A 57671-nucleotide genomic window follows, 5' to 3' on the forward strand; every position below is an offset into this window, starting at 1 on the left:
AGTTCGTCATGCGTGCCGCTATCGGCAAGTTCGCCTTTTTCAATGACCAGAATCTTTTCGGCATTCTTGATGGTCGAAAGCCTGTGTGCAATGACGATGAGCACCTTGTCGTGAATGAGTCTCGAAAGTGCCTTCTGGATTTCAGCTTCGTTTTCGGGGTCGGCGTAAGCGGTGGCTTCGTCCAGGATGATGACGTCTGCGTTTTTGAGAATTGCACGTGCAATCGTGATGCGCTGGCGTTCGCCTCCGGAGAGTCTGTTGCCGGCATCGCCTGCCTTTGTGTTGTAGCCGTTTTCAAGCGCGCTGATGAACTCGTGGCAACCGGCGGCCTTTGCTGCTTCGTAGACCTCTTCGTCGGTTGCTTCTGGGCGGCCCATGCGGATGTTTTCCATGATGGAAACATTGAACAGGTAATTGTCCTGTGCAACATAGCTGATTTTTTGCATCTGCTGCTTGAACGGAATCTTGGACAGGCTTATGCCACCGAGCAATATGTCGCCTTCACCCACATCCCAGAATCCGGCCATCAACTTGGCAATGGTGGATTTTCCGCTGCCAGAATGTCCGACAATTGCGGTAACGCCTTTTTCTGCGGTCTTGAACGAAATGTTGTTCAAAACATTCTTTTCTTTATAGCCAAATGTTACATTCTTAAATTCGAAGGAAGAACCGCTGAATTTTACATTTTCGCTCGGACGGATTTGATCCTTTTCGTTCAAAAATTCGCTGACCTGCTTAAAAGCCTGGAAAACGGAAGCGAACATTTCGGCGTAGTTCATCGATGCCAAAATCGGTCCGGAAATGCCCATGCTGAGCACGGCGCATGTCAGGAATGTTGCAAATTCGATTTTCCCGTTCATGAACAAGTAGGTGCCAAGAGGGAGTGTCACGAGCAATGTGGAAGAAAGCGTGTTCAAGCCTGCTGCGGAGAAAAACCAGCAGCTGCGCCACCATTCAAGCGTCGTATCGCGATAGTACTTGCAGGCGTTCGTGAACTTTCCAAAAGAAGAAGCGCTTTGGTTGAAAGCCTTGATGACTTCGATACCGTTCACGTATTCCACGATGGCGTCGTTCATGTCGGCGTTTGCCTTGAATTGACGCGCGGACTTTTCCTTGTAGCCGATTAATTGCCCCATGGTGACCAGAAATCCCAATGGAATGGTTGCGATAGCGCCGAGAGCCATACGCCAATCCATGACAAACAACACGATTATTATTGTCAAAGGAGTCACGATGTTTGCGGTCATTTCTGGCACCATGTGAGCAAAAGGTTTTTCGATGCGTTCTACCGTATCGACGACGAGCATCTTGTAAGAGCCGGAAGCTTTGTCGAGCATGACACCCATCGGAATGCGTTCCATTTTTTCTGTAATCTTTGTACGTAATGCTTTTAAAATGGAAAATGCGGCTTCATGCGAGGTCATCGTCGAAAGCGTTGTCAAGAAAACTTTTATTGCATAGGCGACGATGGCGATAAAGCTGTAAATCAATACATCGTTGCTTGTTGCCGTCTTGTAATAGAATGCTGAAAGTAATTTGGCAACGCAAAAATAAGGGATTATTCCGCAGAGTACGCCTAAGACGGCGTAAAAGGAAGCTCTGAAGAGTTGAAATTTTTTATTTCCGGCAAATTGCCATAATAAAGTAAATGAATTATTTTGTTCTTTATCCTTAACCATGTTTGTGAAATTCCTGAAAAGATAGTTTAGGCTAACAAAATTTAGAACAAAGAACATTGTTTTTGAAGAATTTTTTCTGATTTAAGACGGATTGGATTTAAGCAAAACTCTTTGGATTGTTGGCGAAATTCGCTTTAAAACGCCTCTTGTTTCAAAAATGTTACCCTAGTCTAATCGGAGCTTTTTTAAACCGTTTAGAGTAGAATAAGGGGGCCGCTCTAATTTATTTTTGTCCGTCCATTAGTGTGGTTAAGATGACTCAGAAACGAATTTATTCAGCTTTGTCTTTCAACAAGGCATTCTATATAGGGCTTGCCGTTGCAATCCTTATCCATATCGCCACGCTTTTAAACCCTTATTTCAAAAAAGAAGAAATCTCGACGCAACGCCCGGATTCTCCCGTCATGCATGCGGAAAAGGTCTATATAGCGCCTCCTCCGCCTCCTGAGGCGCCTCAGGTCGTAAAAAAGATTGTCCGTGCCAAAATCATCCCGAAGGTGGTCGAAAAACCGGTCGAAGAACAGCCTCCTGAACCAGAGCCAATCCCTGAACCGGTTGCAGAAACGGCCCCGGTTGCAGTTGCAGAGCCTGTCGTCGAAGCGCCTCCTGCGCCCCCCGTGGTCAAGGAACCTCCCAAGCCTTCGGCAGATTCCGTGAAAATGGTGACCCGCACCTACTTGCGCTCGCTCAAAAAGCAGCTGGAGCAGATCAAGGATTACCCTGCGACGGCCAAGCGCCTGAAGCAGGAAGGCACGGTGCGTGTGCGCTTTACCATCCTCGCCGATGGCAAAATTGAACAAATTGAAGTCTCGGAATCGAGCCGCTATTCTTCCTTGGACAACAGTGCCTTGGATGCTGTGACGAAAATGGAAAAGTTTCAACCTATTCCAAAACTTTTAGAAAAAGAACGCTGGAGAATCGAAATTCCAATCCAGTACAAACTTAATGCAGGGAGATCGTAATGAACTTCATTCTCGACTTTGTCAAACAGGGCGGTTACATCGGCTACATCCTGGTTGCACTGAACTTTATCGGTTATGCCATCATTATCTGGAAGGTGATTTCGCTAATTGTCTTTAATAAAACGGTTCAGCCGCGATTGACAGACAAAGTTATCCATCGTGTGGTGACTTGCAATACCGACCATCACATCATTACAGAAAGCATCCGCACCGAAATCGGCCTTGCTTTCTCGCCGCTCACAAAGGGCCTTACGACAGTCGAAAACATCGCATCTATTTCTCCAATGCTTGGCCTCCTCGGTACGGTGGTGGGCATTTTCAACGCTTTCACGGTGATAGCGGCCTCGGGCCTTGATGATCCATCCGCTTTTGCGACGGGCATTAAGTTTGCTCTCGTGACAACGGTCCTTGGGCTTGTGGTCGCTATCCCGCACGTGATTGCGTTCAACTATCTGAACGCCCGCATGGAGCAGGAACAGGACGAAGTCGAAAACCAGGTGCTTTTGCACTTGGGCAAGACTTTGCAGGAACGTGACGCTAGAAGAACGGAGTCTCGCAATGGCTAAAAGACGTCGTCGCATATCGCTGGACATGACGCCCTTAATTGACTGCGTGTTCTTGCTGCTCGTCTTCTTTTTGGTGACTTCAGTCTTTAAGCAGGATAAATCGGTCCTCAAGCTTTTATTGCCTGAGACTTCTAGCGAAGTGAAGCAGGAAGTTTCTGAAGGATTCTTTATAGAACTTTCAGAATCGGAAATCGCCATCAACGGTGAATTGGCGACAGTTGAAATTTTGAAGAACAAGAGCGCTGCCGTGCAGAACAAGAAAGCTCCGGTGGCCTTGAAAATCGACAAGAAGACTCCTTACGAAAAAGTCGCAGAAGTCTTGGATGTTCTCCAGATGGAAAAGATTTACAACATACAATTCGTCAATGAATTAAAAAAGGAGTGAGAAGATGTCACGGATTCGAATAAATATCGAAAAGGTGAACGAAAAATTTGAAAACTTTGCAAGGTTCCTGATTTCGCACAGGGCCTTGCTTCTGGTTTCCTTTATCGCCTTGCTTGCGATTTCGATCGTGGGCATGAAAAAGATTTACGTCGAAGCCTCATGGGATAGCTACTTCATCGAAGGCGACCCGATGCTTGTCGAAACGGACAAGTTCAAGGAAACGTTCGGCAATGACTATTTCGTGGGCGTGATGGTTGAAACCGAACAGTCTGTCTTGACGCCGGAAAACCTGAAGCTCTTGCGCGAACTTTCAAACGAGCTGCGCGATAGCCTCTCGTATTCTGACGGTAAGGCCACATCGATTGTCGATTTGGAATACATGCTCGGCACGGACGAAGGCATGGAAATCGTGCAGATTGTGCCGGAAGAAATTCCGACAGATGCAGCGGGCCTTGCCGAAATCGAAAAGCGCCTCGCCGCAAAGCCGGAGCTTGCAAAAAAGCTCATCTCTAAAGACCGCAAGCAGGCCTTTATTAACGTGAAGCTCCGTCCGTTCCCGGAAGATTCCGTGTGGAAGGCCGAAGGCGAAGCGAAGGGCGTTAAAGCCGAAGCTCCCGACATGAAGACGGGCCGCGAAACTTCTGAAATTATTGCCAAGGAAAAGTACGCCCCGCTGCACCCTCTTGCAACGGGTATGCCTTACTTGAGCCATCAGAAACTCAAGTATATAGGTGAAGAAATGAGCCGCATTTTCCTCATTACGGTTCTTTGCTCCATCATCGTGATGTTCCTTGTGACGCGTTCGCTGCGCGGAATTATTTCTCCGCTGATTACCACGTTCGCTGGCGTCATCATGACATTTGGCTTGGTGGGCTATCTCGGACTTTACATGGACGCTACCAACATCATGGTGCCTGTCATCTTGGCGTTTGCCGTTTCCATTGCGTATAACATTCATATCCATTCTTTCTTCCGCAAGAATATGATGCTCACGGGCAAGCGCAAGGAATCTGTGCTCTATGCCATGAAAGAAACCGGCTGGTCAGTGCTGTTCTCGGGCCTCACAACGATTGTAGCACTTCTGTCGTTCCTGTCGGTTATGCTTAAGCCTATCCGCTCCGTGGGCATTCTTTCTTCTATCGCTGTTGGCTTCATTCTCCTTGTGGCTCTTACAGTTTCGCCGATTCTCCTGAGCTTTGGCAAGGACAAGGAACCGAATGCCAAGGTGCTCGAAAAGGGCGATACGCGTATGGGCCTTATCCTCAATTCACTCGGCCAGTTTGTTCTTAACCACGGGAAGCCGATTGCAATCGTGTTTGCTGTGATTACGGCAATTTCGATTTATGGCGTCACCAAGATGGAACCCGCTTTTGACGTGGAACGCACGATGGGCCGCAAGGTCGAATACGTGAACAAGATGCTCTACGTCGCCGAATCTGAAATTGGTAGCTTCTACTCTTACGACTTGGTGATTGACTTTGGCGCAAACGACAAGGCCAAGGAAGTCGAAAATCTCAAGAAGCTGGAACAGCTGCAAAAGCATGCGGAAAAGTATCCGCTGACAAAGCGCTCCACTTCCATTCTCGACATCTTGAAGGATTTGGACCGCACATTGAATGAAAACCGTCAGGAAATGTACGCTATCCCGGAAACAGAAGAACAGGTGGCTCAGCTTTTGCTCCTGTATGAAAATGCCGGCGGTTCCGAAGCGAGCTACTGGATGGATTACGATTACAAGAAGCTCCGCTTGATGGTCGAAATCTCTAGCTACAACTCCAATGAACTCCAGAAGGAAATCGAGGACTTGCAGAATTTCGCACGCGATCTTTATCCGAATGCGAAGGTGACAGCTGTGGGTAACTTGCCGCAGTTTACCGCTATGCAGCAGTACTTGGAAGTGGGCCAGATGACGTCCTTCCTCATTTCTGTTGTGATTGTGGCGGTGCTCTTGATGATCGTCTTCGGTAGCGTTCGCACGGGTCTCATCGGCATGATCCCGAACATCGCTCCGGGTATTTTCGTGGGTGGCTATCTCGGCTTCAGCAACATCCCGCTCGACATGATGACGGCTACGCTTATCCCGATGATTATCGGTCTTTCTGTGGACGATACGATCCATTTCATCAACCACGGCCATGTGGAATTTGACCGTTGCAAGGATTACACCGATTCCATTCTCAAGGTGTTCCGCGCCGCAGGCCCGGCTCTTGTAATGACAACGATTATCATGGTGGCAACATTTGCGGGCTTTACGACTTCGCAGGCCACGCAGATGTTCAACTTTGGCTTTGTGGTGTTTGTGGGCCTTGTCTCGGCTTTACTTGCCGACCTGTTCGTGACACCGCTTTTAATCAAGAAGTTTAAAATTTTCGGAAAATAGGAGGATCTTATGAAAATTTCAAAAATTGCTGCGACGCTCGTTGTCGCTCTCAGTACAATGTCCATGGCTCAGACGAATGCCCGTGACATCATGGTCAAGGTCAAGAACCGCCCGGATGGTGATACGCGTTCTTCCTCGATGGAAATGAAGCTCGTGAACAAGAGCGGAAATACCCGCGTCCGCAAGATTACTTCGTATGCGATGGATGTCGGCGAAGATACCAAGACCATCATGTTCTTCCTGTACCCCAACGACGTGAAGGGCACGGGATTCTTGACCGTGAACTACGACGATGTCAACAAGGAAGATGACAAGTGGCTTTATCTGCCGGCTTTGAAGAAGACCCGTCGCATCAGCGGTAAGAGTTCCAAAACTGATTACTTCATGGGTTCCGACTTCACGTACGATGATATTGGCAAGCGCAATGTTGATGAAGATACACATAAGCTCTTGCGTGAAGAATCTGCCAACGGCTTTGACTACTATGTTGTCGAATCTACTCCCAAGAAGGATGGCGAAATCTTCTCCAAGAAGCTCGTCTGGATCCGCAAGGATTGCGATGTCGTCGCCAAGGTCGAATTCTACGACAAGCTCGGCAAACTCCATCGCCAGATGGTTTCTTCGGACATCAAGAAGGTTGACGGTTTCTGGACGGTCGGCAAGATGGAAATGAAGAATGTGCAGACAGGACATTCTACGGAACTCCTCTTCCTCGATCCGAAATACAATATTCAGCTCGATTCCAAGATCTTCTCTGTGAACAAGCTGGAACGCGGGTTGTAGTTAGTAGGAAGTAGACGGTAGGAAGTAGACGGTATTGTCCTGTGTCATCCTGAGCGGAGTCCGTAAGGGCGAAGTCGAAGGATCCAGTGAAGGATTGGTTCCCGTGCCTGCCGCTTTGTCATGCCCGCCTTGCGCGGGCATCTCCCTTTAAGGAGGATTAAAATGTTTAAAAAATTAAGTTTCGCGCTGTTGTCCGCGGCATTTGCCTTATCTGCCCATGCGCAGGACGAACTTTCGCTTCAGTTGAATGGCTTTGTGGATACGTACCATGCGCTCCAGCTCAGCAGTCCGTACAAGATCATGTCTTCGCGGACGCGTCTCCGTCTTGAAATGCGGGCGAATTACGGCGAGGCTTCGCTTTTTTCGAGCGTAAATCTTGCTTATAATGGCATCATTGACGAACAGACTGGTGCGTTCCTTCGCGAAGCGTATCTTGACTACGCCGGCAAATACCTTGAAGTCAAGGCGGGCCGTCAAATTATCACGTGGGGCGTTGCCGATGGGCTGCGCATTACGGACTTGATCTCGCCCATGGACTACACGGAATTCATGGCAAATGATTACGACGATATTCGTGTGCCCGTGAATGCGATCAATCTCAAGTATCCTGGCGAAAGCTTCTCTGCTGAACTCGTCTTTGTGCCTGTTCCGGAGTATTTCGTGATGCCTTCGGGTGAGGATAATCCGTGGACGATGCCTTTGCCGCCCAATGCGAGCATGGATTTGAGCGGGACTCCTGAAAAACATATAAAAAACAGCGAGGTCGGTACACGCTTGCGGTTCTTCCTTGAAAATCTGGATTTCTCGCTTACGGCGCTGCGTACGTTCAACAAGTCCCCTGTGATGATTACGGAATACGACCCGAAGGCGGGTTCCGTTTTGATCAAGGGGCTGTATAAGCCGATGTACGTTCTCGGTGGCGATTTCTCGATACCCGTGGGTGAATTCGTCGTTCGCGGTGAAATGGCTGGGTATTTCGGGGAACCGATCGCTTTGAACGATTCCCGCAGATACCGATTGCGTAAGACGTTTAACGCGTTGCTTGGGTTGGACTGGTATGCCGGTGATAACTGGACGTTCATGGTGCAGTACATGCATAAGGTTATTATGGATTATCGCAGGGAATTGGGCATGGAACAGAACACATCAATGGTTACAGCGCGAGTGTCCAAGGAACTGCTGAATAATACGCTTAAGCTCTCGGTCTATGGAATGTATGATATCGATAATGTGAGTTTTTACATTCGTCCTGCCGCTGATTACCTGCTGAACGATCAGATTACGGTCTCGTTGGGTTCTGATATCCTTGGCGGCCGTCGTGGAACATTCAAAACTTACAATAAAAATACGCAAATATGGGTAAAAGGTAAGTATTTCTTCTAATAGCGTCTCTTGCCGTTTTAGATAAAATTGCTTAAATTTTAGGCTAGTCTAAGTTAGTTTAAACTAATAAAATTGGTTTTAACTAAAATACTTGGTCAAGCCTAATTTTTTTGAGAGAGTGATTATGATAAAGCCCGTACCCGATAAGAATCTGATTCAAATCCAGAATACAGATTTCTTTTCCCATTATATGCTGCAAAATAAAACCGGGACGGGGCATCTTCTAACCTATAACGTTTTGCCGGGTCTGCAAGTTTTTTACAGCAATTTTCACTTGAAGGAATTTACTTTCAATTTCGAAAACCAAGGCAAGAACTTAATTGTGCTCCATTGTCATAACGGCAGCTCGGAATGGCTGAATTCGGAATCCATGCCAAAATCCATGGAAGAGAACGGCCTTGTCTTGCTCGACAGTATGCCTGCAAGCAAGACGTTCAAGTTTCCGGTGCATTGCTACCATGGCATTGCCGTCGTGTTCTCGATGGAACGCTGCCAGTGTGAACTCATGAACATGTTCAAGGCGGTCGGTGTGGATTTTGCAGCTCTTATTGAAAAAATCCAGCCGCTCACGCTCCCGTTGAAGCTCCCGTCAAGCGAGCACGTGAGCCACATTTTCTCGGAGCTCTACAGGCTCCCGAAAAACATCCGCTTGCCGTATTTTAAAATCAAGGTGCTTGAGCTTATTCTCTTCTTGAGCCGCCTCGATTCCGAAGCCAAGTACGAAACAGCGGCGCAGATTCCGAGTGTGTACAAAGACAAAATGGAACTCCTGCGAGAAATCCTCCGCGAAAATGTTGAGGAACATTTGACGCTCGAACAGCTCTCCAAGCAAATCGAGATGAGTCCGACGCAAATGAAGAAGTATTTCAAGCTGGCGTACGGCGATTCCATATATTCGTACCTCAAGACGTACCGCATGAAAAAAGCCACCCAGCTTTTGCTGGAAGGAAAATTCAATGTTGCGGAAGTAGCGAGCCGTGTGGGCTATACAAACTCCAGCAAGTTTGCGCAGGCGTTCAAGGAATACACCGGCTGCTCGCCTAAGGAATACAAGAACAGGACCTGATTTGCGGCGAGTCTCGTCGGCATTTCGCGCGTATTTCGTTTAAGCGTCGCTTTTATCCGAATGCCCTTCACTTGCCGCATGTCTTGCTTCGTGCATTTGTTCGTCGCGGCTGAGCGGTCTGTGTTCTGCAATCTTGATTGCCCGCTTGTTCTTGTACATGTCGCTATCTGCCTTGTTGAACGTGTCTGCAATCGTCGTTGCTTTTGCGTAGGTGGCAATCCCGATCCCGCATGCAATCGAAATCTGTTTCCACGGGAAAGAGGCTTTCTTGGTCAAGTCCATGCTTTCCTTGAGCTGCTTTAAGAGATCGTGATGGTTGTCCAGGTCTTCGTCGAGAAGGATGACTAAAAATTCATCGCCGCCGATTCTAAAGACAGGACTGTGCGCAAAAATCTGGCAAATCAGCTTGCAGGAGTTCACGAGATAGGCGTTCCCGTTTTCGTGGCCATAGGTGTCATTGATTTCCTTGAGGTTGTTCGTATCAAGAATGGCGATACCGTAGGATTTTATTTCGCCGTTTTCAATACGGCTTTTGAGCTCGGCAATGTAATTGTCGTAAGCCATCTTGTTGCGTACACCAGTGAGCGAATCCAAGAAAGCAAGCCCTTGCATCTGCTTCATGTGCTGACTGATATGGAATTTTGCCGCTGCAAAGCTCTTGGCGAGTTCGCCAATTTCATCGTTTTGCTTGATGTTGAATTCCGCATTCATGTCACCAGTGATCATTTTCTTTGCTTCCGTGGTGAGCTTCTTGAGCGGCTTTGTGATGCTTCGTGCAAAGAATATCGTGATGGCGGTTGTAAATGACAGCAAAATTAAAATGAAAATGATGCTTTGCTTAAGATGCTTGTTCCTTTCTGCGTTAATCTCAAGTACGGGCGCTACGGTGACGAGCGTCATGCCGTTGTTTAGTGGAACGGAGATCTTGACCTGGTCATCTTCGGGCTTGAACGTGAGGCCGTTGGGGAGTGTCGGGTGGTAGACGACTAAGCCTTCGGAATCTTCCAGAAATGCAAAACCGCTCCTCATGAAGTGTACTTGTGAAAGCTGCTTCGTTAAAAGTTCAAAGTCAATATCGACTCCTGCAACGCCGATTTCCTTGTTGTCAACAAACATTGGAATGACGTAGGAAATGATGTATGAATTGAAATTTTTGTTGTAGTAAGGCGGCAGCCAGACCGGGTTCCCACTCATGATGGGCCTGTAGTACCACCCAACATGTTCCATGTCAGATGGGCTGTATTGCTTGACGTTGGTGATCGTGTGCTGCTTGAATATGCTTTCTGGAGTATCTCTGACGAGTAGAACGCCCTTGCTTGCGCGTGTAATTTCAGGATTGAATATTACATAGACGCTTTTTGTGTTTGTGAGGTTGTAGATGGTTGAACTGAGGCGTTCTTTGATCCCTTCGATGTTCTTGATAAAACTACTTGAATCCGTCAAAAATGTAGAATCTTCGTTTATCTGAGAGTAAATGCCAGCGGCTACAGCCATTGTATATTTTTCGTGTGATTCGAATAAATGGTTTAGCTTTGCGGCTTCATAATCGGCTTGGTCCTTCATGTATTGCATGGAGTTCCGCTGGGTAGTTCTGCTGATGAACAGTGTGCTGAGAACTCCAAGAGAAAGAGTGCCGATGAGTGTACTCGATAATGAAAGGATTAAAATTTTTGACTGGATTGAAAGTCTCATATTTTACTCGATTTCTTTTCGATCTTTCAGCATGTCGTTTTCTGCAATGACGAGCTGTTCGGACAATGAAGAGCTTTGGGCGTCTTTGCAAATGGACGTGCCTATAGATAACATTACCTGTTCCCACGGATTTTCTGCGGAGGCCGTTTTCTGTGCGCTTTCTTTTAGCTTTTTCTGTAGATTCTCGTGATCGTTCAGGTCGTTGTTCATGAGAATGATGACAAATTCATCGTCGTTGACTCTGAATACGGGGCTGTGGTCGAAAGTGCTACAGATAAGCTTGCTTGCGGTTTGCAAAAGTGTAATGGCTTTGGGATTTCCAAATTTGTTCTTGATCTTGAAAAGATTGTCGATGCTTGTGACGAGAACTCCGTAGGATCCGATTTCGCCGGAGGACACTTTTATATTGAATTCGTTGATGTAATGATCAAGGGAATTCCTGTTACGCACATTTGTAATGGGGTCTCTGAATGCAAGGCCCTTGATTTCTCCCATCGTCTCGGCGAGGCGTATCTTTGCATTGACAAAGCTCTTTGCGAGATCTCCGATTTCGTCGTTTCGCTTGATGTTTAATTTGATGCCCATTTTCCCGTCGATGAGACGGTTGGCGTAGTCGGTTAAAAGTTTGATCGATTTGGTGAGTGTGCTTGCGAAAATGGACGATGCGAAAATGAAGGCGACCAGAATCAGCATCGTGATGAGGATGAGATTCTTGATGAGGTTGTCACGGTTTGCGGAAATAGACGTCTTGGGAATGACGAAGGTCAAGTCCATTCCGTTTGCAAGCCTGTTATGGATGATAAGGCTGTTGTCGGGAGGTGTAAACTGATGGCCTTTGGGAATGCTTGGGTGGAAAAGGATGTTGCCGAATCTGTCTGCAAGAAAGGCATAATCGTTGTCGAAAATCCGGATGGCCGCAATTTCACGAGTCAGGTAATCGAAGTCGATATCCACGCCGACAACGCCAATTTCCTTGTCGAACTTGAAAATCGGTATGACGTAAGAAATCATGTATATGCCGATGTTCTTGTTCAAGTAGGGCTTCATCCACATCGGCCTTTTGGTCCTGATGGGGTTGTAATACCAGCCGACGTGCTCGGTGTCTTCCGGACTGTATTTCGAGAAATCTGTGGGTTCTGTAAATCTGAGTTCATGGTCTGTTGCGGTCATTGCCATGAAGACGCCCGAAGTCGGCGGCGCGAGCTTCGGGTTGAATCGCAAGTAGGCCGATACTGCTTTTTCGGTGTTCCCTATTGTAAGGCGGATCAGCTCACGGCTTTTTTCGGTGAAATCAGCGAGTAGTTTTTCGTCAGTCAGTTGCTCGATGCTGTCTAGCATGCCGGTGATGGCTATGTTCAGTGTGTTGACATATTGCTCGACGCTTTTTAGTCTGTTGTTAAGCTTGATGGTCTCGATGCTTGTTAGACTGTGCAGGTTCTTTTCTGTACCTTCGTAAACAACTTTGTCTGTGGTGTGCAGACAAAGTCCTCCAAAAGCGAGTGTGCAAATAATTAAACCGGCGATGGCAAGCCCTAGGATCTTTGCCTGAATGGTTGCTCTTAACTGACGTTTCATCTTATATCCCCAATATTTCGATGACTTTTTTGTTATTTGTTGATCCCATAACAACCGAAACGTCTCGCTTATGAACGTGAAAGTGCTTTGCAACGAGTTCGCAGATGGCCTCGTTCGCAGCTCCATCGACCGGCGGCGCCTTGACTTCGACTTTGAAGCTCCCGTCGGGCTGCTGCGTTATGCTTTCACGTTTGCTGCGTGCATGTACTTTGATATTTATTCTCATGACATGCGCTAGGTGAGGGCGATGCCGTCGTTTTGCGGTGCGACGGGTGCCTCGAAATCTCTTTGCTGGTCGTTTTCCATGGCGGAGAGCAGCTCGTCCTGGCTGTGGATGAGCGCGCGGCAGCGGATGAAATAGTTTGTACGGAGCTGGCGGAGCTGCTCGATTTCTGTGCGCAGGTTTTCGCTTTCGCGCTTGATGCTCTCGACTTCACGCATGGCGCGTGCCTTTGCTTCAGCGATGATAATCTCGGCTTCCTTTTCGGCTGATGCCTTGACTTCGTTAATCGTGCGCTGCATCGTGACGACGGCGTCCTGGATAGTCTTTTCGATTTGGCGGTAGTAGTTCACGCGTTCTTCGGCGACTTTCAGGCGCTCAGTCAAGTTCGTGCGGTCGCGGAACATGTTTTCGAACGCTGTTGCCGTGGTCTCCAGAAAAGCTTTCACTTCTTCTGGATCGTATCCGTTGAGTGTTTTCTTGTGAAAAGTCTGGTTTCTGATATCAAGCGGAGTGAGTTCCATAAAATCCTGCTTTTACGCTATTGTCTATGATGTAATTAAAAGATATAAAAGGAATTGTGTGTTGTTGGCTGTTAGTCGTTAGTTATTGGTCAATAGTTGCTAGTTATTAGTTAAATCTTGCTTGAAAATGCCTTTGCTTTGTCATGCCCCTCTTAATATCATGCCCCTCTTGATGTCATGCCTCACTTGATGAGGCATCTCCTTGTAATAGAGAATGGAGATTCCCTCCCCATACGCGGATCATGACTACTAAGCAGCATATCTGCAAGTAGTCAAAGAGCTCAAGGCGGGAATGACATGTTACTGACCTCTGACCAACCACTAGGCAAATTCTAGTAACTAGTAACTTAGATCTAGTAACTTGAATCACGTAACCGCGGTTCCGCCACTAAAAAATATCTGTTTACATCTTGTGAATACATTGTGCTTTCATTGAACGCTTTCTGTTTGAGTCCCGTTAGGGGTGAAAAAATACCCTTTACGGCGCTAGTAACCCCTTGATAAATACCGACTTTTTACTAAATTTGAGTCTCAAAAAATTCTGTTTTCATAGAAAGGTTTTTATCATGAAAAGAACATTCCAGCCTCACAATCGTAAGCGCGTTAACAAGCACGGTTTTATGGCCCGTATGGAAGACCGTTGGGGTCGTGCTGTCTTGAGCCGTCGCCGTGCTAAGGGCCGTAAGGTCCTCACCGTCAGCGACGAAATCTATAAGAAGTAAGTCGGGGCTGGCTTATAGCCACTCTGCGTTCTTATCGGCTGCCCAATCAGCCCGCTTACCGGCAAGTAGCCGTCCAAGGGAAGTTCCTCCGTGCGCCTGCTTTTAGCATGCGATGGATTGAAGCTCCGGACGGTTTTTGTCGTTTCTGCTTCTTAGCTAAGAAGAAGAACGGAAATGCCGTGTATCGCAATAAGTGCCGTAGGATCCTACGTCCACTGTTTTATGGTATTGTCCCGAACATCAAAAAGCCCGTCTGGGCGATGATTATCGTGAGCGACAATTCCAAGGAAATGTCCTCTGAACGTTTCCGTGAATCCGCCCAGAAAATATTCCACAAGATGGAATGGGACAAGCAACCGGATGTGGCAGAAGCTTAAAAATGCTCTGGTGGCGGCTTTGATTGTCCCCATCCGTTTATACCAACTGGTGCACCCCTATTTTTTCCATGGGGTCTGTAGATTCCAACCTACCTGTTCAAACTACGCAATTGAAGCTTTACGCCTCCACGGGCCCATCAAAGGTTTCTATCTTGCGGTTTTTAGAGTCTTAAGATGCAACCCCTTCTGCAAGGGCGGCTATGACCCGGTTCCGCCCCCTAAGGATAAAAAATGAACAAGAATACACTCATTGGTTCCATCCTTATCGCGGTCATCGTGATTTGGTGGATGGCTGTCAATAACGCAAATGCCGAGGCGCAGGCCGCAGCCCGTGCCGCACAGGCAAAGGCAAAAACCGAAAAGCAGGTCGCAGCGGATTCCGCAAAGTCGCTCGTGATTCCGAGCAAGACGCCTGAAATCAAGGCTGCACCGGTTCTCGGTGGCGCTGAAAACGCTGCTGCACCTGCTATGGCAAACGATAGCGCAGCAGCGGTCGCTCCGAAGGCCGAAATTGCAGAACGCTCTGTGACGGTCGAAACCGACAAGTTCATCATGACCCTCACCAACAAGGGTGCCAAGGTTAAGAGCGTCATCGTGAAGGCTCTCCCGGATTCTGCCGGCAAGTTCCCGGAGCTCATCCAGGATACGACGCTCGGTGCCTTTGACTTGAAGCTCGACAACGCTGACTTGAGCGAAGCGATGTTCGAACTCGGCAACACGCCTGCAAAGATCGTCGTGACCGACAGCGCAAAGGTCCAGTTCGCATTCCAGGACGCAAACGGCAACCAGGTCATCCGTTCTTACGGATTCACCAAGGAAGGCCCGGCAGTCCGTCAAGAAAACAAGTTTGTCGGTTTCCAGCCGAATGCTTATGAACTCGCATGGAAGGGCGGCCTCAAGGAAACTGAAGATATCCCGAAGTCCAAAGGCTTCATGGGCATCGGCGGTGGCGGCACCTACTACTTCAGCGAAGTCGTCTTTAACGACCGCTATTCTGTGGAACGCGAAATGCCGCGCGAACAGACGTCTTTCAATGCTACTGAAGGCAAGGTCATCTGGGCAGGTCTGCGTCGCAAGTACGTCGCCATGACGGTCCAGTTCGACGAAGCTGTTCCGGCAGTGCTCAAGACAAAGCCGATGAAGGTCGAAGATAGCGAAGTCGATCCGGGTACGTACAAGCTTACGATTGCCGACGATTTCCGTGGCGCTCAGTCCCTCAGCTACGATTTGATGATTCTCCCGCTCAAGTGGGATGAACTCTCCGCTCTCGACAAGGACTACGAAAAGATTATCGTGAGTGGCTGGAGCTGGTGCGGTGCAGACGTCTGGTTCGTCTGGATTTGCAAGATGCTTCTCAAGCTCTTGAACCTCTTCTACAGCATTATCCCGAACTACGGTATTGCTATTATCCTCGTGACGCTCATCGTTCGCGGTATTACGACTCCGTTCACCGTGAAGCAGATCAAGTCTACGCGTGGCATGGCTGCTCTCAAGCCGCAGCTCGACGAAATTAACGTGAAGTACCGTACCGACCCGCAGAAGAAGCAGGCCGCTATGATGGAACTCTACAGCAAGAACAACATCAACCCGCTCGCAAGCTGCACGGGTGGTTGCCTCCCGATGCTCATCCAGATGCCGATTTTCATGGGCCTCTTCTTTGTGCTTGGCCGTGCAATCGAACTCCGTGGCGCTCCGGCATTCCTCTGGATTTCTGACCTCAGCCGCAGTGATGTTGTCTGGAGCGGAATCAGCATTCCTATCATCATGCCGTCTGGCCTTGCCATCCTCCCGTGGCTCATGGTGGCAACGACCTACTTCCAGACCAAGGTGACGATGAGTTCCAACGCCGGCATGGACCCTGCACAGCAGAAGATGATGGTGTGGATGATGCCTGCCATGATGCTCTTGTTCAGCGCTGTGATGCCGTCTGGTCTCGTGCTTTACTGGATCATCGGTAACATCTGGAGCATTGCCCAGTACAAGTACATCTACAGCAAGTTCCCGCCGGTCAACGGCTCTACTCCGAAGACTTCTTCCAAGCTCAAGGGCAAGAACGTCAAGGACGCTGAAATCGTGAAGTAACTAGGTGTTGTCATGCCCGCCTTGAGCGGGCATCTCCCTTCGTTTTTTAAGTGCGCGGGCTCTCCCGCGCATTTGTCTTCCTGAGTTGTCATTCCCGCCAGAGCCTGTCCTGAGCACAGTCGAAGGAAGCGGGAATCTCCTTCTCGTCATTAAGCAAAAAAGAAGCCGCATCCACGGCTTCTTTTTTGTTACAGACTTGCGCGTTTGTCATGCCCGCCACCGAGCGGGTATCTCCTTTTTATTATTTCTTTCGCTTGAGCTTCAAGATCCTCATGACGCTTTCATCAATGCGAGATTCCTTGATTTCGCCTTTTTCGATCGCCTTGACAACGATGTCGAAAACCTGCGTAAATTCTCGCCGATTTCTTCCATAAAGAGAATGATGCCGTCATTCTGGAAAACATCGATGTCGCTTGCTCCGATAACCGGCTTGAATCCCCAATCTTTGAGGACATCTGCGGTCTTTTGAATTGTGGAATCGGCAATCGGTGTATTTTTCAAGTTTGCTGAAGCGCCAGAAGAATTGTCATCGCCGCATGCGATAAAAACTGCGCACAAAGCGATGGCGAAAAATGACCATGTATGCCTTTAAAAATCCATAGTGCTCCCCTTAGGATAGATTTTAAATGACCTTTATGAAGAGAAGTATATATCTGTTTTTTAGAAAAGTAAACTTTTCGTATCTACATCGTTCCTGATTCAAGTCCCTTGACGGGGACGTAACGCACGGAGCCGTCGGCGGAGATGATCATCGCAACGCCCGAGAGGTAGTTGACCCAGCGCCATTTCTCGTAGTATCGCACGTTCGCGTGGCCGTTGGTGGTGTAGGCGAGGAGCGGCACGACCAAGTAATCGTGTGTGCACATGATGCTTACGCGATTCATGGCCGGGAGGCTTGCGAGAATGTTTTTCTTGAGGAGTTCTTCGCTGCGGGTTTCCAAGTCGTAGAATGCGTCTTCGTAGGCGCCTGTAAAACCGTACTTGGAAAATACGACCCAGCCGCCTTCGGCATTGATATAGTTGTTCGCGATGGTCTCGTCCTTGATGTACCAGGCGCCGTCCATGTAGGGGAGGACGTTGAGCGTATAGCCTGTTTGGCCTTTGCCGATTGCGATTTCTTCGCAGGTTTCCTGTGTACGCGTGTAGCCCGAGTAACCGTAGTAAAAATCTTCCTTGGCGACGGCTGCAAGGCGCTTGCCCAAATCGCGGGCGTATGTTTTACCGTTGCTGGTCAAGTGGCCTTTCGCGCCGGTGTCATCGGTGCGTTCGCTGTGGCGGATGATGAAGATCGCTTTTTCGTTGGGCTTGAGGTTGGCGTAAACTTCGGCAATGTCCGTGAATCCGTCGGCTTCTTGCGGGGTGGCGATACGCCATGCATTCGTTGCCGTCTCGAAGATGTAATAGCTGTCATGGTTCACGCGGCCTTCACGGACTTCCTTGTCGTATTCGCCGGGGCCGAACCCTGCCGTGTCTTTTTCGATGGGCTGTGCAATGCGCCATTCCTTGGAATTAGCATCGCAGATGAATCGGACTCTGGAATGGTCGGCGTGTTCGTAGTCGTTTGCGAAAAGGGCGCTTTGGCCTTGATTGACGTACGTGACCTGTCCTGCGTTTGCGTCAGTGCATGGCCCGAATCCGTAAGCGACGGGGATAAACGCGCGCATGTAGCGTTCAAAGTTCGGAATGTTCATGCCCCACGATGAAACGTTGTTGCGGATGTCGTTGTATTTCCAGAGTGTGTCGAGACCTACAATCCAGTCGGCAATCTGGATTTTCCAGTTCTGGTCGTTCCAAGTGCCGTCGCCCTTGAGGTCTTCGGCGAGATTGTTCGCGAGGTTCATCATGTCGTTCTCGCTGCGATTGCCTTGAATCATGGCGGAGATGGCTAGAAGTGCTGCACTGTATTCGCTGTTCCCAAACATGTCCAGATCTTCGGCAACGGGCCTTTCGGTGCGCCCGTTGGTGAAATACGGTTGCGAATAAAGCTGGACCGTGTCGATTCCGAATGCGGCAAATGCTTCGCGCTCCGCCTGTGTCTTGGCTTCGGCGAAATCGATGTGGTTCATCGTGAGCTGCTCGATGCGCGGGATGGTGATATGCGTGAGAATGTTCACGTTCGCGTGTTCGGGCGAGCAAGTCTTTGCGGCAAGCGTAATGGGGTTGTTCGAAACTCTGCCTGTCACTTCGTTGCGGTAAAAACCGGTCGCCCTGATTTTCACGCAGTTGGCATTCGAATGGACTTCGTTGAATGCATAGTGCCCGTCATTGGTGAGAATGCAGCCTTCTGCTTTTTGGAAAGTCTCGTTGTTGAATTCCTTGTTTGCTTCGGTGACGGTAACGCTAGAGCCAAAGACGAACGGCCCTTTTTGCGCAATGCCGGAAATCGGCGAGACGAATCCTTCGATAAAGACCGTGTCCAGGCTACCGGCAATTGTTCCGTTTGGCAGTGACGAAACTTTGTCAACGGCATGCAGGAACCCGTCGCTGCATGTGATGCTAAAATCTGTGGTGTCTGCTGCACTGCGCCACGAACCTTTCACGCAAAGGTGCGGCAAATTGTCGCTCTGTACAAAGAACGCACGACCTTCGCGGCTCTCGTCGCAATCGGGCAAGTTCGCTACGCTCGGAACCATCAAGGTATCGAAAAGAGAAATAGGCTGGTTCAGGTCGGAGTCGTCATGGGCGGTAACGTGGTTCCCGTCAGAACCGCAGCCCATCATCAATGACGAAGCTCCAAGAGCAGCAAAAACAATCGCTGTTAAACCAAATTTCTTCATTCCGTACCTGCTTTGATGAGCTGTTTTTATTCTTGGTGGAAAACGGCTTTTATGGCACACGCTAATTTATATGCTAATAAAGGCGGTACAGCGTTCCCGACCTGGGTAAATTGACGAGCATTTGCTCCTGTAAATTCATAGCTGTCTGGAAATGTTTGCAGCCGGGCACATTCTCTTACAGACAAAGTTCTTGGATGGAATGGGTGCAAATGAGAACGGCCGCCGCCTTTTGTCCCGCCCGCAATTACAGTTTTAGAAGGCTCTCTTGGGTCTAACCTGTCAACGCGTCCCAATTTATCCCGCTGGCCGTAGCTCAGAAGCATATATCGCTTGATGGATTCTGCGGTGTGTTCTCTAGTGATATGGCTTGTTGTTGATTTCAAGTCGCGCATAAAGACAGGGCCGCAAGGCGTCTGTTTTTTTGCTGGTTCGGGTAGAACAACAGCGTCTTCTGTACGTGAACCAATCACGATAAAGCGTTTTCTTTTTTGGGGAACTCCGTAATACGAGGCATCAAAGATCCGGGGACCTGCTATTTTATATCCGAGTTTTTTCAAATCGTCCAGCGCCTTTTTTATTTTGCCTGTAGAATCGCATTCCAAAATGCCTTCCACATTTTCAATCAAAAAAGCTTTGGGCTTGAATTTTTTGATGAACCAGATATAATCAAAGATTAGCATTCCCTTTTCTTCGTCGTCAAAGCCTTTTCTCTTGAAATTTTCACCCTCCTTGTTGAACCTTTGGTTTGCGGCAATGCTAAACGACTGGCAAGGAGGACCTCCGTGAAAAACACCCTCGAAATTTTCACTTATGCCATTTTCAGCAAGAATCTTTGCTAGTTCTTCTCTTTTGCTGATATCGCCGCTGTAATTGGGCGGACCGATCACAATTTTTGAAGGGTCGTTTTTTCTCAGGGTATTGCAAAATGTTTCGTTGAATTCAATGGAAATTTTCGTCTGTATTCCTGCGTAGCTAAAGCCGATATCTAGGCCGCCCGCTCCAGAAAAGAAACTGACCGCAGGTATATTGTCCTGCGCTTTGGGGATGTCATCCAGACATTCTATTTTCTCTAAACATTCTTTGGGAATATAGTCGTCTTGCGTGTAAGACAAGTCGTCATAAGAAAGTTCCTGATCATTTAGCAACTCTGAAAAATCGAGATGCTGCTCGATAGATTTGTTTAGAAGATTTTCTTGTTTATCGATCGTTAGTTTCTTTTTCATGCGTTCTTTATTGCAGATAATGCAGATGAGAATATTTCTTTAGCTTCTTCTTTTGTGCTGAAATCAGATTTGTTATGTTCTTTTAACCAGTTTCGATAATATATGTGAATGGCCTTATGGCAGGAAGGGCACAAGCCTATGACATCATCCAGGGATGTCCCGCTAGTTGAAATTTTTATCGTAGATGCCAAAGGTAGTAAATGATGAATCTCTAGCATGTAGTCTGTCCACGGATAAACCCCTCTCATATCTTTTTGACATAATTGGCATTTGGCTTCAGGGTTTTTGTCTCTATAATATTTCCGCAACAGGGAGCTTCTTTCAATTCTAAAGTGCTCAACCTTCTTCCGGTCGCCTTCGATGAATTCAAGGTCTAAAGGCGCGTCTGTAAAGGCTTCTATTTCTGGCGTAACAGATTTAGAGTCCAGACGAGTCATTTGCATAAACTCATCTAGTGCGTCGCTTGCTGGATCCCGGTTTTCGGGAACCAATACCGTATGGAGAAGGTCTTTCTTGGTGGACTTGGATAATGGTTCGAGATATAAATGTTTGTTGTAATACTTCAGAATGCTTAGCTGGCTAAAAAATATAAGCATTTCTCTAACTTGTCTAAGATCCTCATCACAGTCGTTTGGAGTGAGATTTTTATAAAAGTCCAAATCTTCTTTGCCTGTGCATTTGTTTGCTACAATATATCTGGCGACTTCGTCAAGAGAAATTTTTGACTCTAGACCAAGCTCTTGCCGTGCAATAAGAAATTTTAGAATGGCGCAAAACGGATATGTTCTTGTCTCGTTCGGATTGTAGCCGTCAAAAGCAGGGAATGGAAAACTGAATTTTGGAATGTATCTCAAAAAATAGTCATCTACATTTTTGATCAGCCCGTTGTCGGATGCCAAATCTCTACAAAAATCAGTGATGAAAAGGGTGTTTTCCTGGGGACCTTTGGTAGGGAATGTAGCAAGAAACGCACACTGGAAAACACGTTTGTAATTTCGCTTGATCGGGTAATCTTTTCTGTCGGGTGCAAAAGGCATCCCGGTGTCGGCCATTATGTTTTGCCTAAACTTGTCTTCAATGGATCCCAGATTAAGATGATCGAATTTTACGAGAACCTTTGCGATTTCCCGTAATGTATCGAACTGAAAATATTTTAATCTGCCCTGGTCCCAACGCCACATCATGTACCTTAGTCTCCTTTCATAAGATAAAAAAAAGAGATGTCAGCAAATTGTCAATTTTAAACTTTTTTTCGTTTTTTATTTTTTCAGCTTGTCAATCAGCCGTTTGGCGGGGTAGCCGACGAGCTGGAAACCTTTTTCCCAGATGAAATCCTTGATGCGCTCGGTGCGGGTTTCATTGCTCTGGGGGAGCCAGCTCTTGTCAAAGTCTGCATCTATCCCTGCGTTGAGAATGAGGGTTGTGTAGTCCTTGTTGAGGGCGTCGTAGGCGTGATGGCGTACGAAGTGCTTTTTTTCTTCGTAGTTGAAACGGCGTTCCAGGAGCTTGCGCTTCACGAACCCAGCACCTTGTGCAATCAGTTCGTCGTAGGCGAAGAACACGGGGCGTTCCGTGTGGTAGAGCGATTCCATGATGACTTCGGCTTCGGTGAATTTTTCGCTCAAGCCGACTTCGAGCTTACGCGTGACATCGTAGAATTCGGTCTGTTCGGGAGTCTCGAAAATGTGCAAGAAGAACACGCCGAGTGCGGCGGGCTTCATGTACAAGAAGAATGATTGCAGATGCGGTGCAAACTCGTCATTGCTCGTGAGCGAGACGACATCGGCATTGCTGTTTTCGGCGCGTTCAAAGAATTCCTTGAACTTGTTCTGGTAATAGACGATGGAATCGTTGATGAGCAGCAAGCGTTCCACGTCACGCGTGATGAGACCGGGAACGTAGTTGCCGGCAACGTCTGTGCGGTTCGCTTGCAGCTGCAAATAACGCCGCCACATGCCAAAGTCAAATCCGCGATTTTCGGTGAGGAAAAGTTCAATGTGGTTTTCTTTCAGAAAATCGTAGGTGTCGTTCGAAAGCGTTCGGCGATTTGTGAGGAGAACGATCTTGAAGTCGGTCTCCGCAAGATGCTTGAGCGCAAAGCGAACATAGCCGGGGAGGTCTTCCCCGGTTTGGTAACTGGCGTAGAGGGCGACTTTATTGCATGCGTCCATCAACTATCTTCCCCTGCGGCCTCCGCGACTGCTGCGCCCGCGACCTTTTTCGCTCGATCTGCGGCCGCGTCTTGCTTCGCGCGGTTCGCTGGCTACATGGAATCCTTCGCCGAAATCACGGGTTCCGCGCTTTTCAAAGTCACGTTTTTCAGAACTGCGTTTCCCACGCTTGTCGGAGCGGCGACCTTCATCGAATTCGTCACGGCCCTTGCGGAAACTGCCACGTTCACGAGAATCGCGACCGGTGCGTTCGAAAATCGGACCATCGAAATCGCGACGTCCACGGCGACCGCGAGAAACGTATTCCGGTTCGTAATCGTCGTCTTCGTCTGGCTGGCTCACATAGCCGAGTGCTTCGGCGGCCGCAGCGCGGTCAGCTCTTTCATTGAAATTGCGAATGTCGCGTTCGGTATCTTCGCGGGTACGGCGCTTCTTCGGTTCAGGACTCAGCTTTTCGGTGATGCTGAAGTCAGCCTGACCGCGCAATGGGTCAACTCTGAGGAGTTGAACCATCACCTTGTCGCCACGGCGGAAGGTGCGGCCGCTACGCTTGCCAAATGCAAGACCCTGATCCGGATTGAACACGTAGAAGTCATCGCCCGTGATATCGCGGTAGCGCACAAGACCTTCGGCAATCGGATCGTCGATGGAAACATAGATGCCCCATTCTTCGATGCCCGTAACGCTTGCTTCGAAGCTATCGCCAATGCGGCTCTTCAAAATCCAGCAGCTGCACACCTTGATAGAGATGCGTTCCACCTTCATGTTCTTGATTTCGTTTGCTGAAATCAAGTCGCAGACTTCGATCACGCTGTTCACGCGTTCGGCGTCAATTTCCTTACCCTTGCGGGCGAGTTCACGATGGCACCAAAGGTCCGCGTAACGGCGGATCGGCGAAGTGAAGTGGCTGTAATCCTGCCAGTTCAAGGCGAAGTGCCCGAAGCTGTTGGAGTCGTAGTGAGCCTTCTGCATACTGCGCAAAATGCGGTTTGTGAGCGTCTCGTCGCCAGCGGCGCGCTTGACCAAGTGTTCGTAAAGCTTGAAGGCTACCGGGTTCAAGTTTGTATCGCCACTGCGCGGCTTACCCAAGTCACGCAACATCACCGGAGCGTCCTTGAACAGGTCCGGGTACATGTAATAGAGTTCCATGATGTCCTTCGTGTCCGGAGCTTCATGGATACGGTAAATGCCTTGCAGCTTGCGCTGCTTGAGTTCCTTGGCGCAGCAATTGTTCGCGATGAGCATGCACTCTTCCACCCAGGAATTCGATTCATCGTGTTCGCGCGGGAAAATCTGGACCGGTTCACCGTTTTCGTCAAACTTGCAACCGTATTCAGTTGTCTGGAATTCGAGCAAGCCATCCTTAGTGCGGTTCCTCTTGAGGAGCGCGGTCACTTCGGCAAGAGCCTTGATGGAATCGTCGCCTTCTTCCATCATCTTCACGGCCTGCTGGTACGTGATGCCCTTCGTGATGTTCACGACACTGCGATGGAAATCCCAACCGAGAACGTTTGCTTCCTTGTCCAAGTCGATCATGCAGGTGAATGCGCAACGGTCCACACCTTCGTGCAAGCTGCAAACGCCGCTTGAAAGCTTTTCCGGGAGCATCGGCACTGCGGTCCACGGCAAGTATTGCGTATAACTTCTTTCAAGAGCTTCTTCGTCGAGGTCAGATCCTTCAGGCACGTAGTAGCTCACGTCGGCGATGTGTACGCCGAGCTTGTAACCACCATTCGGCTTGCGTTCCACGCTGATAGCATCGTCGTGGTCCATGGCGCCTTCGGGGTCAATGCAAAGAATGTCAAGCTTGCGATAATCCACGCGGCCCTTGAAATCCTTTTCGGTCGGTTCTGTAATGGAGGCCACGTACTTTTCAATAGCGGGGCTAAAGCCTTTCGGAAGATTGCTCTCTTCCATAAACTTTGTCTTGACTTCGTCCCAAGTCACGTTCATGATTTCGGCAGAGCGGTCCACCTTTGCCAAGTAGCTGTGCTTGAGCTTCGGGTGCGGATAAAGCGTGAAGCTGATGGTCTCGCCTTCCTTGCCCGGCGCCTGCCTGCGGTGGCACATCTCGTACACCTTGCCGGTATCGATTTCGGTCACCTGCCAGTCTTCGTCACCGGTCTGGTGCAGAATGCCGCGCTTGACGCGTGTGCCGGAATCCTTTTCGGTCTGACGGCGGCTACGTGCGCCCGGACGGCGATTGTCTTCGACTCCCTGCTCTGCAAGTTTCTTGCGGCGCTTCTCGCGCTTGTCTTCGAGCGGTTCGCCATCGCCCAGTTGGTATTCCTTGTGGGCAGAACGCTTGAGAACGCCACGCTCGATCATGTCGGCGAGGAGTTGCTTAAAAGCCATCTTCTGTTTTTTCGGGAGGCCGAGAGCGCTGCGGAGCTGGCTCCCTACCATAGGTTCGTCACGAAGGATTGCAATAATTTGTTCTTCGCTCGGTAATTCCTTAGCCATAATTAAGCCTCCTTGTTTTCAGTTGCCGCTTCTTTTGCTGCGGCAAGTTCCGCCTGCTTGTACGGCATAGCGGATTCAATCAAATCATGGGTTTCGTCGCGCAGATCGGCCATCGGCTTGTCGGCGTAATCTTCATAACGGATCAGCGGGTGAACGACCATCTCGACGGTGCCGGAATAGACTGCCCACTTGACCTTCGGGAGAATCTTTCCGGTGTTAATAAATGTAACTGGTAAAATCGCAAAATGCTGTTCTTTTGCCAAGCGGAAAATTCCATTTTGGAACTTGAGCATGTGGCCGTCTTCGGTGCGGTGGCCTTCAGGGAACACGACGATGTTGTAGTTGCTTTCGAGGCGCTTCTTGAGGATTTTGCCGAGGCCAGCGTTCTTGCGCGGGTTCTTGTGGATAGGAATGTTGCCGGAACGGTTCAGAACCCAGCCGAACACGGGAGCCTTCCAGAGGCTTGCCTTCGCCATGAACGAAGCCGTCGTGATGGAGTGCCAGATGACGTTGATGTCCAAAAAGCTCTGGTGGTTTGCAACGATGACGTAGTTGATGCCCTGCGGGATGTTTTCGGCGCCCTTGACCGAAACCTTGATGCCGAAAAGCTTGAAAATGATCTTCTGGAATGAAAAAGAGCAAATCTTGGTGCAGTCTTCCCAGTGCCCGCGGATACCGCAATAGAGGGTATAGGGGATACCCGCGACAACCATAATGGTGAAAACGACGATGTAATAAAAGAGTGCAAGAATAGCGCGCATGTTCTCTACTTGTTAAATGTGAACTGAAGCCTACTCAATATAAATAGGTCCCTATGGGCTTAATGTATATTTTTTGAGCGGAGTAAATCGGTTGTTTTTGTTACATACGCATAAATACGCACTTGTCATTCCCGATTTAATCGGGAATCTCCTATTTCCTTGAGAAAAAACTATATTCCTGAACGTAAAACATGGAGTTTTAAATTATGGAAATTAAATGGCTTAATCCCGATGCTAAGTTTGACCGTCTCGTTTTGGCGGGTGATATCGGTGGTACGAATACGAACCTTGGTCTTGTGGGCTACAAGGATGGCAAGTTTACGCTCATTCTCGAAACCGTTTGCCCGAGCCAGTGCATTGAAGGACTTGACACCCCGATCTGTGAAACGCTCAAGGCAGCAGTCGAAAACCGCGCGGATTTGAAGCCGTCCCACATCTGCATCAGCGCCGCAGGTCCGGTGGCAAACAACAAGTGCGTCATGACCAACCTCCCGTGGTGCGTCGACGGCGATGCCATCACGAATGCAACCGGCATTCCGACCCTCGTGATTAACGACTTTATGGCCATTAGCTATGGCATCCCGACCCTCGACGTCGATGACCCGAAACAGATCCTCAAGTTCAAGCACACCGACGGTAGCGAACCGAAGCCGCAGGCTGCAACGAAGGCTGTGATTGGTCCGGGTACGGGCATGGGCGTTGGCTTCCTCGCATTTGACGGTCAGAAGTACATCCCGGCTTGCTCCGAAGGCGGCCACTCCACATTTGCTCCGTTCGACAAGGAAACTCAGGACTTCCGCGACTACATGGAAAAGCGCATCGGCACGGTGCCGGGCGTTGAACCGCTCGTCTCTGGTATGGGCCTTGCTCATCTCTATGAATGGTGGCGCGACACGAAGGGCGTTCCGCAGAACGATGCCTTCAAGAAGATTGAAGAAACCGATTGGCATAACCGTCCGAAGTACATCAGCCGCGCAAGTGATACCGATCCGGTCGCTGCCGAAATGATGCGCATGTTCGTGAAGATGCTTGCCCGCTTCGCTAGCGACGCTTGCACGTTGTTCCTCCCGCTCGGTGGTTTCTACCTCGCAGGTGGAACGGTGCAGAAGGACCTCCGCTGGCTCGAACGCGATAACTTGTTCATGACCTGGTTCGAAAAGAACTACAATCCGAACATCCGCCCGCTCTTGAACAAGATCCCGGTGTACCTCATCAAGGATTATAGCATTAGTTTGTACGGTGCTGCTAATGCAAGTTTGAATTTGCAGAAGTAAACGTATTTGTCATGCCCGCCTCCGAGCGGGCATCACTTTATCGGCGGAGGCGAATGGAAATGCGCTGAAGTCGATGGGTCTAGAGCTTTGTTAATCCCGGCCGCAAAGGCTGGGATTTTTTTATATTGCTTTCAAAAGAAAAGGCTTTAATACATGGCACGTATCTCGAAATCGGCAAAATCGTCGCAATCCTCGGCGACTCTCGGCTTTGAACAGCAAATCTGGAACGCCGCTTGCGAACTCTGGGGGCACATCCCTGCAGCGGACTACCGCAAAATTTTCACCGGGCTCATCTTCTTGCGCTACATTTCGGCCGCATTCGAAAAACGCTACAACGAACTAGTCGCCGAAGGTGAAGGTTTCGAAGAAGATCTTGACGAATACGTGAGCGAAAACATCTTCTTTGTTCCACAAAACGCCCGCTGGTCCGAAATCGCGAAAGCCGCCCATACTCCCGAAATCGGCAAGATTCTCGACCAGGCGATGATCGAAGTCGAGAAGAACAACAAGGCGCTCAAAGGCGTGCTTCCCAAGAACTACGCGGCCCCCGACCTCGACAAGCGCGTGCTCGGCAATGTGGTCGATGTGTTCAGCAACATGGACATGAGCGACACCGAGGCAAGCAAGGATTTGCTCGGCCGCACCTACGAATACTGCATCGCACAATTCGCAAGCTACGAAGGCGTCAAGGGCGGTGAATTCTACACCCCCGCAAGCGTTGTGAAAACCATCGTCGAAATTCTCAAGCCGAGCGAAGGCAAACGCGTCTATGACCCCTGCTGCGGTTCCGGCGGTATGTTCGTGCAGAGCATCAAGTTTATCCAGGATCACAGCGGTAACCGCAACAACGTAAGTGTTTACGGCCAGGAGGCCAACGCCGATACCTGGAAAATGGCGAAAATGAATATGGCCATCCGCGGCATCGACGCGAACTTCGGCGAACACCACGAAGACACGTTCTTCCACGACCTGCACGCCAACGAACGCTTCGACTTCATCATGGCGAACCCGCCCTTCAACCTTAAAAACTGGGGTCAGGAACAACTGCAAGAAGACCCGCGCTGGCAATACGGCCTCCCGCCTGCAGGCAACGCGAACTTTGCATGGATCGAACACATGATCTACCACCTTGCACCCGGCGGAAAAATCGGGCTCGTACTTGCGAACGGCGCGCTCAGCACGCAAACCGGCGGCGAAGGCGAAATCCGCAAACGCATCATCGAAGCGGACCTCGTCGAAGGCATAGTCGCCATGCCCACCCAGCTCTTCTACAGCGTCACCATCCCCGTCACGCTCTGGTTTATAAGCCGAGGCAAAAAGCAGAAAGGCAAGACGCTCTTCATTGACGCCCGCAATATGGGCCACATGGTGGACCGCAAGCACCGCGACCTCAGCGAACAGGACATCGAACGCCTCGCGAGCACCTTCGAGAAATTCCAGAAAGGCAAACTCCAAGACGAAAAAGGCTTCTGCGCCGTAGTCGAAACCGCAGACATCGCCAAGCAGGACTACATCCTCACCCCCGGCCGCTACGTCGGCATCGAAGACACCGTGCAAGATGACGAACCCTTCGAGCAGAAAATGGTCCGCCTCACCGGCGAACTCTCCGAAATGTTTGCGAAAAGCCACGACCTCGAAAAACAAATCAAGAAGAACCTGGAGGGTCTCGGATTCAAGATGTAATGCCCCAGGTGGGGGAAGCCTCCCCCTCGGCAAAGCCTGTAGTCTTTTCCTACCCCCTCGCCTAGGGGCTCCGCCCCTAAAACCCCGAAAGCAAACAGAGACGCATCGACACAACAAACGTCATTGCGAGGAGCGAAAGCGACAAAGCAATCCAAGAAATTACGAGGATCTAAAGCCTTAAAGATTTTGAAGAGAACAGAGAATGAGCAAAACGGAATGGAAAGAATATAAACTCGGTGAAATCTACGAAGTTCACAACGGCTTATCCAAAGGACGAGAATTCTTTGGATCCGGTTATCCATTCATTTCATTTTCTACAGTTTTTAACAAATGGTTTATTCCCGAAATAATAACAGATCTAGCTCAAACAACAGAATCCGAGCAAGAAAGTTATTCCATTAAAGCAGGCGATATTCTTGTTACAAGAACTAGCGAAACTGCCGATGAATTGGGGATGAGCTGTGTTGCCTTGAAAGATATTCCTAAAGCAACTTATAACGGATTCTGCAAAAGGATGCGTCAATATAATAAAGATATTGATGTTGATCCGAAATATGTTGGCTACTATATGCGAAATCCTGAATTCAGAAAGAACTTTCAGGCTTTTGCAGGATCAATGAGCACACGAGCAAGTTTAACGAATGACGCATTGCTTGGATTAACTATAAAATTACCCCCACTAGCAGAACAGCAACGCATCGCCAAAATTCTATCATCCCTTGATGACAAAATCGAACTCAACAATGCGATAAACAGGAATTTAGAGGAACAAGCCCAAGCAATCTTCAAAAACTGGTTCATTGATTTTGAACCATTCGGCGGTGAAATGCCGGAGGATTGGAAAATGGGAACGGTAGCAGATATCATAGTATCGCATGATTCTAAAAGAATCCCTCTTTCCAGCATGCAACGCGATTCCATGAAAAAGATATATCCCTATTATGGTGCTACATCATGCATGGATTATGTTGAAGATTATATTTTTGATGGAATTTATCTTTTGCTGGGGGAAGATGGAACCGTTGTTGACAAGGATGGTTTCCCAATTTTGCAGTACGTTGAAGGAAAATTTTGGGTAAATAACCACGCACATATTTTAACAGGAAAAAGTGGATACTCTGTAGAAATGCTTTATCTGTTCTTTTCAATGACAAAAGTTCAGGAAATCGTTACGGGAGCTGTCCAGCTTAAGATCAGTCAAGGACGTTTAAATGGATTGACGGCAATCATTCCTAATGAGAAAACATCAAAAGCTTTTGATGAAATTATTCAGCCGATGTTTCGTCAGATACGCCTTATTCGACAACAAAATCAAAACCTGACCATCCTCCGCGACACCCTTCTCACAAAACTCATGTGCGGGGAATTTGGAGTATAAAATGGTCTTTATAAGCTATAGTCATGATTCCGACAGTTTTTGTGATCAGGTTTTAGAATTATCTGACTATCTAAGATCGCAAGGAGTAGATTGCAATATTGACCAATATGAGGAAAGTCCTCCTGAAGGGTGGCCGAAATGGATGGAAAAACAGATTAGAGAGGCGGAGTATGTCTTGGTTGTCTGTTCTGAGCCTTATCTGCAAAAAGCTTCCTTGCAAACGGCTCCATCTGTCGGTTTGGGTGTTAAATGGGAGACTTCGCTAATAGAAAATCTTCTTTATGAAGAAGGTTGCGTTTCCAATAAGTTTATACCGATTGTTTTTTCTGTTGAAGATGAAAAACATATATTAACGCCGTTGAAGGGATTTACATTCTATAATCTTAAATATCCCCTAAAAAAACAAGATTTGGTAAATCGTCTTTTAGGAATAAAAAAACATAAGAAACCTCCTTTAGGAAAACGTCCAAGTTTGCCCCCGAAAAATACAAAGGAAGGTGCAAGACTTCTTGTCACAAGCGTTATTGATGTTGAACTTTGGAATAAGGCTTCCTGGAATTATGTTGGCTATGCAAGTTATGAAGACGAATCGCAACCACCACTTTTGGGATTAGCATTTAATAATCAGCAGGAAGGACTAAAAATATTTTCTGATTGGAAAAAACGATTTGGCGATGAAGATGTCAATGATGAGATATCCATTCATATAATAGAAGATGATGATTCAGATTCCTATTGCGTCTGTTTATGTTCAGATTTAGACGCCGTGAAGCAACGTTTTCAAACATCTGGAATGAGCGATGATTATAGTATTTATATAGATGATCAGCGATGGCATAGAATGGACGTTGTAAATTCCAAATTTAAAGATTTGTTTAAAAGAGACTTTGAAAAGAACAAATGCTTTGACTTCGTTCCTTTCGTATTGACAGCAAATGGAATTCAGCCTATTATGGATCTTGCCATTCGAAAAAAGAAAATCACTTTTAGAAAACTGAGCGAAGTGAAAGATGAAAAAGATATAGATTGCTTTGTTCATACGGTTATAAAGGAACGCGAAGCGAATAAAAGAAAAGTGAATTCCTAGAATGATTGTCAATCAGTTTGTAATCAGAATGACGAATTACAGTCAAGCAAGACATCTTTCAGCATAAAAAAGCTCTTGTTTAGGTTTTGAACGACGTTGAGAACCCGTTCAAGAGTATACCGCTCTCTAAAACGCACTGGATATAAGAAAAATTAAGAAACAAAACAAGATAAAGACTTGATTTTTCGTTTTCTTTAGAGTATACTTGTATGCAAGTTAAATAAGCTAACCGATTGCGTTAGTGAAAAAAAACGTATTATATGCTTAATTTTCTTTATTATGAATCACAAAGAAGAATGATCTTTAGCAAGATTTTTCCCTTGTTTATCTTTTTAAGTGATTTTGTCATTTATGTGCATTTATTTTACTTGTTTGGGACAAATAAGAGTTTTAATGAAAACGAGACTTTTTTTCTTTTTTTTGTAATGATTTTTGTTCTACTATTCGATTGGCTCCTATGGGGGACGAAAAAATTTTCTTGGGTGCAAATAATCAAATTTTCCCTCGCATCTTTAAGCTCAAATTATCTTGCTGTTGAAATACAGTCATTTTTCTTACTGAGTTTTGATCTATTTTACTCAAGTATTTTTCGAAAAGGGGAAAAAGATGACAAAATACTCACGAGTGCTGTGATGTTTTTGTTCAGTTTCTTCGTTTTATTTCGCTTTTATGTGAAGGGATTGACGAATAGCCTGATTATAGTAGGCGAAAACATTCTTTTTCTATTTCCGTTGCTTGTTATGCGCACCTGTAATGAAATTTCGTTTTTTGAAAAGATTCCAACTAACAAATGGCAATTATTTTGCCAAAACAAATATGAAATTCCTGTATCATTAATTTCTTGGTTCCTGCCATTTTGCTTAGCATATCTTATTTTATTTGATGTACCTTTTTTTTGCGTTGTTTTATTTGGGATAACCATTCCATTCTGTTTTATTTATGATTTCTTTAAAATAAAAAAAGAAAATGAATCCACGATTCTCAGCTACACCCTAGAAATGGTGTATAAATTCGGGATAATCATTCTATTACTAAATATAAAGGATTAATATGGATAATAATTTTATTTTTCTTATTACTTTTTTTTCTCCGCTTTTCATCTTTAATTTTACATCATTGTTCATCTTAGCTCAAGAAAATTTTCACAAATTCAATTCAATTAAGTTGTTGAAAATGGTGCTTTCACCATTGGTAATTCTATTCTGCATCATTGTTCCTGCAGGAATCATTTTGTTGACACTCACAAATGCAATACCTGAATCAGGAAAAAAATTTTATTCAGCCTGCGGTATCGTCTATGGAATAGCAACATCCATTTATCTATTGCAACGTTTGAAAAAAATGTTGGACCCTATATATGCCGCAAAAAAAATCATTTCTGAAATTAAAGAGAATGAGTTTCTTTCATACAAAAAAGGGGAGATTCCAAAGGGAGAAAGTAATTTTGATGATTTGTTAAGATTGTGCTGTGGAGTTGTTGAACGAAATGATGAATTTGAATCGGCATGTATTTTTGATTTTATATTTGACTGGTTTTACTTACATATTAGTCAAGTAAAACCCCATTCTAAATGTTATCGAGATCAAGACGAAGATAAATTCAATAGATTTTTCGTAAGCGTTTGCGAAAAAATAAATCAAAAAGACAATTCTGTCATAAAAATCAATTATGTTAATGCGATATACAAAAGTTTTTTAACAAAAATAGATTATTGTGATTTTGACAAGAATCTCTTCCAATTAAACTCTTTAAAGATGTTAGCAGGGGTATTGATTGAAAGAGGACTCAGTCAAGATAACGCAGTCGCAGCCAACATATTTCACGCTATAATAGACCCTTCTAAAAATATTCTTAATAAGATCCAAGCTTCTCCCTATGAAGGATTTTATGTTGAAAAATCTGATGGTTATAAAGGTTTTAAGGAAACCATTTTAGGTAGCATCTTATACCTTTACGATACAGCTATAAAATATGAAAATATTGATTTCATAAGTCATACTTTTATTGCTTGCCGTTTATTTAATTCTCATCATGATTCTTGTGAATTTATTTCTTGGAATGGCAATTATCTCCAATGCTATTTTGATATTTCGTCAACTTACAAAAATATTTACAGGCTCAAACATTACGATAGAAAGTGTATTCAATTCATATTGCATGAATACCGACTCATCCTTGATGCAATAAAGTATCAAGATGCCAGCAGAACTGTAATAAAGCATTTGTTCAATGCTTGCATGAATGATTTGACAAGAATATTCACAGATTTAATTGAAAATACGAATATTTTAAAATCTAACGACTTTGATCTTTATTATGATTTATTTATGTGGAATGATATTTCTGACGATTATCAAGCGGAAACTTATCTAAAGTATTTTTCTTTTTTGTTAGAGAAAATCCTTGCAAAGCCCAAGGAATGCGAATGTAATCGCATCGCCTGCGAATTGTGGGGACGAACTGAACAGATTTCAAAAAAATTGAACGAGCTGAATAAGCCTTATGCAGTATTTTGGAATGAATGTTGTAACAACCTTCAGAAAAAATTTCCAAATACCTATGATGATTACCAAAAGTACATAAATGCCGTTAACGATGAAATAAAGCAATTCAAAAAAATGGTGTCTGAAGAAGTGTTTAAACCTTGAAAAATTGAGGACTATTTGAATCGAAAATAGTTACAAAGTAAATTTTTGTTTATGTTGACGCGGAATTGAATCAATTATTGTGCTATTTTATTTTTACAAGTTGTTCTTTTGATTATCATGTTGTTTTAAATAATATAAATTAAAACAAATTTGTAAATAACCGCAAGGAAATTCTTAAATGATAAGAAAAGCTATTCTTGTATATCCCGAAGATAACGGATTCATAAGTCCGCTAAAAGGGCCTATAAATGACGTCAAAAATTGGAAAGAATATCTTAATTCTCCGTTAGGAGGATCTTGGAGCGATTCGGAAATTAAAATATTGCCCACATCTAATTCCGCAGTATTGCATCATTACTTAGCCGAGGAAATTAAAGACGAATGCGATTATATATTTTTCGTTTTTTCAGGGCATGGTGGATTTGACACGTCAATCGACGAGAGCATGTCTCCTAAGGGGGATTTCATTTATTGCAGTTCATACTCATCAATGTATTTAAGTGAAATTACTGAATTGCTCAAAGGTGTTACAAAAAAAGCGTTAATGTTTGTTGATTGCTGTCGATCAAATGTATCGTTTGCACCTCGATTTCACGATTATACAACTGTACAAGGTTATGACCGATTTGTTACTACGCAACAACCCAAGCCTGAGATTTTACAACTTTCAGAATCAGTCCAACGAAAACAAATCAATTTGAAGGGCTTTAAAATTTTCTTAGAAGGCGCCACACATAAAGGAATTCTGCTTGAATCTAGGAAAATTAATTCTGAAGACGCCAAGAAAAAATGGTGGGATAACATGCCCCAGGAGGACGGCATAGAGATAATCCACTCTTGTTCACAAAACGAATATGCTTATGAATGCGAAATAGATGGAGAAGTGGTTGGCCTTTTTTCCTATTTATACATTAACTCATCAAGTGAATTCATTCACAGAGACTGCCTTACCATAAATGAAGCCTTTGAGTTGACAAAGGGCAAACCTAACGAATTCATCCAATCGAATGGATATGCAGAAAAACAGAATCCCTTAAAAGATGACCCTTGCTTAAATTTTCCGTTCGCAGTTTACCCTTCCAAAGGGGAAACATTGCTAGAATACTTGGATGAAGAATGTTTCAAAAAAATAGAAAAGTGCCCTTATGTCTACAACAACGAAAAAGCTTTATTTGAAAGTTATGATTTAATTCCGGGAACCAATCAATCATATGCTATTCATAAGGCGGATACATTATCGAACACCGTTAAACACGCACATGTTTATGCAAAACCCAAAGGGAAAGGCGGACAGCTTTATTCTGTTCGTGTAGACGGCAAAGGGCATGATGGATCTTCAGGATATCAAATGCCTAAAAAACACCGAGAGCATTTTGAAAAATTAGGTTTTAAAATTCCTGAAACCGGAATTTTAGAATGTCGATTATATTTAATAGACCCAGAAAAATACATTTTAGAAATACTGAATGAATAAACTATATATTTTGTCCCTGATAAAAATATTTTTCGAAGTCAAGCGCATCAATCGCTTGACTTTCTGATTTTAGTAAAACATTTGCCATACGCTCATTCAATGGTTCGAAAAAGTCGCCTCCTTGGCAATGTGAATTTTTATTTTTTACAAACAAAAAGATCCATCTTTTAATAAAAATAGTATTATGTCACAGTTTGTCATTTAAGTGAAAGTATATTTACTATATGACCAAAATCAAACTTCTTTATACATCAGCATTAGATTCAAAGAATTCTCTTGTTACCGCATTACAGGCAGAAAAGGGTGGTAAATTTTCATGTCCGCTTTGCCAGGGAGAAATGATTCTCCGAAAAAGTGGCAAAGAAGGTCCTGGCAGCAGAAGACCTCATTTTGCTCATAAAGCGCTTACTCCTAATTGCACTCCCGAAGGCGTATTACATCACTCCTTTAAAATGATGCTCGCGAATATTCTAGAAGCCAAAGTGGCTAATAATGAGCCATTCCCATTATCTTTTACATGTGGGCATTGCGGCGAAGTGCACGAAGCAAATCTTTTAAAGATTACAAAAGAAATTGCCGTTGAGAAGAATCTAGGAACATGTATTCCAGATATCACCTTAATAGATAAAAACGGAAAGCCTTATCTCGCCATAGAAGTAGTTGTAACGCATCCGCCAGAAGAAGAAACGCTGGAATATTATCGAAAAAATAACATTTCTCTTTATCGCCTGAACATTAATTCTGAAGCCGATTTAGACAACATTGAAGATCGTGCTAAAAAGCCGGACGAATTTTGGTTCTGCAAGAATCCTAAATGCCCGACCTGCGGTTCCTTTATGGATACCAAAGTTATGGCCATTGGAAATATAGAATGCCATCGTTGCGGCCAACCAATGAAAATAGCCCTGATTGTCAGCTCCGCCTGGCTAAAGAAAAAACACTACGATCCCAAAACTCCAATCAGTTTTGACGAACACGAAAGATCCTTTGCAAAAGAACATGGGGTTATCGTGCAGCAACGATTTAGTAAAACTAGAGGAGAGTACTATCAGGCAAATGTTTGCCCACATTGCAACGCGTTCATTGGAGAACATTTCTTAATTGATTACATCATGGAGTTGTTCTATGATGACGAGAACAAGGGGTCTAGCATGTTCGAAAAGATCAAAATGGGATGGTTTTGCCCCAAATGCGAAATGGGAATAGAGGAATAAATATGAATCAGTTTACGCCGGTTTTATTCGATACCTCAATTTGGGTTAAGCTTATAAAAGAGAATATCTCCTATAAAGAGTGGGAGGCATGTGGCGTAGTTCCCTTTTTGCCTTTAGAAGTTCTTTTAGAATTGGTTGATGTTGATGAAAGTAATCGACTTAAACGTTTAACCTACCTTTCTCAACTTCCACAAATAGCTACTTTGCCACTCCATTCAGAACCGGAACTAGGAAGTATCCCTTATTTGATATCCTTAGAATATCTTCACAAGTTATCAAATTCCAAAGACTCCTTAAGTGATTTTCTCAAAGATAAAATTAGAATTGAGACGGGCTCTGTTTTGTTCGGTGATACAACTGATATTACAAACTATTTGAACACCTTTGATTCTTATTTGGAAAAGAGTAAGAGAAAAAATGCAGTTCTTGCAAATCCAATGCTATTTGATCCGCGATTAAGGAAAATGAAAATTTCTGATTTTCCGATAGAGAAAGTTTTTATGGAATCCCAAATAGAAAATATTGGTAAACTTTTTGAATCGCGTTCATATAAAAAATCATTTGAAAACGAGCCTTCTTACGGCAAAGAACTGTTTATAGACAAAGCTAGGAATATGGTGAATCAGGGCCATTTTGACCATATAAAGGATTTGCAATCAAAATTGCCACAAAACATGCCTATTTTAGACTTTTTGCGGCTAGTTGAAATCAAAAACCTTCTAAAGGATATCTCGGAGAATTTGAATATTCCATTAAATACACTAGAGACAATAGATTCTCGCGATATCACCATATTGAACATCCTAGATGCATATAAAGAAGAATATTGCAAAGAATTGTGGCGAGATAAACAAAGAAAGATTGAATCCAGTTCTTATGTGGATGGACAATTAGTTGCCTTCTCGTACTTCATGCCTGTTATGGTTGATGTTAGAACCGCATTATTCGTTGAACGAATGAATAAACGAGGTTTCCAATTAAATTGTTTCCAGGCAAGTAATGTGGATATATTCCTTGAAAAATTGACTACTTTATCATAGTAGCAAATTCTGCATTTTCCCCGCTCCCAAGTATTCCAGCAAGAAGAATGGGAACGCACTGAGGGTAGCGACAACACCCTCATTCTTTATCAAGACTTGTTGGTGCTGTAAAATGGTTGGCTGCTGCATTTGTTCGAGCGATAAGGTCCCAGTTGGCAATTTCATTAGCCACTTGGCTTTTTCGTAATTTGCCTTGCTGATGATTAGCCAATTTTCTCGGCAATTTGCTCTGCAGATTGTTTTTGAATCACGGTTCAAATCATTCACAAAATGTTTGAAACCGTCTTCTTCGCAATCACAAATTTTAAACAGTTTTCTGTCTTCGGGCAAAAGGCCGTTTGATTGGTCGCATATATTGACCACTTCGACCATCGGATAGCTCAAAAACAATTTGCCGTTTTCGGTTTCGTTATTAAAGAATTTAACCAATTCGCAGAGTTGTTCGCAAGACTGCTCAATCGATTGGGCTAGCCCATGGATATCCAAATCAAAGAACAGGAATACCTGAGAAACTGATTCCCTATCCAAATCCTGGAGTTCCTTATCTTCCTTATGCTGTTCTTTTATGACCTCTACAACATCTAAAAAGCCATCATCGTCTTTTAACTTACCATAAAGGCTATAGATGTTGGACGAGAAAACAATTTTCACCAAATCGCTAGACAAATCGGCTAGTTCTTCAGGGAAAGCCTTTTGCAATCGGGCGACTATGTTCCCTTCGGGCTGTTCACCCTCCAATACAAAAAGGACCTTTGCGGAACTCAATCGAAAGCTCCTGCACGGAACATTTTGGGAATGTTGAGAGCCTGGCGCAATTCCTTCTGCGTCCTAGACGAAAGCGGGCCCATCACATAGGAATCAGAATCCTTGTATTCGGGCAACATTTTGAAGGCACAGTCTGGGCGAATCAAATCGTTTGTCAGCAAAGTAGAATCATGCGTAGTCAACAGAACCTGGCTTTGGACGTTCCGCAACATTTCCACGACTTTCGCAGCCGTTTTCTCGTGATAGAAAGCGTTGAATTCATCAAGGTAAACAAAGCTGGGCGTGGTCGATGCATTCCCTTGCATTTGCATGTACCAGAAAAAGAAGAATACGAGTGCTTGAGTTCCTGTAGAAGCATTCTCCCAGAAATCAATAATGTGGTTACCGCCAAAATCAAAGAACAGCTTTTCCTGCCCATATATTTTTAGGCTTTTCAACTTGCAGTCAACATCAACAGAATTAAGGAAATCTTCAAGTTCCTTGAGTTTTCCTTTCCGTATAATCTCAACATCAACTTGTGTGCTGCCAACAGCAAAACCTTGATAATAATTTTGTCGAAGGTGCGAAAACATAAGCATACGATCAACAAAATCAAAAAAATCCTTGACGACTTTATTCGTCGCGTTGTCAGCAAGAACTGCATTTGCCCTAATAAAGCGCATTGCAGAAATCTTTATGTCAAGCTTGTTTCCATTAAGCGTTTCAGCCCCTTGTAAATCCGTATGAAAATCATTCCAACTACGAGATACAACCTGGACATCATCTACAAAGAATTTTTCTTCCAAAATATCTTCATAAGAAGGCTTGCTATATTCGTATCGAACACGGGATGAACCAAAAACGAATTCATATACAAATTCGGCATTATTCTCTAAATGCATTGCATTTGTATAGGACATGTACAGCATCGGATTTCGCTGCTTGTCCGTCAGGTTCTGCACTATATCAAAAATCGCCTTTCCGAGATTAGATTTTCCAATGCTGTTCGGTCCGTAAATCAAACCGGTCTTGACAATACCGTCCTTTACGCAAGCTTCCGAAAAGGCGTATTGCTTGGTTTGAGACAGGTCAATTGTGAACTTTTTTTCGAAGTTCTTAAAATTTTTTACGGAAAATTTCGCTAGCATTCGTAAAACCTACCTTAAATCGCTATAAATATACCTAAATATTTAAACAAAAACAGCACCTGCCGTAAAATTTTTACGGATGTACACGCAGAATGCCGTTTTTCGGGAAAAAAACGCAATTTTGGGGTGTTCGGTCGCATTTTTTGATTAAATTTCTCACAAAGGATTTAGTCAAATGCCGTCAATCTACAACGAAAACGCCTACGAGCAATGCCTTATTGAGTTGTTCAGGGAAACCCTGGGCTGGGATTATTGCTATGGGCCCGATGTAGAGAGGGATTTTCGAGACCCGCTTTACGAGCCGGTTCTTGAAGAAGCGATTTGCCGAATTAACCCGAAGGCGGATTCGCATGCCATTGCAGAGGCGTTGAACAAGATTCGCCATTTTGAAAATAACGACCTTGTAAAACAGAACGCCTTGTTCATGGATTATATCCAGAACGGCGTCGAGGTCACTTATTCAAAGAATGGCGAAACAAAGGCCGACATTATTTACCTGGTCGATTACAAGAATGTCGGGAACAATTCCTTCATTTTTGCGAACCAGTGGACGGTTGTCGAGAAGTCCAACAAGCGGCCCGATGTTCTGCTGTTTTTGAACGGGCTGCCGATTTGTCTGTTTGAGCTCAAGTCTCCAAGCCGCGAAGAGACTGATGCAAGCGAAGCCTACTTGCAGATTCGTAATTACATGCAAGAAGTCCCGAGTCTGTTCATTTACAACTGCATTTGCGTGATGTCGGATCAGCTTGTTTCTAAGGCGGGTACGATTACGAGCGGCGACGACCGCTTTATGGAATGGAAGACGAAGGACGGCGACAAAGAAACGACTGCGCTTGCCGATTTCACGACTTTCTTTGAAGGAATTTTCCAGAAAGAACGGCTGCTGGACATCATCAAGAATTTTATCTGCTTCAACAACGAAGGGCTGAAAAGTTACAAGATTCTGGCTGGGTACCATCAGTATTTTGCAGTCCGCAAGGCGATTGTCCGCACGGAACAGGCCGTGCAGGGCGACGGTAAAATCGGCGTCTTCTGGCATACGCAAGGCTCGGGTAAATCGCTCAGCATGGTGTTTTATGCGCACTTGCTACAATCGACGATTGAAAGCCCGACGATTGTGGTGATTACCGACCGCAACGACCTTGACAATCAACTTTACACGCAATTTGCCAACTGCAAGGATTTTCTGCGACAGGTTCCTGTTCAGGCGGAATCGCGCGAACATTTGAAATCGCTGCTGAACGGGCGCAAGGCGAACGGCATCATCTTTACGACGATGCAAAAGTTCGAAGAATCGAACGAGCCACTTTCTGACCGCCGCAATATCATTGTGATTGCGGACGAAGCGCACCGTGGTCAATACGGCTTGACTGAAAAAATCAAGACAACGAAGGATGACCAGGGCAATTTGATTGCGCATAGGGTCAAGGGTACTGCTCGCATTATCCGCGATAGCCTTCCGCACGCCAGTTTTATCGGATTCACGGGAACGCCTATCAGCCGCGACGACCGCAACACTACCGAAGTGTTCGGCAACTATATCGACATTTACGATATGACGCAGGCGGTCGAAGATGGTGCGACTCGTCCTGTCTATTACGAAAGCCGCGTTGTCAAACTCAAGTTGGACGACAAGGTCCTCAAGCAAATTGACGATGAATACGATTTGCTCGCCGGTAATGCAGACCCGGAAGTCATCGAAAAGAGTAAGCGAGAATTGGGCCAGCTAGAAAGTGTCCTCGGGAACGGCAAGACGATTGCTTCGCTGGTGGATGATATTCTTGAACATTACGAAGAACATCGCGAACACCTTTATACGGGCAAGGCGATGATTGTAGCATACTCCCGCGACATCGCAATGAAAATTTACGAGCGAATTTTGGAACTGCGCCCTGAATGGGCGGGGACAACATCGCAAGTGACAATCGGCTCGAAGTTGGTTACAGTCCCCGGTGACGACGCAAAGGTTGCCGTGGTCATGACGGAAAGCAACAAGGATCCGGAAGAATGGCGACCGATTGTCGGCAATAAATCGAAACGCCAAGAACTTGCTGTCCGTTTCAAGGATAACGAAAGCCCTTTGAAGATTGTCATTGTCGTTGATATGTGGCTTACAGGATTCGATGTGCCGTCGCTTGCCACGATGTACGTTTTCAAGCCGATGGAAAGCCACAACTTGATGCAGGCCATTGCCCGTGTGAACCGCGTTTATCAGGACAAGGAAGGCGGCCTCGTTGTTGATTACATCGGAATTGCAAGTGCGCTCAAGCGCGCAATGAACGACTATACCGTTCGCGACAGGAAACGCTACGGTGATATGGATATTGCCAAGGATGCGTTCCCCAAGTTCCAAGAAAAACTGGAAATTTGCCGCAGTCTGTTCCACGGATTCGATTACTCCAAATTCTTTACGGGTTCCGCACTACAAATTGGCATGTGCATTACCGATGCACTAAACTTTATTCTGGACCCGAGCCGCGAAGAGCAGAAAAAATCGTTTATCAAGGAAGGGTTGATGTTGCATCAATCGCTTTCGCTGTGTTCTTCGATTGTGCCAAAGAACATGCAGGCCGAGGTGAACTTTTTCGAAGCGGTCCGCGTGCAAATTATGCGTTTTCTCTACGGCCGCGGCGACAAAAAGTTCAGCCTAAAGGATGTCAACGAGCGCATTAACGAACTCTTGAAACAGAGCGTTAAATCAGATGGCGTACTGAACTTGTTTAGCGATGTTGGTGAAAAGTTCTCACTGTTCGATCCGAAATTCCTTGAAGATATCGCCAAGATGAAGCAGAAGAACATCGCGGTTGAAATCCTGAAAAAGTTGATTGCAGAGCAGGTCAAGGTTTATTCGCGCACGAATGTGGTAAACGCGCAGAAATTCTCTGAACTTTTCCAAGGGGCGATGAACCGTTACTTGAACGGAATGCTGACTAACGAACAAGTCATTCAAGAAATGCTCAATTTGGCACAGCAAATTAAGGAAGCCGCATTCTCTGGCGAAAAGCTTGGCTTGACAAAAGAAGAAGTCGCGTTTTATGATGCGCTCACCAAGCCCGAAGCCGCAAAAGATTTCTATAGCAACGATCAGTTGGTCGCCATGACCCGCGAACTAACGGAACTCCTCCGCAAAAATAGAACGATCGACTGGCAGCGCAAAGAAAGCGCCCGTGCCAACATGCGCAGGCTCATTAAACGCCTGCTGAAGAAATATAAGTATCCGCCCGAAGGCCAGGAAGATGCCCTAAAGACCGTCATCAGCCAATGCGAAATGTGGACGGATAACATGGATGATTTCGAAACGACTGAAGAAAATGCCGCAGTCAACAACCTGCTGTATTTTGCGCCTGAAATGCAATACAAAAATGTAGCTGAAAAGCAGGCTGATTATAAGGCGTAAGTGATATCTTTTATTTATCCTTGATGACGGTATAACTTTCCCTATTAAATTAGGTAGTTCCATGTTCACCTTCATTCGCAATTTTTTTGAACGCCGCAAGGCCCTTGCTGCTGAACGGAATCGCTTATGTCACGATTTGCTACAACGGGTTTCTTGGGCGCTGTCGGATTATATTGATGCGAGCAAGACGAAGGAAACCCTTCAAAAGTGGATTGACGATAAAAGTAAGTTGCTTGTTGAACTGAACGATATCAGCGAATTTAAAAGGTCGTCTTACTACAAACAATTAAAGCTGCAAAGAAAAATTTTTGATGAATTCTATGCGCAGGCGCCCAATAAGATTAAGGCTTTTATTGCAGAAGAGCAACAAAAGCGTGCTGATGCCGAGTATGTTTCAAAGAAAGTGAATCAGTGGGCTTCGGAACAAAAGTCACAAAAGATTAAAGCGTCAAAATCGAAGGATTTGGGTCGGAAAATAGCGAAGTTGGCGGTGAATGCGGAGGAATCTATTCCTGCAAATGACATGTGTACTTGTTGCGGAAAAGATGGTAAAAGAAAGATGTTGTATCCAACAGAGGGTGAGGCGCTTATTGTCGCGGAACATCGTTCTAAACAAAGTGGGATTCCGTTGCATGTTTATCCATGCCCCAATGGTTGTGGATTTCATATTACAAGCAATCAGGGATAATCGTTTAATGCTGATTACTGCATGATGTGATTCTCTGTCAAATGGAGAATTGCGTCTTTTGCGTTTATAACGCAACGCATTTCGCCTCGGCACCCTCGACAGAAGTATTTACTCACGGCAAAGGGCGTCGCTGTTTATCACGGATGACGGTCCACAAGCTTATATCGCATGCTGCGGCCGCCTTTTTTGTTTGTCTCGAGGATTCCTTTGTCCATGAGACTCTGGATTTCGCGGAGGGCGGTGTCGTGGCTTGCATTGAAAAAGGCGGCCGCTTCTTTTGCGGTGAAGGGTTGCGCGAGACGGCCTGCCATGATTTCATCGATGAGCTGTTGTTCGCGGGCGCTGAACGTGTCGTTTGCGTGGGCGCTGCGGAACTGGATGCGGCTGATTGCAGAGGCGAAAAGTTGTTCGCTGTCCTTGATGGCGTCTCGCATCATTTGCAGGAACCATAAAATCCATTCGGTGAGATCGCCGCTAGCGGCTTGCGTTCGTGCGAGAATCTTGAAGTAGTCGCTTTTGTGAATGTTAATTTGTTTGTTTAGCGCGTATTGGCAATGAGTCGTGTTCTCGGTGCGTGCAAGTTGCATGGCCGTGATGGCGCGGGCGAGTCTTCCGTTTGCGTCGGCGAAGGGGCGAATCGTGATGAACCAGAAATGTGCAATTGCGGCTTTAATCACCCCATCTATATTTGCGCTTTCGAACCACGATAAAAAGTTTTCCATTTCGCTTTGGAGGCGTTCCGGGTTCGGGCCTACAAAATGGAGCGTCTTGGGAGCGAAATCGGGGGCGGTCGCGTCGATGGTCGTTTGCACTTCGCTGGGTGATTCGCGGAACTTTAAGACTTTGTTCTGACCCATCGCGGAATGCCAGTTGAATAGGCGTTCTTCGGTGAGGGGCTGCGAGGCGTTCTGGATGGCGCCTAGATAGTTCTTGATGTAGTTTTGCGAACCTTTGCTTTTGAGTTCCACTTCGGCTAGCGTGTTCGTGGGGTCGAGCGTGTAGCCGTCGATGGCGTAGTTGGCGACGATGTCTTCGGCGAGGAGCTTGGCTTCGATGTCCTTCAATCCGCAGATCTGCATGATTCCGATGAGCTTGCCTTCTTCAAGGCGTGTCTGCCCAAGCGCTTGGAGCACCTTGGGAGAATCGAAGCGGAATCGCGTCCAGTCTGGGAATTGGTGGATGTAAAGCATGGTTATTCGACGTTGTTAGTCTAAATATATTCTTTTTTAATCTCTAGCTTTTGAATAGTCACTTTGTTGAATATACTATGATGTGAAAACATAAAAAGCTAGTTTAAAAGTAAAAACAGCTTCAAAACGAGAAAAACGTTAATTATTTAGAATTGATAGATATTCGTGTTGAGAATGGGAGCGTCGGCCAAGGTATTGTCTTCGCAGTAGCGTGCAAAACGAGAGTCGCGGGCGACTGCTTGCAGGCGCACATGACCGAGTGAAGCCGCTGACGCCGTAGGCGTCAACTCCGAGCTGGGGCCCCGCCCGCATGAAGATCTTTCTTGAATTATGGTTATAAAAATTCGAAAGCTAGGCGGCGAGCCTTTAATTTTCATAAATTTAAACTATGCAGAAAATTGAAACTTGGTACAAGGCTGAGGGCAACTGCCCCGATGAAGAATATGAAATTGCAAGCTACCTGCTTTTCGAGGCGGGTGTTGCGACGCTCGAAGAACTCGACCCGGTGACCGCTGGCCGCACGGAGTTCTGTTTTTACACGGGCGACAAGGCGGAACGCGACCGCATCGTGGCGGAATTTCCGCAGTACAATTTCAAGGTCACCGAAGAGCCTGCAAAGGATTGGGACAAGTGGTGGCGTGACCGTGCGCAGCCTGTGGCTGTGAGCGAGCACCTTTGGGTGCGCCCACCTTGGGTGGAGTTTACGCCGGAAGATCCTGAAGCGGTTGTCTTGGAACTTGAGGCAAAGACTGCATTTGGAACGGGCGAGCACGAAACGACTAGTAGCTGTGCTGCGCTTATGGAAAACGTTGATTTCAAGGGCAAGACTGTTCTCGACATTGGAACGGGTACGGGCATCTTGGCGATGTTTGCTCGTCGTAAGGGCGCAAGCCTTGCTGTGGGTACGGAAATTGATCCGCTTACGATTCCTTGCATTGCGGAAAACTTTGAACGCAATGGCTTTGGCGAAAGCGACTGTGTGCTTGGATTCCTGGATGCGTTCAAGGACGGAACGAAGTTCGACGTGATTCTCTGCAACATGATCCGCAGCGAACTTTGGCCGCTTCGCGACGACATCGAAGACTTGCTCGCCGAAGGTGGTGAACTTATTATTAGTGGACAGCTCGTCACAGAAAAGGATTACATCCTCAAGTGGTTCGAAGAAGCCGGCTTCAAAGTCTCCGTTGAACGCGAAAAAGGCGAATGGTGGAGTGTGCTTGCGCACTCCTAAATGAGCCGTAAGGGCGACAAACGCATAAGGCGAGTGTTGCAGCCAAGAGTGTGCAAATTTATCAAGCATAAACCATTTATGGTTTTATATTTGATAAATGAAGCCACGGACGCGAAGCGTCAACCTCGCTTGGCTATAACCGAGCCGCGCGTTTGGCAAAATCACTTCGTGATTTTGCAATGGTGGAGTGTGCTCGCACACTCCTAAATGAGCGAATGTAAATTCAGGTAAGTTCTTTCCACTTGAAGAATAGCTTCTTCAGCTTCTGGAAATAGAACTTACTCTCTTCCGTATCGATAAAGAATGTGGCAACGCACACCACGAGGTGTACGCTGAAAACTATGCTCACGATAGCACTGGCGATGTAATATGCGCCAAACATATTTCCGTGAACAAATTCAATGTGATTCCATAGAAGCCAAGCTAGCGAACATACTGCGAAGGCTTTCAGGACTTGCGTGTTGTTCTTGACAAGAGCGAAAATGCTTGCCGAAATCGATGCTATGGTCATAACCACGACAGGTACAGAATGGTCGTGCCCAATATGTACCAAAAATCCCAATCCGTCTATCAAAAAGGCTACGGCGCAGAATCGGAGCAGGCCCAGGTTCACACGGTTCCCTTCCGGAAATTTCATTCGCCCTATAAACAACGAGACGACATAGATAACCATAAACAAATTTATAAAGTGGTCGGCAAGCCATTGTAATAGGAACCCGATTCCCGGTGACACAGAAAGATTTAAATACGCATGTGCATAAGTTATACTACCGACAATAATCACTATTATCATAATGACGGAATAGACCATCAGGAGTCTAGTGTTCTTCTTTACGAAGACGATTATCCCCACAAGAGCAACAATGGTACTTATGAGAATCATTGGAATGAAGTCTGCAAATGACTCGCCTTCTTCGAATTCTCTCATAGTAATTCGCAACAATAGCCCCGCGACTGAATTCAGCGAGTTTACTGCAATCAGGATAGAGAATAGTCTAAGTAGGGCGAGATTCATTAGTGTTACAAGTGCGGGGTGATAAAGAGCCTGGGATGACTGCTCGGCGGCGGTCCCGCTGCTACTTCTTAAACGTCGGTTTCTTGAAGCCCTTGCCGTGTGAGCGGCGGCTGGCGAGGTTTATTTCGCCGCTGTTGAAGCGGTTCTTGTCTTCTACATTGCGGTGCTCGCGGAACGGTGCATTCTGCTGGTTCCCGCGGCGATCCCCATTGCGATCGAAGTCTCGGCGGTCTTCGAACACATTGCCACGGCGGTCAAAGTCGCGGCGATTCTCGTTACGATCGAAATCTCGGCGGTCATCGAATCGGCGGTCGCTGTGGAATCCGCGACGTTCTTGGCGTTCTCCATCTCGTTCAAAGCGGTCGCGACTCTCGCTGAATCCGCGATTCTCGCCAAAGCGGTTCCCGCGACTTTCACTAAAGCGTTCTTCGCGGAACTGAAATTCGCGCGGTTCCCTTTGCGGCTCGCGTCCTTCGTTAAAGCCACGACCTTTGTACCCTTCGTCTCGCCAGCGGTTCTTGACTTTCTCTTTTTTCGGGCGCAAAGCTTGCGTGCGTTCGTCGCGCTTTTGCATTTCGCGATTGCGGAAGTCTTCGTTTTCTTCGCGTTCCTTGCTCGGGAAGTATTCCTTGCCCTCCGCCATTGCTGTACGGCTCAGCAGCAGGCGGCTGACCTTACCCATCTTGAGTCGTTCCAAAACTTCTCGCAGGTGTGGGCGGTTTGCAGGAATGTACCAGAAGAAGAACTGCTTCTGGTTCGCTTTTTCTTCGGGCGTTTTTGCGACAAAGAGTGGCTTTCCGTCCGGCGTCATTTCGGCGTAGAACATCTCGGTCGCAATGGTCATCGGCGTTGGTGTAAAGTCTTGAACTTGTTCCAACTGGAAACCCAATTGCTTTGTTTCGAGTGCAAGTTCAGCCATGTCCGCTTCGGTGCATCCCGGATGGCTACTGATAAAGTACGGAATCAGCTGTTGCTTTTTGCCGATGCGCTTACATTCGTCGTCAAAGAATTCCTTGAACTTGTGGAACAGCGTAAAGCTCGGCTTGCGCATCAGTTTCAAAACGGCGTCGCTCGTATGCTCCGGTGCGACCTTCAAGCGTCCGCTCACGTGGTAGTCGATGAGTTCGCGGGCGTATTCTTCGTGGTCCTTGCGGAGTTCTTCGTCATCGGTCTCCTGCAAGAGCATGTCGTAACGAACGCCACTTCCGATGAACAGATGCTTCACTTTCGGATGGTTGCGCACTTCGCGATAAAGGCTCAAGATTTCGGCGTGGTGCGTGTCCATGTTGTCGCAAATCTTGGGCGTAAGGCAACTTGCACGGGCGCACTTTTGGCAACGGCTCGGGTCGCGGCCACGCATGTTGTACATGTTTGCGCTGGGGCCGCCGAGGTCTGTAATCGTTCCGGCAAAGCCTTCCATATTCGTCACGATTTCGACTTCGCGCAGAATGCTTTCGCGGCTACGGCTTGCGATGAACTTGCCCTGGTGTGCGTTGATGGCGCAGAAACTGCAACCGCCAAAACAGCCACGGTGCGTGTTGATGCTGAACTTGATCATGTCAAACGCCGGAATGTTGCCGCGTTTCTTGTAACGCGGGTGCGGTTCACGGGCGTAGGGGTATTCAAAACTTTCGTCGAGCTCGCCGTATTCGAGCGGCGGGTACGCGGGGTTAATCACCACGGTTTGTTCGGCGACATCTTGCAGAATGCGGTGCTGGAACCACTTGTTGCATTCGATGTCCACCCTGCGGCAGTTCTCGATTTGGTTTCGCTTGCTTTCTAGACATTCTTCGTAGCTGTAGAGTCGCAAGTCTTCCCACTTGCTGTTCTTCGGGACATTTCCCTTGGGCGCCAAGTAGGCAGTTTGCGGAACAGAATTCAGGCTTGAGAACGGAACGCCTTTTTTGAGCAAACGAACGATTTCTTTGAGTGGCTTTTCGCCCATGCCGTAAACGAGAATGTCGGCTTGCGTATCGAACAGAATGCTCGGCTTGAGTCTGTTGCTCCAGTAGTCGTAATGCGTCACGCGACGAAGGCTCGATTCGAGACCGCCAATGAGGAGCGGCACATCGGGGTAGAGCTTTTTCAAAATTTTTGCGTACGTGTATGTCGCGTAATCGGGGCGGAATCCGGCCTTGTTCCCTGGCGTAAAGGCGTCGTCGCTGCGGAGGCGCTTTGCGGCGGTGTAGTGGTTCACCATGGAATCCATGCCGCTCGAAATCGCAAAGAAAAGCCTCGGCTTTCCAAGCTTCTTGAAATCGCGCAAGTCATCGCGCCAGTTCGGCTGCGGCAAAATCGCTACGCGCAAACCCTCATGTTCCAAAAGTCGCCCGACAACCGCATGCCCAAAGCAAGGGTGGTCCACGTAAGCGTCGGCGCTGATGATGATCACGTCAACGTAATCCCAACCGAGTTCGTCCAGGTCTTCTTTGCAAATGGGTAAAAATCGAGGATCGTACATAATGGAACTTATGGGGTTAAAAAGTTTATAAACCTAAAGATAGAAAACGCGAGTGCGGGCGAAATTTATTTTCGTCTTACTCGGCGGCCCCTTTGACGCAACGGACGGATAGCCCGGAGTTTGGTTTTGTCAATACGAATCTTGTGTAATCTTCGTTATATTCAAATATGACTAGGGTTGCGAGTGATTCATATTGTGATGTTGAGGCCCACAGGTAGCCCGTTATACCCTTGTTCCTGAAGGTCTCTGAGTTTACGATCCCTGCGGCAACGATAGAAAATCCGTATTCGTTTGTGTTTTCGAGGCCGTTTCCCCAGCTGTCAATTGCTTTCAGCGATGTTCCTGCGCAACGGTATACGGGTGGATTTCCGTCTTTTATCACAATATCGCAAGAGTGCTCTGCGATGAGTTCCTGCCATTCATCTTCGGTGGGTAAATGCCAACCTTCAGGACAAACTTTTTTTGCCGCTTCCCAAGTGTAGAGCCTGCCGAATTTTTTACAGTTTTCAGGTTTGTCGTCGTAACACCAGCTAGTTACATCTTCGTTCTCTTCGCTCTCAATTTCATAGTTCATGTTTTGCGCGGTCCACACATGGTTACTGATGACGAGGGTTCGGTAAACCTGGTCATCGCGCTTGTCTAAAAATTCGCCATAAGAAATGTCTGGATTCAGGTATTCCATGGTGACGCAGTCGTGCTCTTCGCAATCGTAAAAGCGGAGTTCGGCGCTGGACTTTGGCATCTCGGAACTGGAACTTTCAGCGATGCTTGAACTGGTTTCGGGCCGTTTTGAACTAGATGACTTTGGCTGTGAACTGGACGATTTCGGGGCAGACTCTGAACTGTTTGATGCCTTTGTCTTGCTGGAAGAAGATTCCGATTTGTCAGATGATGAAACTTTAATTTCGACGTGATTGGAAAAGTAAATGTTCTTCTTGGTTGGGCGTAAATAAGAGCTGGAGGAACTTTCGCTTGAAGAATCGATAATGATCTCGATGACTCTAATGGAACTTGAAGTCCTGTCTTCGTCGTGCGCATTGGTTGTACTATCGCTGCAAGCACTTGCGACGATTCCCCCGAAAAAAGCCAATACGTATAACCAGATCTTGATCATCCTATAAAAGTATATATAATTGCGCTTCAAATGTCACGCTGTTTTGTTGGCTTCGCGTTCCTCCGCTTCGCGCATGGAGTAGACGCAGCCGCAGAAATTCTGGCGGTAGAGGTTGTATTCGTGCGACAGCTGTATGGAACGCTTGTAACCGCCCTTCTTCTTGAAATCGCTCGGGAGGCGTTTGATGCCGTAGATGTCACATTGTTCCTGCACGACCTCGTTGAGCACCTGTGCGTCCTTCATCGGGCTTATGGTGAGCGTTGTCGTGAAGTAGTCGCAGTTCAGTTCTTTCGCAAGTTTCGCTGATTCAGCAAGGCGCAGTTCAAAGCACTTGCGGCAGCGCTTGCCCCCTTCGGGTTCTTTCTCGAGCCCGCGCGCGACATCGTAAAACTTTTTCGGATCGTATTCGCCCTCGACAAGCGTGACGGGATACTTTGTCTTGAACTCGGCGACGAAACGCTTGATCTCGTTTACGCGATGCTGGTATTCTTCGGCGGGAGCGATGTTCGGGTTGTAATAGAAAAGAGTTATCTTGAAGTACTGCGAAAGGTATTCGATCGTGTAGCTGCTGCACGGCGCGCAACAGGCGTGTAACAAGAGTGTCGGCACTTCGCCCGTGCGCTCAAGCCTGCGGATGATGCGGTCTAGGTCAACTTGGTAATTGTGCTTTTGTGCAACCTTATCCATTTTCTCTCGCCTACTGTCTACTTCTAACTTCCAACTGTCTACTGAACCGTTCCCACTGCGACAATCCAGAAGCAAATGGTCGATGCTGCGGCGAGCGGCCCCATCACATGGCGTTCTTTTGCACTTAAGCTAAAAAAGACGGTTGCCGTGTAAAAAGTCAGGTAAACAGCAAAGAAAAAGGCGAGGATGCGCACAATCCCGAACGGAACCGTCTCCGGGAGCACATGCCCTGCGCTCAGGAGCGTAAAAAGTGCCACGAATTGCATAATAATTGGCATTATGAATGCCCGGCGGACTTCCTGCGGAACGACTTTGTGGCGACCATTCATGGCGTACATGCCGAGCGGTGCACCGAGCGCAAGCGCGATGTTTAATGCGATGGAGGGCAGAAAAAAGACGGATCCGATGATAGCTGCGATATAGAACATACCATTAAAATAAAAAAATACAATAAAAAAAGGACTCCTTCAGGCAAAGGAGGTAACCTAAAGGAGTCTGAGAGTGTTTGGGTACTATTAATTATAGATTTCTTCTTGTCTCTAAATGTGGTTATTTTAAAAAATAGTGGTTACAGGAGTGTCCAGACTTGTTTGAAACTGAATTGGCGGGAATAAATGTCTCATTTTTTCAGAAAAAATTGGATATGAGCGAAATTTGGCCTGAATGGCTTAGTCTTTGTCTTTTTAAATGCGAATACAAAGTTGCAGCCGAGCGTTTCTCCGTCGAATTTGATCTCGTTTTGGACTGAAATGGCTTTAGCAGGGCTTGTTTCGGGCAACGAAAGAGCGAGTCTCGCAAATGCGCTTTTGGTGCGGTAAGCTGCTCCGAACTCGATTCTTGGCGGTTTAAAATGGTGATTGTGGCGCAGTAATAAACTGGCATTGAACGAGAACGGTTCCCATGCAGATGTAATGATGCTTTTCCATTCGGTGTTGCTACAGTTGTCGCTTGCTTCGCGGCAAGTTACGCTAAGGCTTGGACGTAGGCGCTCTGGGCCGGATTCTATGGAAAGCTTGAATCGGGCGCTAATGGAGTCTGTGGCGACGGGACTCAGAATTCGCGCCTTGAAGGAGAGGCTTGTATTGTATGTAGGCCACTTTGCGTTCACGGTTTGCGATGCCCAGAACCAGTTTTCGACGATGCCCTTGCTCAGGTTCAGCCCTTGCGGAATGCTGTCGCCGTGAATGTAGGCGGTTGTTTTCCATGAAAGGTGCGTTTGTTCACTTTGTAATTGGATTTTTACGAGTGGGCAATCTTGTCCGAATTGATACCAGGTGGAAATTTGTCCGAGCATCGTGCGTAATTGAACGGCCAAGGCGCCTGCATCGGGAAACTTCCAGAATGTGGCGCGAATTTCGTTGGAACGGTTCGCTTGGAATGCCATTTGCGCGTTGAACGTCCTTGTGCTGTCGAGAAATGTTCCCAGTTTAAATTTGCCGATGGGGTAGAGGAGTGCGGTTCCCCATAATGTATCGACTGGAATGTGGCTGTGAAATTCCGACGTAGAAACTTGTCCAAAATGCGCTTCGAATCCGTCACGCCGGTAAGACAGGAGTTCCTGCGATCCAAGGTGTAATTTGAAGTAGTAAAATTGGAGTTGCAGTTCTGCGCGGTGGCTTTTCAGGTGCCCATCGGAATCGTACCTGCCTTTCCAGGATATGCGCCCATGCGGAATGACCGAGGGGCTGTATGGAGGTTTGCTTTGCCTGGCCTCTTGCTTGGTGGCGCATGGCTCTTGGGCGTATACTTCGGCGAGCAGGCAGGCTTCGCTGTAGTTTTCTTCTTCAAGTTTTGAAAAAATTTCGTCTGCTTCTGCGGGGGTGATGATACCGTCGTCCCACCATTCAAAAACTTGCGAAACGTCAAAGGGTGCCTGCGCAAAATCCTCCGCTGGGGATGTCGGGGCGCTTTCTTGGGCTGGCGTTGCCGAAGCTGTAATTAAAGTGAACGTCAAAAAGAGAAGTAATTTTTTCAATAGGAGCCTCCACTATATATACACGCACGAGCGAAGATGTTGACCCCTATTTTTATTGAAAAACTTTTCTAACTTTTGGCTATGGCAAATTCATCTTGGTCAAAGAATTCCAAACCACGCAGTGGCGCGAGCGCGCTTGGTAAGGACTTTATCCCGCACATGAAAGCTCCGCGCACCGAATTTCCGCTTTTTAACGGAAAACGTGTCACTCCCTCGCTTGCAGGGCTCGACAAGCTATTGCATTACTACGGTGTGGAACTCCAGGAGCCGACGCTCAAGCAGATTTGGGAATTCCACCAGCTGCTCCGAGCGAACAATGACGACCAGGATTTGACACGCCTCAATGCTTTTGAAACGATGGTGGAGCGCCATTATGCCGACTGTACGCTCATCAACGCTTACGTGCCAAAGTGGCCTGCCCGCATGATCGATGTCGGCAGCGGCGCCGGTTTCCCGGGAATCCCGCTCAAGATTGTGAATCCGTCGATTAGGCTTACATTGTGCGAACCGCGTCCGAACCGCATCAACTTTTTGAACATGGTCATCGAAAAGATGGGACTCAAGGGCATTGACGTTTTCGGCCATAAGGTCACGAGCCGCAGCATGACGATCCCTGTCGATGGCGTGATTAGCCGCGCTTTTGAACTCATGGAAAAGACGCTCCCGCGCATCGCAAATTCCCTCAAGGTGGGTGGTCGCGTGTACTTCATGAAAGGCCCCGCCGTCGCTGACGAACTCAAGACGTTCTATCCTGAAGATTTCGGTTACAAGTTTATCGGGAAGCATTTCTACACCATCCCGAACAGCACACAGGACCGTGCGCTGATTATTCTCGAACGCGAAGAATAGGGCTGTTTTAAAATAGCGATGCCGGCGGAGTCCGGCATGACTTTTAAATGAAAAAAGTCAGGCTCAATACCTGACTTTTTTCGTTGCTTAAAAAAAAGATGCCCGCGATAGCGGGCATGACAAGTTTTTACTAATGACCAGTGACTAATAACTAGTAGCTAGTAACTAGTAACTGCGCCTTCGGCGCTTTAGAACTTGAACAGCATTCCAAAGCGCATCTGTCCGTCGCGAACGCCATCGGCACGGCCTACGTTCTTGATGGTTGCCCAGTCGAACTGCAGAACGTCGGAGAGCATCACGCCTACGCCGAAGTCCACTTCGTTGCGCTTGCCCATGCGGTCGTACAGATAACCTAAGCGAAGAGCGATGGTGTTGGAATAGATGAATTCCGTACCGACATTGAACACGCCCTGAAGGAAGGAATTCGTATCATCGTCTGGGTCAAAGAGGTCTTTCCAGCAGGCAATGTAGAATGGTTCAGGATTGCCTTTGTCGTCGTCAATCACGACTTCGCGGTTGTAGTCGAATGCGACCGTCCACTTGTAGTCCGCCATGCTAAGAATTTCATAAGAAAGTCCGAGACGCCAGGTCAAGGGGATCGGGTCTTCGATGGTCTTGTCCACGTAGTACACGCTCGGACCGATGTTTGCAAGGACCAATGCGAAATTCAGTTTCGGGATGAACAGGTTCTTCTTCAAGACGCCGATATCGAATGCGTAACCAAACGTGGTAGCTTCTTCTTCGCCTGCTGAAGCGCCGGAACTCAAGTCGGAGTAGAAGAACTTGATGGAGAGGCCGAGGCCCCAGTCGTTCGGGAAGCGGGTGCCATAGCTTACGCCACCGACGATTTCAGAACTGTTGTAAGCTACGAGATCATCAGCATCGAGGTCGCCAGAGACAACGGTCGAACCGAACGAGACGAAGTTCACATGCACACCGAGCGTTCCCCAGTCGTTGAGAGGAATGGTCATGCCGCCGTAAAGGTGGTAAAGGTCAGGGATGTTGAGGACCGGCAAAAGCTTTTCGTAGAAGGCCGTGAGCTGGTAGTCGGCGTCCTTGTACTGTTCCATGCCATTTGCCGTGCTGAACCACACGTCGTTGCCTTCCGGGAGGACTGCCCAGACCTTGTTGGTCGAAAGGCCGTTACCCTGGTGGTAGTGCATCCATTCGTCATCGCGTTTCGTGATTTCGGGATCTTCCTTGGAGCTGCGTTCGAGTTCTGCCTTACGACCGCTTGCCGTGGCGTAGTCTGGCAGGTGGCGCCAGACGCCGAGGTCGGTTGCGATCCAGATGGCGCCCTTGCGGTCCACAGAAACGTCGTTTACAGTGTTGTTCGCGAACTGCACCTGTTCCCACTTGCGGAGCGTGAAGTGCGAGAGACCGCCCTTGTGCGTTGCCCAGACGTGGTCAGAGCTATCGACTGCGAGGGCTGTCGGGTTTAAGTCCATGATGCCGTCTTCCTGGTTGAACAGGCTCCAGCGGTCTTTGTCGTTTGCACTCTTTTTCGGGGTAAGGCGGGCAACGCCTGCTCCATCGACTGCCACGTAAAGTTCCTTGCGGTTTTCGGACCACACGAGAGCGTTGATCTTTTGGCTCGGGAGAACCTTGCCCTTCTGTTCGAAGGCGCCGTTGCGGTAGACGAAAAGTCCGTTGTCCGTACCGATCCAGAGGGAGGCGCCTTGCTTGGCCAGAGCCGTGATGCGGCGTTCGCCGAGTTCTGATTCAAAGGACTTCCAGCTCTTGCCGTCAAAGCGGTAGAGGCCCTTCGGGGTACCGACCCAGAGCTTTTCGGTGAGGCTTTCGTAGAGGATTGCCGTGATGGTGTCCTTGACGACGAGGTCCCAAGGCATTTTTACTTCGACCACATGCGATTCGTCATCGGCGTTCTTCACGTCGTTAAAAGCCTTCACGATACGGGTGTATTCGTCGAGACCGCGTTCGGAACCAACGTACGTGCGTACGGCGTCCTTGATCTTGGCGTTCCCTTGCAAGGTGACGGAGTAGTAGTTGACCCACTGTTCACCGTCGAACTTGAGAATGCCCTGGGTCGTGCCTGCCCAAAGTTCGCTCTTGTCGAAAAAACCGTTTTTGGAACGGGATGCCATGTGCGTAAAGAACGGGGTCTTCTTTGCATCTGCCTTGTAGGAACTGCGCCATTCGTCGGCGAGCGGTCCGAATGCAAGCCCTGCCGGGTTGTAATACATGGCGGTTGCGTCATCGGCAAGTGCGGCTCCGACTTCGCCCATACCTAGCTGGCGGGCGCCAACGGGCATTTGAAGGGTGATGATGGCCGAACCTGTGGCGAGCGCCATGGCAGGTGCCAAAAGAATAGCTGATAATAATGACTTACTACGCAAGTTGCCTCCAATCCGGGACGTTGTAAGTGTTTCCGTGTGTCGGGATAACTGCCTTCCATCCAGATTTACTCGGGTTTTCCCAAGGTTGTTTAGGTAGAAGTTTGCAGTCGCAGCCCAAAACATAGGGGGGTAAGATTTCCGCGTGATTGCGAATCTGTTCGCGGGTGATGAAATTTTCCTCACTGACGAATTTACAATAATTCTTGCCTTTGGGACCAATCACAATTCTGTAAGTTGCGACGCCTTGCTTGTCCCCTTCGTCAATAGTCCTGATAGTTTCTTCGAGCGTCTTGTTCCACTGCTCGATGTAAGCTTGTCTTTGCTCCGGCGTGAGTGGCTGCGTTTCGAGCCATGCCCTGATCGATGCTTCGGAAGGCTTTACGGCGGTGAGCGTTTCGCGGGCGGGCCGTCCGATGGCGGCGTATTGCCCCGATACGTCGATAATTGGTTTTGCCGTTTCTTTTTCGTCGGTATTGTGTGTGCCCACGTAAATTCCGATTCCGGCGAGGACGATGGACAATAGCACAATCGCTATGACGATGATGATTGATAGCATATTTAAATCCGTTTACGATAAATCCTTACTCTCAAAAACTAGCATTTTCTATTTTATAAGGCAGGAGATATTATGTCAAAATTAAAGTTTTTTCTTGTGTTACTTGCTTCTAGTGTTGCCTTTGCGGTTCCTTTCAAGGCCGAAACTCTCAAAGATGGCAGCGGGGAACCCATTCGTGCGGGTCAGCTGATTAAAGTTCATTACAAAGGATACCTGGCTGTGGATAGTGCTCTTGTGAACAAATCTGCAACGGATTCGACAGTCGAGGCTCCCTATTTTGCAAACTCATATTACAGTGGTGAACCGCTTGAATTCACGATTGGCGTAGGCCAGGTGATTGAAGGCTGGGACAAGGGACTTGTGGGCATGAAGGTTGGCGAAGTGCGCAAGCTTTCGGTCCCTTCCGTGATGGCTTATGGCGATAATTCTCTCGAGGGCATTCCGCCTAATAGCGACTTGATGTTTGTTGTTGAACTTGTTCATGCTGAAAAGCCTCTGGATGCAGATAAATTTCCTGCTGATGTGGACAAACTCAAGTGGCGCGACATGGGTCGCGGGCTCAAGGTCTATGATGAAAAGGCTGGCAGCGGCAAGCTGAACGCTGCGGGTAACGTAATAAAGGTTCATTACACGGGCTGGCTCCTCTCTGGCCGCAAGTTCGGTAGCTCC

47 protein-coding genes (2 of these 47 running past the window's edge) are annotated in these 57671 nt (G+C 46.9%); 24 read left to right on the forward strand and 23 right to left on the reverse strand.

Features of this window, described 5'->3' with window-relative positions; all coding sequences use genetic code 11:
• Positions 1-1679 carry the 5' portion of an ABC transporter ATP-binding protein gene (locus tag B7990_RS08645; RefSeq protein ID WP_088640575.1) on the reverse strand. Its footprint begins 76 nt before the window's first position, so only the first 1679 of its 1755 coding nucleotides appear in the window; the start codon lies at positions 1677-1679; its stop codon lies beyond the left edge, outside the window.
• A 254-nt stretch (positions 1680-1933) separates the two neighbouring features.
• Here B7990_RS08645 and B7990_RS08650 point away from each other — a divergent pair, with 254 nt between their 5' ends.
• The 7 genes from B7990_RS08650 (at position 1934) to B7990_RS08680 (ending at position 9204) form a co-directional block, all read left to right on the forward strand.
• Positions 1934-2641 carry an energy transducer TonB gene (locus tag B7990_RS08650; protein WP_088640653.1) on the forward strand — a complete coding sequence of 236 codons (708 nt, stop codon included), beginning with the start codon at positions 1934-1936 and terminating at the stop codon, positions 2639-2641.
• Positions 2641-3207 carry a MotA/TolQ/ExbB proton channel family protein gene (locus B7990_RS08655; RefSeq protein ID WP_088640576.1) on the forward strand — a complete coding sequence of 189 codons (567 nt, stop codon included), beginning with the start codon at positions 2641-2643 and terminating at the stop codon, positions 3205-3207. Before B7990_RS08650 ends, B7990_RS08655 begins: the two co-directional genes overlap by 1 nt.
• The gene (locus B7990_RS08660; protein WP_073423809.1) at positions 3200-3592 is read left to right on the forward strand and encodes a biopolymer transporter ExbD; all 393 of its coding nucleotides are present in this window, start codon (positions 3200-3202) and stop codon (positions 3590-3592) included. The genes B7990_RS08655 and B7990_RS08660 overlap by 8 nt, the downstream gene beginning before the upstream one ends.
• Positions 3593-3596: 4 nt before the next feature.
• Positions 3597-5972, forward strand: a complete 2376-nt coding sequence (locus B7990_RS08665; protein ID WP_088640577.1) for an RND family transporter — start codon at positions 3597-3599, stop codon at positions 5970-5972.
• A 9-nt stretch (positions 5973-5981) separates the two neighbouring features.
• The gene (locus B7990_RS08670) at positions 5982-6755 is read left to right on the forward strand and encodes an outer membrane lipoprotein-sorting protein (RefSeq protein WP_088640578.1); all 774 of its coding nucleotides are present in this window, start codon (positions 5982-5984) and stop codon (positions 6753-6755) included.
• A gap of 162 nt (positions 6756-6917) precedes the next feature.
• Entirely contained in the window at positions 6918-8138 is a 1221-nt protein-coding gene (locus B7990_RS08675; RefSeq protein ID WP_088640579.1) for a DUF1302 family protein, read from the forward strand.
• A gap of 124 nt (positions 8139-8262) precedes the next feature.
• Positions 8263-9204, forward strand: coding sequence for an AraC family transcriptional regulator (locus B7990_RS08680; protein ID WP_088640580.1), 942 nt, complete (start codon positions 8263-8265; stop codon positions 9202-9204).
• A 39-nt stretch (positions 9205-9243) separates the two neighbouring features.
• Here the strand turns inward: B7990_RS08680 and B7990_RS08685 are convergent, their stop codons facing one another.
• From B7990_RS08685 to B7990_RS08700, 4 genes are read right to left on the reverse strand one after another with little or no spacing between them, the layout of a single operon-like run.
• Complete coding sequence (locus tag B7990_RS08685) at positions 9244-10896, reverse strand: diguanylate cyclase (protein ID WP_088640581.1); 1653 nt, start codon at positions 10894-10896, stop codon at positions 9244-9246.
• 3 nt (positions 10897-10899) lie between these two features.
• Positions 10900-12471, reverse strand: a complete 1572-nt coding sequence (locus tag B7990_RS08690; protein WP_088640582.1) for a diguanylate cyclase — start codon at positions 12469-12471, stop codon at positions 10900-10902.
• 1 nt (position 12472) lies between these two features.
• Complete coding sequence (locus B7990_RS08695) at positions 12473-12697, reverse strand: DUF167 domain-containing protein (RefSeq protein ID WP_088640583.1); 225 nt, start codon at positions 12695-12697, stop codon at positions 12473-12475.
• Between the two features lie 8 nt (positions 12698-12705).
• Positions 12706-13215 carry a DivIVA domain-containing protein gene (locus B7990_RS08700; protein ID WP_088640584.1) on the reverse strand — a complete coding sequence of 170 codons (510 nt, stop codon included), beginning with the start codon at positions 13213-13215 and terminating at the stop codon, positions 12706-12708.
• Between the two features lie 566 nt (positions 13216-13781).
• On the opposite strand from B7990_RS08700, the gene rpmH reads away from it, so the two are divergent.
• The 4 genes from rpmH to B7990_RS08720 are packed head-to-tail and all read left to right on the forward strand — an operon-like array spanning position 13782 to position 16396.
• On the forward strand, positions 13782-13937 hold the full coding sequence (gene rpmH, locus B7990_RS08705) for a 50S ribosomal protein L34 (protein ID WP_014546417.1): 156 nt from the start codon (positions 13782-13784) through the stop codon (positions 13935-13937).
• A gap of 38 nt (positions 13938-13975) precedes the next feature.
• Positions 13976-14314, forward strand: coding sequence for a ribonuclease P protein component (locus B7990_RS08710; RefSeq protein ID WP_073423802.1), 339 nt, complete (start codon positions 13976-13978; stop codon positions 14312-14314).
• Positions 14298-14549, forward strand: a complete 252-nt coding sequence (yidD, locus tag B7990_RS08715; RefSeq protein ID WP_088640585.1) for a membrane protein insertion efficiency factor YidD — start codon at positions 14298-14300, stop codon at positions 14547-14549. Before B7990_RS08710 ends, yidD begins: the two co-directional genes overlap by 17 nt.
• Entirely contained in the window at positions 14546-16396 is a 1851-nt protein-coding gene (locus tag B7990_RS08720) for a YidC/Oxa1 family insertase periplasmic-domain containing protein (RefSeq protein ID WP_088640586.1), read from the forward strand. Before yidD ends, B7990_RS08720 begins: the two co-directional genes overlap by 4 nt.
• A 270-nt stretch (positions 16397-16666) precedes the next feature.
• Here the strand turns inward: B7990_RS08720 and B7990_RS08725 are convergent, their stop codons facing one another.
• From B7990_RS08725 to B7990_RS08755, 7 genes are all read right to left on the reverse strand, one after another.
• The gene (locus tag B7990_RS08725; RefSeq protein ID WP_088640587.1) at positions 16667-16954 is read right to left on the reverse strand and encodes a hypothetical protein; all 288 of its coding nucleotides are present in this window, start codon (positions 16952-16954) and stop codon (positions 16667-16669) included.
• Positions 16955-17079: 125 nt separating this feature from the next.
• Entirely contained in the window at positions 17080-19173 is a 2094-nt protein-coding gene (locus tag B7990_RS08730) for a histidine phosphatase family protein (RefSeq protein ID WP_088640588.1), read from the reverse strand.
• 26 nt (positions 19174-19199) lie between these two features.
• The gene (locus tag B7990_RS08735; protein ID WP_088640589.1) at positions 19200-20396 is read right to left on the reverse strand and encodes a DNA cytosine methyltransferase; all 1197 of its coding nucleotides are present in this window, start codon (positions 20394-20396) and stop codon (positions 19200-19202) included.
• Entirely contained in the window at positions 20393-21580 is a 1188-nt protein-coding gene (locus B7990_RS08740; RefSeq protein WP_088640590.1) for an HNH endonuclease, read from the reverse strand. The genes B7990_RS08735 and B7990_RS08740 overlap by 4 nt, the downstream gene beginning before the upstream one ends.
• A gap of 75 nt (positions 21581-21655) precedes the next feature.
• A complete protein-coding gene (locus B7990_RS08745; protein WP_088640654.1) occupies positions 21656-22567 on the reverse strand; it encodes a hypothetical protein in 912 nt (303 codons plus the stop codon).
• A 3-nt stretch (positions 22568-22570) separates the two neighbouring features.
• Positions 22571-25030 carry a ribonuclease R family protein gene (locus B7990_RS08750; RefSeq protein ID WP_088640591.1) on the reverse strand — a complete coding sequence of 820 codons (2460 nt, stop codon included), beginning with the start codon at positions 25028-25030 and terminating at the stop codon, positions 22571-22573.
• A 2-nt stretch (positions 25031-25032) separates the two neighbouring features.
• Positions 25033-25791 carry a 1-acyl-sn-glycerol-3-phosphate acyltransferase gene (locus tag B7990_RS08755; RefSeq protein ID WP_088640592.1) on the reverse strand — a complete coding sequence of 253 codons (759 nt, stop codon included), beginning with the start codon at positions 25789-25791 and terminating at the stop codon, positions 25033-25035.
• A 206-nt stretch (positions 25792-25997) separates the two neighbouring features.
• On the opposite strand from B7990_RS08755, the gene B7990_RS08760 reads away from it, so the two are divergent.
• From B7990_RS08760 to B7990_RS08800, 8 genes are all read left to right on the forward strand, one after another.
• Positions 25998-27065 (forward strand): glucokinase, encoded by a 1068-nt coding sequence (locus B7990_RS08760; protein ID WP_088640593.1) that lies wholly within the window; start codon positions 25998-26000, stop codon positions 27063-27065.
• A gap of 153 nt (positions 27066-27218) precedes the next feature.
• On the forward strand, positions 27219-28748 hold the full coding sequence (locus B7990_RS08765; protein WP_088640594.1) for a class I SAM-dependent DNA methyltransferase: 1530 nt from the start codon (positions 27219-27221) through the stop codon (positions 28746-28748).
• Between the two features lie 202 nt (positions 28749-28950).
• The gene (locus tag B7990_RS08770; protein ID WP_088640595.1) at positions 28951-30126 is read left to right on the forward strand and encodes a restriction endonuclease subunit S; all 1176 of its coding nucleotides are present in this window, start codon (positions 28951-28953) and stop codon (positions 30124-30126) included.
• 1 nt (position 30127) lies between these two features.
• Positions 30128-31213 carry a toll/interleukin-1 receptor domain-containing protein gene (locus tag B7990_RS08775; RefSeq protein ID WP_088640596.1) on the forward strand — a complete coding sequence of 362 codons (1086 nt, stop codon included), beginning with the start codon at positions 30128-30130 and terminating at the stop codon, positions 31211-31213.
• Between the two features lie 1050 nt (positions 31214-32263).
• The gene (locus B7990_RS08785) at positions 32264-33862 is read left to right on the forward strand and encodes a hypothetical protein (RefSeq protein ID WP_088640598.1); all 1599 of its coding nucleotides are present in this window, start codon (positions 32264-32266) and stop codon (positions 33860-33862) included.
• A 178-nt stretch (positions 33863-34040) separates the two neighbouring features.
• Complete coding sequence (locus tag B7990_RS08790) at positions 34041-35336, forward strand: caspase family protein (protein ID WP_088640599.1); 1296 nt, start codon at positions 34041-34043, stop codon at positions 35334-35336.
• Positions 35337-35560: 224 nt separating this feature from the next.
• Complete coding sequence (locus tag B7990_RS08795; RefSeq protein ID WP_141099247.1) at positions 35561-36550, forward strand: hypothetical protein; 990 nt, start codon at positions 35561-35563, stop codon at positions 36548-36550.
• Positions 36551-36552: 2 nt separating this feature from the next.
• A complete protein-coding gene (locus tag B7990_RS08800) occupies positions 36553-37590 on the forward strand; it encodes a hypothetical protein (RefSeq protein WP_088640601.1) in 1038 nt (345 codons plus the stop codon).
• Here B7990_RS08800 and B7990_RS08805 read toward each other — a convergent pair.
• Both B7990_RS08805 and B7990_RS08810 read right to left on the reverse strand, forming a co-directional pair.
• Positions 37585-38289, reverse strand: coding sequence for a hypothetical protein (locus tag B7990_RS08805; protein WP_141099248.1), 705 nt, complete (start codon positions 38287-38289; stop codon positions 37585-37587). The genes B7990_RS08800 and B7990_RS08805 overlap by 6 nt on opposite strands.
• Positions 38290-38351: 62 nt before the next feature.
• A complete protein-coding gene (locus tag B7990_RS08810; protein WP_088640603.1) occupies positions 38352-39482 on the reverse strand; it encodes an ATP/GTP-binding protein in 1131 nt (376 codons plus the stop codon).
• Between the two features lie 175 nt (positions 39483-39657).
• Between B7990_RS08810 and B7990_RS08815 the strand changes: the two genes are divergently transcribed.
• Both B7990_RS08815 and B7990_RS08820 read left to right on the forward strand, forming a co-directional pair.
• Positions 39658-42879, forward strand: a complete 3222-nt coding sequence (locus B7990_RS08815) for a type I restriction endonuclease subunit R (RefSeq protein ID WP_088640604.1) — start codon at positions 39658-39660, stop codon at positions 42877-42879.
• Positions 42880-42940: 61 nt separating this feature from the next.
• The gene (locus tag B7990_RS08820; protein ID WP_088640605.1) at positions 42941-43567 is read left to right on the forward strand and encodes a hypothetical protein; all 627 of its coding nucleotides are present in this window, start codon (positions 42941-42943) and stop codon (positions 43565-43567) included.
• A gap of 137 nt (positions 43568-43704) precedes the next feature.
• On the opposite strand, the gene B7990_RS08825 is transcribed toward B7990_RS08820, so the two are convergent.
• On the reverse strand, positions 43705-44757 hold the full coding sequence (locus B7990_RS08825) for a Fic family protein (RefSeq protein ID WP_088640606.1): 1053 nt from the start codon (positions 44755-44757) through the stop codon (positions 43705-43707).
• Positions 44758-45145: 388 nt separating this feature from the next.
• Between B7990_RS08825 and B7990_RS08830 the strand changes: the two genes are divergently transcribed.
• Complete coding sequence (locus tag B7990_RS08830) at positions 45146-45988, forward strand: 50S ribosomal protein L11 methyltransferase (RefSeq protein WP_088640607.1); 843 nt, start codon at positions 45146-45148, stop codon at positions 45986-45988.
• Between the two features lie 223 nt (positions 45989-46211).
• Here B7990_RS08830 and B7990_RS08840 read toward each other — a convergent pair whose 3' ends face one another.
• The 6 genes from B7990_RS08840 to B7990_RS08865 all read right to left on the reverse strand — a co-directional run bounded on the left by B7990_RS08840 (position 46212) and on the right by B7990_RS08865 (position 53240).
• Positions 46212-46916, reverse strand: coding sequence for a hypothetical protein (locus B7990_RS08840; protein ID WP_088640609.1), 705 nt, complete (start codon positions 46914-46916; stop codon positions 46212-46214).
• 148 nt (positions 46917-47064) lie between these two features.
• The gene (locus B7990_RS08845; RefSeq protein ID WP_088640610.1) at positions 47065-49464 is read right to left on the reverse strand and encodes a YgiQ family radical SAM protein; all 2400 of its coding nucleotides are present in this window, start codon (positions 49462-49464) and stop codon (positions 47065-47067) included.
• Positions 49465-49540: 76 nt separating this feature from the next.
• Positions 49541-50578, reverse strand: coding sequence for a fibrobacter succinogenes major paralogous domain-containing protein (locus tag B7990_RS08850; protein ID WP_088640611.1), 1038 nt, complete (start codon positions 50576-50578; stop codon positions 49541-49543).
• A 33-nt stretch (positions 50579-50611) separates the two neighbouring features.
• Complete coding sequence (locus B7990_RS08855; protein ID WP_088640612.1) at positions 50612-51265, reverse strand: epoxyqueuosine reductase QueH; 654 nt, start codon at positions 51263-51265, stop codon at positions 50612-50614.
• A 38-nt stretch (positions 51266-51303) separates the two neighbouring features.
• A complete protein-coding gene (locus B7990_RS08860; protein WP_088640613.1) occupies positions 51304-51693 on the reverse strand; it encodes a hypothetical protein in 390 nt (129 codons plus the stop codon).
• Positions 51694-51884: 191 nt separating this feature from the next.
• A complete protein-coding gene (locus tag B7990_RS08865) occupies positions 51885-53240 on the reverse strand; it encodes a hypothetical protein (RefSeq protein WP_088640614.1) in 1356 nt (451 codons plus the stop codon).
• 81 nt (positions 53241-53321) lie between these two features.
• Between B7990_RS08865 and rsmG the strand changes: the two genes are divergently transcribed.
• Positions 53322-54089, forward strand: a complete 768-nt coding sequence (gene rsmG, locus B7990_RS08870) for a 16S rRNA (guanine(527)-N(7))-methyltransferase RsmG (RefSeq protein ID WP_254917423.1) — start codon at positions 53322-53324, stop codon at positions 54087-54089.
• A 188-nt stretch (positions 54090-54277) separates the two neighbouring features.
• Here rsmG and B7990_RS08875 read toward each other — a convergent pair whose 3' ends face one another.
• Together B7990_RS08875 and B7990_RS14840 are read right to left on the reverse strand one after the other, a co-directional pair.
• A complete protein-coding gene (locus B7990_RS08875) occupies positions 54278-56446 on the reverse strand; it encodes a PorV/PorQ family protein (RefSeq protein ID WP_254917424.1) in 2169 nt (722 codons plus the stop codon).
• Positions 56439-57002 carry a hypothetical protein gene (locus B7990_RS14840; RefSeq protein WP_141099249.1) on the reverse strand — a complete coding sequence of 188 codons (564 nt, stop codon included), beginning with the start codon at positions 57000-57002 and terminating at the stop codon, positions 56439-56441. The genes B7990_RS08875 and B7990_RS14840 overlap by 8 nt, the downstream gene beginning before the upstream one ends.
• A gap of 72 nt (positions 57003-57074) precedes the next feature.
• Between B7990_RS14840 and B7990_RS08885 the strand changes: the two genes are divergently transcribed.
• Positions 57075-57671 carry the 5' portion of an FKBP-type peptidyl-prolyl cis-trans isomerase gene (locus tag B7990_RS08885; protein ID WP_088640616.1) on the forward strand. It continues 594 nt past the right edge of the window, so 597 of the gene's 1191 nt are visible here — the first part of the coding sequence; the start codon lies at positions 57075-57077; the stop codon falls past the right edge of the window.

Source organism: Fibrobacter sp. UWB4 (assembly GCF_002210345.1).
GTDB lineage: Bacteria > Fibrobacterota > Fibrobacteria > Fibrobacterales > Fibrobacteraceae > Fibrobacter.

Coding starts and splice junctions, on each gene's coding strand:
- B7990_RS08665 (WP_088640577.1), top strand. CDS start 3,597: ATGTCACGGATTCGAATAAATATCGAAAAGGTGAACGAAAAATTTGAA.
- B7990_RS08810 (WP_088640603.1), bottom strand. CDS start 39,482: ATGCTAGCGAAATTTTCCGTAAAAAATTTTAAGAACTTCGAAAAAAAG.
- B7990_RS08680 (WP_088640580.1), top strand. CDS start 8,263: ATGATAAAGCCCGTACCCGATAAGAATCTGATTCAAATCCAGAATACA.
- B7990_RS08760 (WP_088640593.1), top strand. CDS start 25,998: ATGGAAATTAAATGGCTTAATCCCGATGCTAAGTTTGACCGTCTCGTT.
- B7990_RS14840 (WP_141099249.1), bottom strand. CDS start 57,002: ATGCTATCAATCATCATCGTCATAGCGATTGTGCTATTGTCCATCGTC.
- rpmH (WP_014546417.1), top strand. CDS start 13,782: ATGAAAAGAACATTCCAGCCTCACAATCGTAAGCGCGTTAACAAGCAC.
- B7990_RS08775 (WP_088640596.1), top strand. CDS start 30,128: ATGGTCTTTATAAGCTATAGTCATGATTCCGACAGTTTTTGTGATCAG.
- B7990_RS08690 (WP_088640582.1), bottom strand. CDS start 12,471: ATGAAACGTCAGTTAAGAGCAACCATTCAGGCAAAGATCCTAGGGCTT.
- B7990_RS08650 (WP_088640653.1), top strand. CDS start 1,934: ATGACTCAGAAACGAATTTATTCAGCTTTGTCTTTCAACAAGGCATTC.
- B7990_RS08685 (WP_088640581.1), bottom strand. CDS start 10,896: ATGAGACTTTCAATCCAGTCAAAAATTTTAATCCTTTCATTATCGAGT.
- B7990_RS08850 (WP_088640611.1), bottom strand. CDS start 50,578: ATGATCAAGATCTGGTTATACGTATTGGCTTTTTTCGGGGGAATCGTC.
- B7990_RS08840 (WP_088640609.1), bottom strand. CDS start 46,916: ATGAGAGAATTCGAAGAAGGCGAGTCATTTGCAGACTTCATTCCAATG.
- B7990_RS08825 (WP_088640606.1), bottom strand. CDS start 44,757: ATGCTTTACATCCACCAATTCCCAGACTGGACGCGATTCCGCTTCGAT.
- rsmG (WP_254917423.1), top strand. CDS start 53,322: ATGGCAAATTCATCTTGGTCAAAGAATTCCAAACCACGCAGTGGCGCG.
- B7990_RS08765 (WP_088640594.1), top strand. CDS start 27,219: ATGGCACGTATCTCGAAATCGGCAAAATCGTCGCAATCCTCGGCGACT.
- B7990_RS08670 (WP_088640578.1), top strand. CDS start 5,982: ATGAAAATTTCAAAAATTGCTGCGACGCTCGTTGTCGCTCTCAGTACA.
- B7990_RS08750 (WP_088640591.1), bottom strand. CDS start 25,030: ATGGCTAAGGAATTACCGAGCGAAGAACAAATTATTGCAATCCTTCGT.
- B7990_RS08855 (WP_088640612.1), bottom strand. CDS start 51,265: ATGGATAAGGTTGCACAAAAGCACAATTACCAAGTTGACCTAGACCGC.
- B7990_RS08755 (WP_088640592.1), bottom strand. CDS start 25,791: ATGCGCGCTATTCTTGCACTCTTTTATTACATCGTCGTTTTCACCATT.
- B7990_RS08720 (WP_088640586.1), top strand. CDS start 14,546: ATGAACAAGAATACACTCATTGGTTCCATCCTTATCGCGGTCATCGTG.
- B7990_RS08730 (WP_088640588.1), bottom strand. CDS start 19,173: ATGAAGAAATTTGGTTTAACAGCGATTGTTTTTGCTGCTCTTGGAGCT.
- B7990_RS08770 (WP_088640595.1), top strand. CDS start 28,951: ATGAGCAAAACGGAATGGAAAGAATATAAACTCGGTGAAATCTACGAA.
- B7990_RS08860 (WP_088640613.1), bottom strand. CDS start 51,693: ATGTTCTATATCGCAGCTATCATCGGATCCGTCTTTTTTCTGCCCTCC.
- B7990_RS08745 (WP_088640654.1), bottom strand. CDS start 22,567: ATGGACGCATGCAATAAAGTCGCCCTCTACGCCAGTTACCAAACCGGG.
- B7990_RS08800 (WP_088640601.1), top strand. CDS start 36,553: ATGAATCAGTTTACGCCGGTTTTATTCGATACCTCAATTTGGGTTAAG.
- B7990_RS08815 (WP_088640604.1), top strand. CDS start 39,658: ATGCCGTCAATCTACAACGAAAACGCCTACGAGCAATGCCTTATTGAG.
- B7990_RS08735 (WP_088640589.1), bottom strand. CDS start 20,396: ATGAAAAAGAAACTAACGATCGATAAACAAGAAAATCTTCTAAACAAA.
- B7990_RS08660 (WP_073423809.1), top strand. CDS start 3,200: ATGGCTAAAAGACGTCGTCGCATATCGCTGGACATGACGCCCTTAATT.
- B7990_RS08785 (WP_088640598.1), top strand. CDS start 32,264: ATGGATAATAATTTTATTTTTCTTATTACTTTTTTTTCTCCGCTTTTC.
- B7990_RS08695 (WP_088640583.1), bottom strand. CDS start 12,697: ATGAGAATAAATATCAAAGTACATGCACGCAGCAAACGTGAAAGCATA.
- B7990_RS08655 (WP_088640576.1), top strand. CDS start 2,641: ATGAACTTCATTCTCGACTTTGTCAAACAGGGCGGTTACATCGGCTAC.
- B7990_RS08845 (WP_088640610.1), bottom strand. CDS start 49,464: ATGTACGATCCTCGATTTTTACCCATTTGCAAAGAAGACCTGGACGAA.
- B7990_RS08790 (WP_088640599.1), top strand. CDS start 34,041: ATGATAAGAAAAGCTATTCTTGTATATCCCGAAGATAACGGATTCATA.
- B7990_RS08820 (WP_088640605.1), top strand. CDS start 42,941: ATGTTCACCTTCATTCGCAATTTTTTTGAACGCCGCAAGGCCCTTGCT.
- B7990_RS08830 (WP_088640607.1), top strand. CDS start 45,146: ATGCAGAAAATTGAAACTTGGTACAAGGCTGAGGGCAACTGCCCCGAT.
- B7990_RS08675 (WP_088640579.1), top strand. CDS start 6,918: ATGTTTAAAAAATTAAGTTTCGCGCTGTTGTCCGCGGCATTTGCCTTA.
- B7990_RS08700 (WP_088640584.1), bottom strand. CDS start 13,215: ATGGAACTCACTCCGCTTGATATCAGAAACCAGACTTTTCACAAGAAA.
- B7990_RS08795 (WP_141099247.1), top strand. CDS start 35,561: ATGACCAAAATCAAACTTCTTTATACATCAGCATTAGATTCAAAGAAT.
- yidD (WP_088640585.1), top strand. CDS start 14,298: ATGTGGCAGAAGCTTAAAAATGCTCTGGTGGCGGCTTTGATTGTCCCC.
- B7990_RS08740 (WP_088640590.1), bottom strand. CDS start 21,580: ATGATGTGGCGTTGGGACCAGGGCAGATTAAAATATTTTCAGTTCGAT.